Genomic DNA, 57,402 nt, shown 5'->3' on the forward strand with positions numbered 1-57,402 from the left:
AACGCCGACAGCATCACCGTCGCCAACGCCGACAGCATCACCGTCGCCAACGCCGACAGCATCACCGTCGCCAACGCCGACAGCATCACCGTCGCCAACGCCGACAGCATCACCGTCGCCGACACCGACAGCATCACCGTCGCCAACACCGACAGCAACACCGATACCGACAGTGCCACCAGCGACAGCTTCCGCTACGCCTGAGGCCAGTGCGTCGCCTACGGTAGCGCCGCCGACGGATGGACCAACAGCAACACCTTCGGCAACACCGACAGCTACACCAGTACCAACGTTGCCGCCGACAACGACGTTCGAGCCGGTAGCAACAACGACTCCTGTACCAGGAGTCGTTGCTACACCAACGCCATCCCCGTCACCGGGTGCTTCAGTAACGCCATCGTCAACTCCTTCGGCAACGCCGACAGTTGTACCAAGCGCAGGTCCAACAACAACACCTGCTCAACCGACAACTCCGGCAACACCAGCTATTCCGCAGGTGACACCACCTGTGAAGCAGGAGACAACGACCGAAGAAGTGCCAATTGAAGGTGAGATTCCGCTTGGAGGTGTGCCAAGTATCGGTGATAAACCGGCACATGGTAAGGTTACCCTGAAGCCAAACGGCAAGTGGGTTTATACACCGGACCCTGGCTTTATCGGAAAAGATAAATTCACGATCATCGTGACCGATAAAGACGGAAATGAAGAAGAGGTCGTCATCGAAATTGATGTTGAGGAAGTACCGAAGGGTACGGTAACAGGAGAGCCAGATAGTAATAGCAAAGGCAAAGGCGAAAAACCTGCCGTATTGCCGAAGACTGGCGAAGACAGCCCGCTTCCGATCTACCTAGTCGGTGGATCTCTGATTATTCTCGGTTATGTACTGAACAGAAGATTCAGAAGAGGCGGCAAACAGGAATAGAGATAAGAACTGCACGAGATATTAAAAAGGTCTAAATGAAAGGAAAACGAGCCCATCTCCAGATGTAACGGAGATGGGCTCGCTTCTTTGTAAACCTCAGAAATACCAGAAGTTTTTTATCTCTACAAAGGTTTCAGGTTGTGCAGCTTCCAATCAGAATACCAACGTTCAATATTGGACGGCAGTTCGGTACTGAGGTCATCCTTTAGCAGTTCGGTGAGAGCTTTGTACTGCTCCTCCACCGCAGAACGCTCTCCGATGCTGTCATAGACCTTCATCAGCCCCAGATGGCCTTGTTCAAAATAGGGTTGAAGCTGGACGATCCGTTGGTAGACGGTTACAGCTTCAGGAATTCGTCCACTGCCAATATAGTAATCGGCGATCCCGATGGCATGATGCAACCAAATGGTCCGAAGCCGCTGTCGTTCACTTTCAGCCCACAGATAGTCATAGTCCCCGAAATAATCTCCAGAATAAAGGTCGAACAGTTGTTGATGATCATAAAAATTGCCATCCCCGATGGGATCAAGCGTAAGAATGCCGTTTTCCCACTGGGCAGAATCAATCAGCATCGAACCGCTCTCCAGAGTGTAGCCCTCACCGCCACTGACATTGTTAATCTGCAGCTCAATACCGGCCTGCTTCAGGCATTGCCTGACTTGGTAGATCGTTGTATAAAGATGGGTTGAAGCTTTTTTAAGATTAAAGTCAGGCCAGAGCATATCTATCAGTGTGTCTTTGCTGACAAAACGGTTGCGGTTATGGAGCAGAAAAGCAAACAGTTCCTGCGCCTTGTTGGTCCGCCAGCGAATGGTACTTACGTGAACGCCTCCCCGTTCAAAACGCAGGGAAGGAAAACAGCGAACCATAAGCCTATCTGAGGAGATTATCGGCTTAGCCGCTCGTTGTGTCCGTTCTTCAAGACGATTAATGGTCTTTAAAAGCCGGTCACGGATAACAGGCTTTAGTACATAGTCCAGCGCGTTGACTTCAAACGCCTCCAAGGCATAATTGTTATAAGCTGTCACGAATACAATATCAGCCTCAGGGATATGCTCATGCATGATTTCCGCAGCCTGCAGGCCATTCATCTCCGGCATATCAATATCTAGAAAAATAACGTCCGCCTTCCACTTTCCTGCTTCATTGACCGCTTCCACAGGGTCCGTATATGTGGCGACTACATTCACTGTCCCTAGCTCTTTAAGCATGTGCTCCAATTTCATCAAGGCCAGCCGCTCATCGTCCACTAGTATTGCCTGGATCATTACTATCCCACCACTCAGACTTAGTTTTATCTTGCAAGACCCTACAAATCGTTCCTTCTCAATGTACAAATAAGCGCGCACTAGTTCAAGTTCCCGCTAAAAGAATTCAGCATTCAGGGACTGAAGCTGAACTTTGAGTGCTTTAATACTGTTGCGAAGCAGTCAAAGGCAGTCCGTCCGGCCAGAAAAGCATCGTGTTCAGGATGATTTTTCTCATATCTATAATAACAGAGTTAATTCGACAAAAAAGGCATCATTCCCTCTATAATGGTAATAACTTGTGCTATAAATGATTGGGATAAGCCAGTTGCTTGGTCTCAAATTAAAAAATAATGTGAAAAGATTGCAGGGAAATTGCGCTACCGGGCGTCTAACTAAAAGAAGCAGGAGGAGGGGAGACAACTGGAAGAGGCGGAGTGGATATCCGCTGTGCTGAGTGGTGAGCATCAAATGTTTGAACATTTGGTGGACCGTTATCAAGGCATGGTGTACAGAGTATGCGTTAAAATCACGGGAGAGGCCGAGTCCGCCAAGGATATGGCCCAGGAAGTTTTTATCAAAGCCTACAAAGCGCTCCCCTCCTTCCGGGGACAATCCTCTTTCTCTACTTGGCTGTATCGGATTGCCTACAGAACCTGTCTGGACTGGAAACGGGCCAATGACAGGGAGTGGCGGCACCGCAGTATAGCTGAGTACACAGAGAATGATTGGGTGACGTCGCAGACTCCAGAGCACGCAGCGCTTCGCAAAGAAGCATCTGCTGAACTGGATGAGAATTTGAACAGCCTTGCAGAACCGTACCGGTCGGTTGTACAGCTCTATTATTTTCAGCGACACTCTTATCAGGAAATTGCCGAGCAGCGGGGTGTTTCTGTCAAAACAGTGGAATCACAGCTGTATCGCGCCAGACAGATGATGCGTAAACAAGGGGAGGAATGGCGATGAATTGTGCAACAGTTAAAGAATGGATGCCGCATTATATAGACGGTCTGCTGTCTCCAGAGATGGAGCTGAGCATCAGGTTGCACATTGAGTCCTGTCCCGATTGTGCCCAGTGGCTGGAAGAAGTCAGGGAAATGTCGGCTTTGTGGGCGGATATGGAATCCCGGCTGCCGGGTTCTGAGGAACTGCTGGAGTATCCCGATTTGAAAACAGATGTGATGGCCCGTATTGAATCGCTAGAAGCCGAGCGAAGAGAGCGTACGGTTACAGGAACGCTGGCAAGACGACGGTTCGCGCCCAAAACTTCTTGGATGCACTATGGTCTTGCGGCCTGCCTGACTTTCCTGCTGCTCCAGTTCGGTGTCTTTGAGAATCTGGCTTACGGAATCACGGAGATCAATGGACATGTGTCAACCTCAGTGAATTCATGGTTCAGAGCCAATAAATAACGATGATTTGCAATCACAAAGATTAGCACATTACAAATTATGGGAGGATATTGTATGATTAGAAAGAGACGCTGGCTTACCTTTTTTCTGGCGATGATTCCAGGGGTCGGTCACCTTTACCTTGGATTCAAAAAGCAGGGTCTGCAGTTTATGATCGGAGCATCCATCTGCATCATCTGCATTCCGTCTGAACCGATGATTTTTCCGTTCGCCTTGGCGGCGCTATGGTTCTATCAGTTATTTGATGCGCTGCAAAAAGCCGCTTGGATGAAGATCGCAGCAGCAGAGCATGAACGAATGATGTTCCAGCCGGATGCTTTCGGCGCTCCGTGGACGATGGATCTGCATTCAATGCCGGGATACCCGCAGGATGATATGAACCCGGCCTGGGTAGGGATTGGCTGCGTTGTCGGCGGCATTCTGCTACTGATGATTACAGCGTTTCCAGGGTTATGGGACATTCTGTCAGAGATCAATTTCGGCACGATTCTACTCTCGCTGGTGCTGATTGGCTATGGGCTGAAATTGCTCAAGAGTAATACAAGAGCCTAAGAAACGGGGAGTTATGTCAATGAGTAGATGGAAAATCGGAAGTTTCACCGCAGCGATCGGCTGTATCGCGGTTGGCGCTATTATTGCGTTAGCCCAGTATGGTATGTTGAGCTACGCTGCTTTGGGCTTTTTATGGCCCGCCTTGCTGATCCTGTTCGGTCTGGAGATGCTGCTTAGACTCTTTATCCGCTCAGATGTCAAAAGCCGTGTAAGCGGGTGGGCTATTGTTCTAATCATTCTGCTCGTTGCTGCAAGCGGAGGTCAGTCACTTTATGCTGGAGGCTCGCTGGGTGGATTGTTTGGCAATAATCAGTTGGTCGCGATGAGCGGAACGGCAGAGGCGGGTTCTGAGATCAAGGCGGTCAGGATTGAGCTGCCAAATGGCAAAGTAACTGTAAAGGGAGAAGTTGACAAGGCCGAGGTTCAATATGAGGGGAGCCTGCTGCTTCCCGGCGATTCAGAGAGTGAAGCGAAGAGTAACCTGGACAAGAAATGGGAGATCAAGGCCCAAGGGGATACACTGGTTCTGAGGCTCGCAGGTAACAATAACTGGCTTTCCAATATACAGTTTGGCTTCTATAGCAAAGGCCCTTATCTGAATGTAAGTGTTCCGCAGAATCTGTCCGTAGAAGTGATCACTAGCGACGGCTCTATCGAAGCTTCCGGACTTCAGTCCGGTTTGACAGTTGACACTTCCAATGGGACGATGAATCTGCATGATATTGCTGGTGGCTTGACAGCCCATTCCAGTAACGGATCGATTACGGTGAAAAATATTCAGGGCGAGGTGGATTTGGCCAGCTCCAACGGATCGATGACGCTTGATAAAGTCGATGGGGCCCTGACTGCCAAGAGCAGTAACGGCAAAATAACGGTTAACTCTGGGGTAACCGGGGATTGGAGACTGACAACGAGCAATGGCTCCGTTGTTCTGGGAATACCAGAGGCTACTGATGCCACTATCTCCGCGGACACCAGTAACAGTTCACTCAAAGGCAATGTGAATTGGGAACGCAGCAGCGATACCAGCGGTACGGCTAAAGTCGGCAAAGGTACTTATAAAGTTACTATCTCTACAAGCAATGGCGGTATCACCGCAGATACGACAGAATAGTAGAACCCATAATAAAGGGAGCTGTCTTTTCCGGTATAAGTCCGGGGAAAAGACAGCTCCCTTTGTTGAATGTAGGCTCAGCTTACAGATATCGAGTTAAAATGCGGTCCGATTCATCGCGTACCGAATAGTTTTGTGGTCTTATCATGTATGATCAGTTCTTACCAGGGCTTACCAGGCGTAGGCTTTCGGTGCTTCTCCGCCCGGACCAGGGAAAATTTCGTCGAGACGTTTCAGTACAGACTCGTCCAGCACGATTTCCAGGCTGCGCAGTGCGCTTTCGAACTGCTCCAGTGTGCGCGGTCCAATGATCGGCGCGGTGACCGCTGGATTAGCCAGCAGCCAAGCCAGGGCAATATTGTCCTGCGGCTCACCCAGTTCTTGGCTCAGCCCGGCAAATGCCTCAAGCTGGCTCTTATACTGTTCTACGCGGTCCGTGTTGCCACCACTGCGGCTGCCCTCAATCTTCTTAAGGGCGTTGCGTCCTAGCAGGCCTCCGTCCAGCGGGCTCCAAGGGATGATCCCGAGACCGAGACTCTGCGAGGCTGGCAGCACTTCAAGCTCCGGCAGGCGGCAGGTGAGGCTGTACTTGTGCTGCTCGGAGACAAGCCCCAGGAATCCGCGTGCTTTAGCTTCCTGCTGGGCCACAGCGATATCCCAGCCAGCAAAGTTGCTGGAGCCGACATAATCGATCTTACCCTGGCTCACAGCCAGCTCAAAGGCACCCCACAGCTCGTCCCAGGACACGCTGCGATCCACATGGTGCATCTGGTACAGCTCGATGTGATCGGTCTGAAGACGCTTCAGGGAGCCTTCCAGATGACGGCGGATTTTGTATGCGGAGAGGCCAGCTTCATCATTTGGGCCATCCAGCTTGTCGCTCATGGAGCCGTAGGCTTTGGTCGCGAGGACAACTTTCTCCCGGCGTCCACCACCTTGCTTGAACCAGCGGCCGATAATGGTCTCTGTCAGGCCGGAATTTTCGCCCCAGCCATAAATGTTAGCGGTATCAAAAAAATTGACCCCTGCATCCAGCGCGGCATCCATAATCCGGAATGCTTCTTTTTCATCCGTAGATGGGCCAAAATTCATTGTTCCCAGACAGAGGCGGCTAACCTGCATGCCTGATTTACCAAGTTTAGCGTATTGCACGGTGTAATCACTCCTTCAATAAGTTTGAAATAGGGCGAAACCGGTTGCTTTTTCTTTTACTTATTAATTGTAACCAACTTCTGGGACAAGAGCAAATGCATCGGGGAATATTTACACATGAGCTATGAAACTAACAATAATAAAGTTAATTTACAAATTGTTACATATCGAGTAAAGTCATCATATTCATTGGGTTCTATACTTCAAAGAGGGATTGAAATGTCGATCACATCGGGAGGATTATTCTTATTAAATGGACTTAGTGTAGTCGGTGTATTGTTATGGCTAGCTTCGCTTGGAATGGGTCTGTATGCCTTTGTACTCTTTGTGAAGCTTGACCGCAGAGGTATACAGCACTTGATCTGTACATGTATGACAAGACGATTGACAACAACCGACCCGGGTATGGCGACGGACTGTGAAGCAGAAGCAGTTCAACAGGCAAGTAGAGTCTAGGAGTAAACCTCTCTATATAAGCCGAACAAAAGAAAATAACAAAAAAGCGAGAAGGAATGAAGGGGGAAGTTTGGAACTGTAGGAGTGAAAGCGCTCGCCTAAAAGCTTTCCGAAGGAAAGCTCGCATCGGAAGCATAAGCTCTCCGGATTTCAACCGTAAACAGCGGTATAATGGAAAGAAATCTGGAGACAACAGCGGCCGAAAGTCCAAACATTCCACCGTAGCGACGGCCGAGTCTTACGTTAGGATCTTAAGTTCGTCTTTATATATTTGAAAGGAGTATCCCTATAGGCGGTGCCTATAACCTCAATAGAATTTATATCTTTGTTGTTTACTGTCCGTTATGATACAACAATAGAAAGAAGAACTATGTCTGTGTGACCGCAGACCACTTGAGGAGTGACTGGAATGAGTGAGGTTAAGAAGATTGCGGTAATCGCAGGGGATGGAATCGGACCCGAGGTTGTGGCTGAAGCGGAAAAAGTATTGAAGGTAACGGAAGAAGTGTTCGGCTACAAGTTTGAAACGGAGCATGCGCTATTCGGAGGCATTGCCATTGACGAGAGAGGCACACCGCTTCCAGAAGATACGCTTCAAATCTGTCGCAGTGCGGATGCTGTATTGCTAGGTGCTGTAGGCGGACCGAAGTGGGATAACAACCCGAAAGAATTGCGCCCGGAAACAGGTCTGTTAGGTATTCGCAAAGCGCTTGGATTGTTCTCCAATTTGCGTCCGGCTAATGTCTTTGATTGTCTGAAGGATGCGTCCACATTGAAACCAGAAGTGCTGGAAGGCACAGACCTCATGGTCGTGCGCGAGCTGACAGGCGGCATTTACTTCGGGGACAAGCTTCGTCGTCAAGGTGAGTATGGTGAAGAAGCAGTAGATACCTGCGTATACAATGTTACAGAGGTTGAGCGCATCGTACGCCAGGCGTTCGAAATTGCTGGCAAACGCCGCAAGAAGCTGGCAAGTGTAGATAAAGCCAACGTTCTTGAGACTTCGCGTCTATGGCGTGAGGTAGTGAACAGAGTGGCTCCTGAATACCCGGACATCGAGCTAGAGCACGTACTGGTGGATAACTGTGCGATGCAGCTTCTGCGTCGTCCGTCGAGCTTCGACGTTATCGTTACCGAGAATATGTTCGGAGATATCCTAAGTGATGAAGCAGCCATGCTGACAGGTTCCATCGGAATGTTGGCTTCCGCCTCCATGGGCGAAGGCAGCTACGGCCTTTACGAGCCGGTACACGGCTCCGCGCCTGATATTGCAGGCCAAGGTCTTGCCAATCCAATCGCCACTATTCTGTCTCTAGGCTTGATGTTCCGTTTGACCTTCGGTTATGAAGATGCGGCGGATGCCATTGAAGCGGCAGTAGCGGAAGTACTGGATGCGGGACACCGTACAAGCGATATCGCTGTAGATAAGAGCCAAGCGATCAGCACCACACAAATGGGCGATCTGATTGCGGCTGCTATCCGCAAAGCCTAAAGAAACATTCCAACCCGTCGCTGATCTCATTTTGAGTCGGTAACCATGTACTGAAACGTCACAAAAAGTTGCTTATTTATAATTATTATAAAAAAATAATGAATGTAATATTGACTTTGATTTTGTGCGATGATACCATTTGGTATGTAGCAGTAAGACAGTAACTGTCCATCAAAATTCAAGAAAGACATCGGCTTCTTGGTTTTCTTCGGAAATCATGCAGATTTGTTGTTTTTCTTACATAATCAAGGGAGGAATAAGCAATGGCAGAACGTTTGGTAGGTAAACCGGCTCCGGATTTCACTTTGGAGACTGTATCGGGTGATGGTAAGGATTTCGGAAAGGTTAGCTTGTCCGATTATCATGGTAAATGGCTTGTATTCTTCTTTTATCCACTAGATTTTACATTTGTATGCCCAACTGAGATCACAGCACTTAGCGATGCTGCAGCTCAATTTGCGGAGCTTGACACTGAAATTCTGGGTGCCAGCACTGACTCGATCCACAGCCACAAAGCATGGATCAATACACCTAAGGATTCCAATGGCCTTGGCCAATTGAACTTCCCGCTTGCCGCTGACCTTACGAAGAAGGTTGCCAAAGACTACGGCATCCTGATCGAAGAAGAAGGTATCGCTCTGCGTGGTCTGTTCATCATCGATCCAGAAGGCGAACTGAAATATCAAGTTGTTAACCACAATGATGTAGGCCGCAGCGTGGAAGAAACGCTTCGTGTGCTTCAAGCACTGCAATCCGGCGGATTGTGCGCAATGAACTGGAAACCAGGCGATAAGAACTTGTAATCCGTTCATTCAGCATTGTGATCTTTGATAGCTGACAAGGACCTCCTTGCGGGATTTTTCCCGACAAGGGGGTTTTTTGCTCCAAATCGTTTGTATTTTTATAAAAGAAGCGTAATACAATACAATAATACGTAATTCGTAAATTTCGGATCATCCAAGGAGGGTGAACAATCATGAGCTTTTGCTGTGGAGCGAGTATGGTAGGAACAACGGGAACCCTAAAACATTATCGCACGCAAGTCCATAATGTTCCCCTGCTTTTTTGCCCGGTATGCCACCGGGTTGAGGTACATTACAAGGTTGAGAATGAATATGAGATTCTTGCGGAATATGCGCATGGTGATGGTGTGACGGATGTGGATTTCCAGGATTATGTCATGGAGGACGAGGAAGCAGTCTTCGAGAATGTCGTAAATGTCGAGAGCGAGGACCCTCTGGCGATTGTCCGCAGTCAAATTGACATGGCCCTTGACCTGCTTGCTTTTGCCAAGCAGATTCAGGATACCAAATGGGAACGCGAATTGAAGAAAAGACTGGCTGTCATGAGCCAGCGGCGTCATCGTCTTCAACAAAAAGCATAAGATGACACATACTGATTCTATGAGAAAAGAACCTCTGCTGTTGCAGAGGTTCTTTTCTTTATTTTGTCAAAATTGCATTGTATATCGTTATTAATGTAAAAACAGGAACGTGTGCACGCTTTTTTTATGCTGCTTCGGGACTAAATTTAACTATATTGAGAAAAATACTATGTCTTATGTATCATTTTATGAATATTTTTACTATTCGACAGTTTCTCTGATTGCGTTGTCTTCTCCACTTGGATATGATTGGAATATAGTTGAAACGGTTGGATAACAAAGAACGATTACCGAATGTTCTGGCGTCTTCGTCATATACTCAAATACATAGTCATTTGATGTCGTTGAGCGCTTCGTCATTTGCAGTAGAAGGGGGAACTTCGTATCGTGATAAGCCAATTTCAAGAAAGCTTGCATTTAACGGCAAGAACGTTTCAATCAGAAATGTTGGACACGACTTTTGAGGATGTTCTGGAGCACATTGACAGTGGGATCATGCTTTTTGACGAAGAGGGAGTTCTTAGCTTTGTGAACAAGCAAATGTACGGGATGCTGGACCTGCCGCGCAGTTCGCTGGTTGGATGCACCATGTCTCATCTGCTGGCCCATGTTCAACTAAGCCGCTTCAAGAAGAAGCTTGTACTGCGTATTTATCGTGAAACCGTCTATAAGGGGAAGCCAAGTTATGAATATGTTGATGAATTCGGCCGTTATTGGAGAGTCACCCTGTCCTCGGGAGAACAACTGAAAGGGTCGTATCTTTTTACGGTGAAGGAAATCTCCGATTACAAGCTGATCGAGCAAACCGCCTACCAAAATGACAATCTCGCTATGCTAGGCAAGCTGTCAGCGTCCATCGCCCATGAAATCCGCAATCCTCTGACCGCAATCCGCGGCTTTATCCAATTGCTCCGTCCACACCTGCACCAACTCGGCAAAGAAGAGTATGCCAGAATTATACTGGCTGAAATCGACCGAGCGAACGATATTATACATGAATTTCTGACCTCCTCCAAACCTTCTGTACCTCAAGTCGGAATGATCTCAGTGTCTGCATTGCTTAAAGAAGTTGTGCTTTTGACAGAGAGCGAAGCTCTAATGAAGGGCTGCCAGATCAATCTCCACCAACTTCAAAACGACCTGATCATATCTGTGGATGTGAAGCAAGTGAAGCAGGTGGTTCTAAATATGATAAAAAATGCAATGGAAGCGATTACAGATCGAATAGACAGTGATATGGGTAGAATCGAGATCGGCGCACGGAGAGAAGGTGCGGAGGTCCGCATTTTTATTTCTGACAACGGCAAGGGTATGGACATTCTCACCTTGGACAGGTTGTTTAGCCCCTTCTTCACCACCAAGGAGAGTGGGACGGGACTGGGGCTGTCGGTCAGTGACCGGATTATCAAAAATCACGGGGGATGCATTTCTGTCAGCAGCCGGTTGAATGAAGGCACGCAGTTTGTGATTTCGCTGCCTCTGATTCAATAGTAAACCTGCATTGGAGGGTTTGTTTCAAATATTAGTCCCATAGCGAGAAGAGACAGGTTGATATTTTGTCAGGTCGAGAGCCCACATCTCCCGCCTTACAGGAGATCAGCCTGTTCTGTGTTACAATAACGCTTAGACTTCTGGGAACGACAGATGGAGGGATTACAATGAATATTGAGTGGAGCAGTGGAAGACTGACTGATGCCGTACAGGCCGATGCTCTTGTGCTGATGATCTCGGAGTCAGAAGCTCAGCATGGCGGTATCTCCGCAGACTGGGATAGACGATTACACGGATTGAACAAGGCGGGATTGTTTGAGGGCAAGCTGAACCAGACTTACGCGTTACTGCTGGAAGATCATCCGGCTTGTTCTTTGGCTATTCTGGCCGGAGTAGGGGGCGCTTCCCTGGATAAATCTGACTTGCGGCTGTGGGCGTTTCAGCTTGTCCGTACAGCGCTTAGATTAAAGGTTAAGCGAGTGATCCTGCATTTGCCACAGGACTTCTCTCTGCGCACAGCAGGGTTGTCAGACATGAAAGCCGCACATGCGCTGAGCGAAGGCTTTGTACTAGGTGCTTACCGCCGGAAGCATTATAAGCTGGATCAGTCCCAGTTTGGTATAGATCATCTTTTGATCCATCAGGAGGGTGAGGTAGAAAAGGGGAGAGCAGCAAGTTGGAAAGCGGGACTTGAGCGGGGACAAGCCTTTGGCGAGGGCACGAATCTGGCACGTGACTTGACGAATACACCGGGCAATCTGTTGGTGCCATCCGATCTAGCCGTTGCCGCTATTGCGGTAGCAGAACGATACGGTCTTCCAGCAGAGGTGCTAGATGAACAGGAGATCGCTAGAAAAGGTATGGGTGGACTGATCGCTGTGGGCAAAGGGAGCGTCAATCCACCACGGATGATCGTGATCCGCTATCAGGGTACGGGAGAGTGGGAGAATGTCATCGGGCTGGTCGGCAAAGGGATTACCTTCGACACAGGAGGGATATCCCTGAAAAGGGCGCCCGGTATGGAGGACATGATCAGTGATATGGGCGGAGCCGCTGCGGTTCTGGGTGTTATGGAGGCGTTGGGGCGTCTGCGACCGCCCATTAATGTAGTGATGGCGATTCCTTCGGCGGAGAATATGCCGGCAGGAAATGCATTCAAGCCCGGGGATATCGTGACTTCCTACAGCGGGCGGACCATCGAGGTGCTCAATACGGATGCCGAGGGACGAATTGTACTGGCAGATGCACTCACGTACATCAGGGAATGGGGAGCGGAGCGCATTGTGGATGTGGCAACCCTAACTGGAGCTGTAGTGTCTACGCTGGGCGATATTGCTACTGGTGCTGTAACGAACAATGAAGCCCTACTGCAAGAGATTAGAGAGGCAAGTGACAGTGCGGGTGAAAAGATATGGCAGCTCCCGGCATATCCCGAATTTCGGGATATGCTCAAGAGTGAGGTAGCGGATATCCGCGGCAGTGCTGGAAGATATGGCGGCGCAACGACCGCCGGACTGTTTATCGGCACCTTTGCCGAAGGCCTACCTTGGGTGCATCTTGATATTGCCGGAACGGCGTTCCTGGCAAGAGAACGCGGAGTCAATCCTAAGGGGGCGTCAGGCGTTATGGTCCGCACGCTTCTGGAATGGCTGCTCAGCCAGGCATTGCTGCCAAAGGCTGACACTACTGAATAACTATATAGATTGAACTGGAAAATTTAACATAAGGGGAACGGAATGGAGGGGAAGTTTGGAACTGAAGGAGCGAAAGTGACCGCCTAAAAGCTTTTCGTAGAAAAGCTTGCATCGGAAGCAAAGGCTGTCTCCGGATTTTATCCGCGAATAGTGGTACAATCTAAAAAAAATCTGGGGACAACAGCGGCCGGAAGTCCAAACGTTTTCCGCAATGACGATCTAGCCCCGTGTAAGTATTCTAAGTTCAATCTATATAGTTGGAGCATAACAAGCTCGCTTCGAATAAAAAGGCAGTGCTTCCCGATTTGTTGGGGAAGCACTGCCTTTGTTCCGTTCTTGAAGAGTCTATCCAGAATCAATTGCCGGGTCTGCGTGAACGAATTTGCTCGGCAAAGGATTGAATGCCGTCCATCAATTTGTCTCGGGTCTTTTTATTCCGCAACAGATATACAGCTCCTAATGCCGCGGTGGTAAATAACGTTCTTTTGGCACCCATCGTGTGCACCTCCTCGGTCTAGTCTGCAGTCTGTGTATAACAAAAACATACCCGTGACCGAAGATAATTAAACCAAGATATTAATGGAAACCAGCCTTCCGTACGCGTCAGTGTTTGCTTTTGACGCTTTCGCCGCCGCAGGAGAGCGGGGAGTCAAGTGAGGCTGCAGCACAGGTCTTGCCTTTGTCACAGCCGGCACAAGCGCCTTGTTTTCCCTTCTGCACATGACGGTAGATCATCCAGCCTGAGTAGCCGAATACAAGCCCAATGATGATAACGTTGATCATGATTTCGCCCCACCTTCTACCGCTGTTCGCGGTTCGATTATCTGACTAATCTCTTAGCTTACGACCATCCAAGCAACCGTCCGCCCTGAAAAACAAGAAACGACACGATATAGGCGAGTACCAAGCAATAGCCCATGGAGAAGAAAGTCCACTTCCAGGAATTTGTTTCCTTCTTGATCACACCGACGGTAGCCAGACATGGAATATAGAGCAGAATAAAGATCATGAAGCTGATGGCGCTCAGTGGTGTGAACACTTGTGAAATCTGGTTTTCTAGCCCGGTAGTATCTGGGGCGTGATAGATAATATTCATGGTGGAGACTACGACTTCTTTAGCTAAGAAACCAGGAACCAGCGTGGAGCCTGCTTGCCATGTGCCAAAACCCAGCGGCGCCAGCAGTGGAGCGATCAGGCCACCGAATTTCGCAAGATAACTGTCATCCATCGCGACATCGAGTCCGCCAGGTCCAGCATAGGAGACCAGCCAGATGATAACGGAGCCCGCCAGGATAATGGTTCCGGCCTTGCGCAGAAAGCCTTTACCTTTCTCCCACGTGCTGCGCGATAGAGTCTTGATCTGCGGCATCCGATAAGGGGGCAGCTCAATCATGAAGACAGAGGACTCGTTTTTAAAGAGAAGCCTGGAGAATATTTTACATAGTATCAATGCAAAGACAATGCCTAGAACATACATTGACAACACAGCAAAGGCTTGTCGTTCCGGGAAAAAGACTGCTGCAAACAGAGCATACACCGGAAGTCGTGCAGAACAGGACATCAGTGGCATAAGCAGCGTGGTCAGCATCCGGTCCTTTGGCTGTTCGATGCTTCGCGCGGCCATGATGGCCGGTACGTTACAGCCAAATCCGATGATAAAAGGAATAAAGGCTTTGCCGTTCAGTCCCATCCGTTCCATGGTGCTGTCCATCAGCAGACAAACGCGAGCCATGTAGCCGGAATCCTCAAGGAACGAAATAATCAGGAATAGGATGAAGATCTGTGGTACAAATACAATCACACCACCAACACCGGCAATAATACCGTCGACGATCAGCGCATGTGTAAAATTGGACGCTCCGAGGAATCCTAGCATAGAATTGGCACCTTCACTGATGGGGCCCGAGATCAGTCCGTCCACGATATCTGACAACGGACCGCCGACCCAATCGAAGGTAGTTTTGAACAAGGCATACATGATTAAGATAAATAAAGGCAGTCCCCAGAATCGATGCGTTAGCAGGGTATCCAGTCTTTCGGTCAGGTTATGCGGCTTCTGGTCTGCTCTGTCCAGCACTTCCAGACATAACGAGGTGATATAGTCCATTCGGACCGAACGGAGCCACTGGGGTAGCGTCAAGGCTAGATTCTTTCGTTGCAGCTCGCTCTGACAGGCATCCCCAAGCTTCACTAAACTGCTGATATCCATACGGGCTTTCAGGAAATCCAGAACAACGGGATTCTGCTCCATCAGTTGTAGAGCCATCCAGCGGTGGTTCGGCAATTCCTTCATATGTCGCAGCTTCTGCTCTATTGAGGAAATGGCTGCTTCGACGATCTCTCCATAATGGAGCTTGAAGTGCACAGGAGGGATGTCTGCGGATTGTCCGATAAGGCTCAGAATTTCTTTGCAGCCCTTGCCGGTTCTTGCTACCAACGGTAGTACGGGAATGCCAAGCCTGTCCTGCAAGATCTTTGGATTGACATGAATGCCACGTGCTGTAGCCACATCAATCATATTCAGACCCAGCAAGGTGGGTTTGCCGTATTCAAGTAATTGGAGTGTAAGCAACAGGTTGCGTTCCAACTGTGAGGCATCGACAATATTGATCAGTGCCTCCGGTGATTCTTCAATCAGGTATTGGGCAGCCACGCCTTCATCGCGGGAGAGAGGGTGAAGGGAGTAAATACCGGGTAGGTCGATAAGTTTGCCTGCGCCGTTCTTGAGGCTACCGACTTTTTTCTCAACGGTTACACCTGCCCAGTTCCCTACATATTCATAGGAAGCAGTCAGCGTATTGAAAAGAGAGGTCTTGCCGGTATTGGGATTGCCGACCAGTGCGATTGCGCTCATGAGAGATTAACCTCTATTCTGGAAGCTTCCTTCCGGCGGATGGCGAATAGCTGGCCGTTGCATTCCAGGGTGATAGGCCCTAGAAAAGGACCTTTTCCTTTAAGCCGGATGCGGACACCTTCCAAAACGCCAAGATCGGCCAGACGTCGGCGCAGGATGGGATTGATGCCTTCTATTTTATGAATGGAACCGGTAGAGCCGGATGGCAGTTGAAGCAGAGAACTTAGGTGCAGAGTCATAAGAACCCTCCATAAGATACTGATAATCAATCTCAGTGGTCTTTTTATGTAATGTAGCATGATTCATGGGGAAACTCTGTGATTTTCGTCATTGTTGCCTGTAGGAAAATATCTTTACATTTTATTCTTCATTAAAGTATTATTGAACGATAATCCATGATTGCATAGTTGAAGGGAGAACGAATCGTGAAGACTAATCAGAGCAAAATCGTCGATTGCACCATCCGCGACGGAGGTCTAGTGAATAACTGGGATTTCAGTGTGGAATTTGTTCAACAATTGTACGCCGGCTTGAATGAAGCAGGTGTTGATTATATGGAGATCGGGTATAAGAATTCGCCCAAACTGCTGAAGGGTGCTGAAGGCGCTGGCCCTTGGCGTTTCCTGGACGATGACTTTCTGCGCAAGGTGATCCCGCAAAAAGGCAACACTAAGCTCTCTGCCCTCGTTGATATCGGCCGTGTGGATGAGAATGATATCCTGCCGCGTAGTGAAAGTATGATCGACCTGATTCGGGTGGCTTGCTACAGCAAAGATGTAGACAAGGCGCTGCAATTGGTACAGACCTTCCATGATCTTGGTTATGAGACCACTATCAACATTATGGCGTTGTCCAATGTTATGGAGAACGAACTGTTGGAAGCCTTCGAACTGATCAACGAGAGTGTTGTTGATGTAGTGTACATCGTAGATTCCTATGGTAGCCTGGATCATAATGATATGAAGTACCTGGTGGACAAGTTCAAGACTCATCTTCCGAACAAACGCCTGGGCGTTCATACTCACAACAACCTGCAGTTGGCATTCTCCAATACGCTTGTAGCTGCTGAGAACGGCGTGGAACTACTGGATGCTTCTTGCTACGGTATGGGACGTGCAGCGGGGAATTGCCCGACAGAACTGCTAGTGACTCACTTGAAAAATACAAATTATAAACTTCGCCCGGTGCTGGACGTTGTGGAACGCTTGATGATTCCACTGCGTGAAAAAGAGGAGTGGGGCTATATCATTCCTTACATGATCACCGGTACGCTTGACGAGCATCCCCGCTCAGCCATGGCTCTCCGTTCATCGGAAGACAAGGACAAATCGGTAGATTTCTATGACAAGCTCACCACACCGGAAGTTACCTTTGGGGAAAAATAAACGGCAGCTTTCGCTATAAGCACTGACCCCGCCTTGGGGAAGGTGCTTTTTTTTGCGAAATGATAAATTCATCTTCGTTAAAATGCAAAAATATAGGAAGAAGACTGAAGACTCTGTCGATAACACTTTTTTATTGTCGAAAGAACGCTGTAACTTTACAGGCCTAACCAACCGATATTTATAAATAGGGTAAAAAAATCCATTCTCAATTAGATATGAATATAGATATCATTTTTTCGGACGCGAGGGACTTATGAGACAAGAAGAGAAAAAAACAATTCGTGCGGCTATATTGGGGGCGCTGCTGTTCCTTCTGATTCAGATTTTTCATTCATCGTTAAATCTGGATGACGATTGGGCCTTGCTGGCAGCGTTATACCTTATTGCAGGCTGTTGCAGTGTTGCTTTCGGGTTTGCAATTTTTGCACAGGGCTGGCTGTTTTTCTCGAATAGATTGTCCAAAGCGAGACTATATGCCTCTGCGCTATTTTTAGGAGTGTGCATCTTTGATTTCCTGCATACGCTCAGCTTTGTCGGCATTCCCTGGATATCTTCCTACATAAACTCTGATGAATCATTGTGGCTGCTGACCTCATCGCGTCTGGCCAGTGCGCTTGGCATCCTGTTTATTTTCAGCAGAAAATCCCCTGCCGTCTCCTATTCTCATAAGAGCAGAGTGTTTCGGGTGTCTCTTATGCTCATTGTGCTGTCCCTGAGTGTATTCTTTTCCGGAAGAACTATATTTCCTCAACTACTGACGGATGCCGGTGAGAGCACGTTGAAACAAATTGTGGATATTGCCGTGCTTATTCTCTACCTGATCGGCGTTGTCGCCATACTCTTTCCGGACAAGCAGGAGAAATCCGCATCCTTGTTGATTATCATCCGGGCGCTGATTTTCTTCGCTCTGGGGCAAACGTTCTATATGTATCCTCTTCACCTCGGCGATGTGGATTATCTGTTCGGGATGATCTGCGGCGTAGTGGCCTATTATTTCTTGCTCACCGGGGTGTATCGGCTGACGATTGAGGAACCCTTCCATGAGAAACAGCAGATAGAGGCCCGGATCAATTATCTGGCTTTTCATGATGATCTGACGGGCTTACCTAATAGACGCCGGCTGATGCAGCGCGTAGAAGCAATGATCAAGAACACGAGCAGGGACGAGGCCAAGAATCTCTCCGCAGTTGCCATCCTGAATATTAATCATTTCAAAAATATTAACGACTCTTTGGGTCATTTTGCCGGGGATCTGCTTCTCCAGATGGTCTCCCAGCGGATCAGTTCCGCAGCCAGACCTCATGAAGAGCTCTTCAGCATGGGAGCGGATGAGTTTGCTTTTCTGATGAAAGAAATGGCCAGCCTGGAGGATTGCCTGGTTCGAGCCAGGGAGCTGCTGGGGCTGTTTGAGACGCCGGTTAATCTGGAATCGAGTGAATATCATATTTCTCTGAGCCTAGGCTTGAGCATTTACCCTGGGGATGGAGAAACGGCTGAACAATTGATCCAGAATGCGGATACAGCCGTGCATAATGCCAAGGAGCAGGGCGTTGATATAAGGCGCTACATACCGGCTATGCAGATGAAGGCCAAGGAACGCTTGAAGCTGGAGAATGATTTGCGGAGAGCGTTGGAGCGGGACGAGTTCTATCTAGTTTATCAACCTCAGGTACAGCTTGAAACGGAAGAAATCGTGGGGATGGAGGCGCTGCTGCGCTGGAATCACCCTAAGCGCGGGCTGGTCTCTCCGGCGGACTTCATACCGATTGCTGAAGAGAGTGGGCTCATTGTACCCATAGGGGAATGGGTGCTGCGGACAGCTTGTCTGCAAAATAAACAATGGCAGGAGGCTGGCTACCGGCCCATCTGCGTGTCCATTAACTTGTCGATGCGCCAGTTCCTGCAGCCCAACCTGGCTGGCAAGATCGGAAGCATTTTATCAGAAATCGGACTGGACCCAAGTTATGTGGATCTTGAGATTACGGAGAGCATGACTCTGGACAAGGAGACAGCATTCGAACAGCTAAAACGGCTTAAGGAGCTTGGTGTGTTCATCAGTATTGATGATTTTGGGACAGGCTACAGCTCTTTGCATTATCTCAAGAATATGCCGATTGACCGGCTCAAGATCGACCGCTCCTTCGTGGCCGAAGTGATGGAGGACAGCAACAATGCGGCTATCGTCTCGACTATTACGTCCATGGCCCACCACCTGAAGCTCAAAGTCACCGCCGAAGGCGTCGAGAATCAAGAACAGCTGCAATTCCTGCGCCAGCAGCGCTGCCATGAGGGGCAGGGCTTTCTGTTCAGCAAGCCGATCCGGGCGGCGGAGTTCGAGGTCTCATTTCTCCAGTCCTCCATGCTGGGTATGCCACACTGATTCCATAAATTTCAACTTAGGCATATCCAAGTATTGCATTTCAAGCTAAAGAATGATAAGATAACTCTTGTATTCAATTTTCAATTGCGGGTGTAGTTCAATGGTAGAACTTCAGCCTTCCAAGCTGATAGCGTGGGTTCGATTCCCATCACCCGCTCCAACATTTAAATAACCCAAACCCTTGCGTTGCAAGGGTTTTTTTGTTGTGTATATGGATATATTGTCAGACTACCTTTGGTTTTTTTGCACGCATATATTAAATTTGGAGCCAGCGATGATGTCATTTTTCTGTGGCACAGCCGCTGTCTGATCACTCTTTAAATTCAAAGGAGTAGTGCTTATTTTCTTTCCCATTGGAAAAACTTTAAAATAGGGCATACTTCATTGTGGTTTCACAACAAGGTTTCTCTAGACCCACTCGCTATTTGTCTGTTAAGTTTTACTTAATCCTGGAAAAAAGGTTGTGAAGCTCTTGAATGGTTCGAAGACTGCTTTCCTATCTGTGCTTAGCAACACATTCATTGTTTCGTTAAAACTTGTTATCGGAATAGTTACAGGTTCTGTAGCCATTATTTCGGAAGCGATCCACTCCGCACTGGATTTAGTTGCTTCGTTGATTGCTTTTATTTCGGTGCGAATATCGGCGCGTTCTGCGGACAAAGGTCACCCGTATGGCCATGGAAAAGTAGAGAACATATCAGGCACCGTTGAAACGTTACTTATTTTTGTAGCTGGGTTCTGGATTATTTATGAGTGTGTGCATAAAATAATGAACCCGACGGAAATTGAATTTCCCTTCCTGGGCATCCTTGTTATGGTTGTTGGGGGTGGCGTCAACTTTGTGGTTTCTCTGAAGGTTAAGAAGAAAGCTGAAGAACTTCATTCTGTTGCGATGAAATCAAATGCGCTGCATCTGCTTACTGATGTTTTCACATCTTTGGGGGTTGCATTCAGTTTATTATTGGTTACCCTCACGGGATGGACAATACTGGATCCGGTGATCGGGATTGTGTTGGCCCTCTATATCATGAGAGAAGCTTTCAAGCTGCTTAAGGAATCATTTCCTCCTTTGATTGACGCCCGATTAGCAGAGGAAGAGGAAAACGAGATCCTGCGTCTCATTGAGTCATTTCAAGAGAGATATATTGAGTTCCATGATTTTCGCACCCGCAGATCCGGTCCGGAAGAGTATGTGGATTTTCACCTTGTGATCCCGTCCATAATGGATGTTAATACTGCGCATCAGCTATGCGACGAAATTGAGCAAAGCATTAAAGCAACATTCGTACGTGCCCAGGTGATGATTCACATTGAACCAGAGCATGAAAAGTTGGCCGGCCAACCACTTTAATTCAGAAATATCGGCCGAAATTAATCCTCATTCAATTGGATGTCTTTCAGGATTGAGTCCCAGCTGTCATAATCATTCATGTCCTCCGGGACTTCTAATACACAGACGTTGTTAATATCCCAATTTATTTCTCTAACGTATTGCAGGTCAGGTACTGGATTCAGAATAAGTACAGTGAAGCTGTTCTTTTGCAAGCACTGAGACAATACGGATTGGAGCTCTACTGCCTGTTCGTAATGACTGGCCCATCTGACGAATAACGTGCTTTGGCTCTTCGTTAAGCGGTCCCAGAATCGTGAAATTCGTGAATTGAGTTTTGCTTTGTACGATGAATAGGATGATGTCCAATCCGAACCTTCAATGATCGGAAAATCATGAACGGAGATAATATTGTACTGTGTGTCTTTGATGAAATAGGATTTTACCGGAGTGTTCTCTTTCCGCTCGGGGTAGATGGGGGCTCCATCATCCAGCAGAAAGTGGGTTTCTTCTAACATACTCAGGTTTTCAAACTCCATAAAGTTCTGAAACTTGTTTCTATAAAGCCTGCTCACATCACTCAATGAAAAAGAGATCATCCAGTCGAGCGGCATGGCGAATTTTCTTAGATTGTTTCTTCTCAGATTTATGGCAGGTGCACAGGACATTCCTAAGCTGACTATTAAATCATAGCTTTTCTTAACCTCATGCAGTTTCATGTAATCACCCTTTGCTAATCAGATTCTCTTCATTTAGTAAGTTATATGTTTGTAAGCTCCGAATGGATTGGACGGGTAAATTAGAGGAATGAATTCAGGAAATATACGATGAAAAACAACTATTTAACCCTACTCATGGCCCTGCTCACTTTAATTTTGGTCTTCGGACAACCTGGTTACAAAAGTTTATACATCATTGGGTTTACTGGGGCGACAAGCTCCTAACCCTACATATGATCATGGATTATTAGGTTATCGCCAAAAAAGCCCGGCCTCCTTAAAATGGGAGGTCGGGCTTTAATGTAATTGTCCTTACACTGTTTTCAAAAACTCAACAATGGTCAGCAGACCTTTATCGAAATTCTCCAGGTTGAAATGCTCATCCGGTGCATGCAAGTTCTCGTCGTCAAGGCCAAAGCCCATCAGAACAACCGGTGCTTCCAGCACGCGGGCGAAGCTTTCCATGATCGGAATGGAGCCGCCGTCTTTGGTGAACAGCGCACGGGTTCCGTACACTTTACCATAGGCATCAGCTGCGGTTTGCAGGATTGGATGTGAAGGATCGCTATTGAAGGCGCGGGCCTTCTCCATTTGCTTCACATGAACCTTCGCACCTGTCTGAATATTAGCTTTCAGATGAGCTTCGATGACATCAAGTGCGTGCTGAGGATCTTGGTCACCTACAAGACGGCAAGTGATTTTGGCATGTGCCTCTTTAGGAATGACCGTCTTGCTGCCTTCACCTTGGAAGCCGCCGTATACACCGTTCAATTCAAGCGTAGGACGAGCACCAATCCGCTCTACGAAACTATAACCTTCTTCTCCGTACAGCGAATCCAGTCCAAGTCCTTCTCTGATCTTGTTCTCGTCTACGCCCTGCTTGGCGAACTCTTCGCGCAATAGCGGGGACAATTCCGGAACGCCTTCGTAGAAGCCTTCAACTGCGACGCGGCCTTTATCGTCATGGAGGCTAGTCAGCAGCGATACGAGGGCATGCAGGGCGTTCGGAACGCCACCACCGTACGAGCCGGAGTGCAGATCGGTCAGGGCAGTCGTAACAGTGACTTCCAGCGAGCAGAGACCGCGTAGTCCTGTGCAGATAGCCGGACGGCCGCGCTCCAGTAGCGAGGTATCCGAAACAAGCACCGCATCTGCTGCGAGCTTCTCTTTGTTAGCTTCGAGGAATGGCGGCAGATTCGCACTGCCGATCTCTTCCTCGCCCTCGATGCAGAGCTTGATGTTGACTGGGAGAGTACCTTCTTCCTTCAGGATGGCCTCAATAGCCTTGATGTGCAGGAAGACTTGACCTTTATCGTCTGTTGCCCCGCGGGCAAACAGCTTGTCACCCCGGATTTCCGGTTCAAAAGGCGGGGTCGTCCACAGATTCAGCGGATCTACCGGCTGTACATCATAATGGCCGTAGACCAAGATGGTCGGTTTGCCCGGCGCATGAAGGTAATCGGCATAGATGACAGGGTGTCCGGCAGTGGGATGAAGCTCGATGTTCTCCAGCCCGGCCCGTTTCAATGTATCGAGCAACCAGTGTGCTGCCGCCAGAACATCATCCTTGTGCGCAGACAAGGCAGAGATGCTGGGAATGGTAAGCCACTGCTTTAACTCGTCGAGATGTGCTTCCCGGTGAGTTTGAAAATAAGATTCGTATGACATGTGATATGTACCTCCTTAAAATGTATGCCCGCACGACGGGCTTAAGGTCTAGCCAGAGGGTCAGTGAACCGAGAGTCTAGTCTTTATATTACCGTTCTTAGAATGCGTGCTACAGGAAACATTATACTGGAGAACGCCAAAGTGAGCAAAAAGGATTGCAAAATGTAGCCAGCACCTCCTTTTTCCCTTGATGTAGCGCCACTTGACGGTTCTTTCCCAATTATTGATTACTAAGCAGTAACCATGATAGACTGGGTAAACCTAATTGGCGAAGCGCTGTACAAGCTGTATGTGAGGTAAGAGGAACGATTACATGAACAGAGGATGGGAATATTTTGCATAAAGAGGTTGGAACACCTGCATTTATCTATACTTACGCTAGCTCAGTGGATGAAGAGTCCCTGTGTGCGATGGAGCTGCGCTGCCTGTTTGGGCAGAACGTGGGCCCATCTATTTTTGCCAGTGATATTGAAGTGGACGTCAGCCGCAGTCCTTTTGTTAAGGAACGGATTGATGTTATGTATGCAGGCGACAGCTTGCCCGAGATCTATGAACAGACGGAACAAGTGCAGGTAGGGGAGAAGACGTTTAAAGTTATTTTCGTCAAGACCAACGATCTGACGGCTGCGAATAAAATCGAATATGATGAACGCAGAGGAATTGAGCGGGAAATCGGCTTACGCATAGAGGGTGAAGCGGATGTGAATGCCCCGGAGCTGGTATATGGCATAGTCACCTTGGGCGGGCGCTGGTACTTCGGGCCGTACCATAAGAATAACGCGGATTGGTTCCGTCATATGAAAAAACCCCGCAGTTACTCCATTGCGCTCAGCACACGTGTGGCCCGGGCAGCGATTAACATGGGTGTTCCGGACCCGCAAGGCATTCGGGCCATTGACCCCTGCTGTGGAATTGGTACGGTTATGGTAGAGGCCTTGTCCATGGGTATCGATATTGTCGGCCGGGATATCAACCCGATGATTGCCACCGGAGCCCGAACGAACATTGCTCATTTTGGATACAGCAGTGAAGTTACCCTGGGAGATATCGCCGATATTCAGGACCACTATGACGTTGTATTCGTAGACATGCCTTATAATCTGTATTCCAGCATTACACCGGAAGAACAATTTTCCATTCTGACCAACGCCCGGCGGATTGCCGACCGTGCCGTGATTGTGGCGATTGAGGCCATGGATGAAATGATTACCGATGCGGGATTCACGATCAAGGACCGCTGTATTGCAAAAAAGGCGGGTTTCTCCCGTCACATCATGCTCTGCCAATAGACTCTACCTACGGAAGAATCCAAGGAGAAGAGGGATTATTCATGGAACAGAAATGGTTATCCTGGGCTAAAGAGATCCAGGCGATTGCCCAGACAGGTCTTGCTTATGCTAAAGATGTGTATGACGTAGAGCGGTATCAGGCGCTTCGTGAGCTGAGTGTGGATATTCTGGCCCAATATTCTTTTGAGAGCAAAGAGAAGATCAGGCTAGCTTTTGCAGGAGAGGAAGGCTATTGCACGCCCAAAGTGGATATTCGGGGTGTAGTATTCCGCGAGGACAAGATTCTGCTCGTCCGTGAGAAGCTGGATGGCAAATGGGCGCTTCCTGGAGGCTGGGCGGATATTGGGTTTTCCCCGAGTGAGGTGGTTGTTAAGGAGATTGCTGAAGAAGCGGGCTTTCAGACCGAGGCCGTCCGCTTACTGGCTGTACTGGATAAAAAGTTTCATGAGCATCCCCCGGAACCATATCATATCTACAAGCTGTTCATCCTCTGCCGAATTACAGGTGGTGAGGCTTCTGGTGGTGTAGAGACTAGCGAGGTTGCTTTTTTCGGGGCGGACGAGTTGCCAGAGCTTTCGGAAGAACGGAATACGGAGACTCAACTGCAGACGATGTTCGAATATTTGCAAAATCCCGACAAGGCAGTCATATTGGACTAGGAGTCATGCATATAATGTATGACTTCCCGGTGTATAGACGTTTCGAATACCGGAAAGTGTGGTTAATATCCATTATGTAAGCACTTACAATTTTAAAGCCCGCTGAGCCTTTATATCTAAAAAAAGACTAAAATTTTTACTTTTTGGGCCAGGCGGTCTACATTTTTTCCTCTGCTGTGACGATAGATATTTTAGGAGGGGATCGCATGGAACAAGAAGAATTGAGACTTCCGTTGCAACAGGAGGGTGTGAAACGTCCTGCGGAAGGCAATATTGCTACCGGGCTGTTATGGGGCCTTCTGATCAGCATCCCGCTATGGATTTCGGTCTTTGGCTGGATTATGGGCATTTGGCGTTAAAACCAGCACAGAGTATACACTTATTCTATAACTTTAGCCGCATATAACAAAGGCTGCTTCTTCGAACCGAAGAGAGCAGCCTTTTTGGTATTTTTAGAGGATATGAGATGGTGAGTAGACAACTTTAAAGTTCTCACACAGGACCATTATCCCGGTGTCAAAAGCTACATTCCACAAATCGGCCTCCCGAGAGAAGAAATCCTCATGGACATCGCGCCAATAGTCCAGTGTCCGGTCGCCTTCCCCTTCCGTAAAGGCAAATTCTGCGCCAACTTCATTAAACGGCAGAATGTCCACCTTTGTGGTTAGAATCACTGCTTTCGGCTGGCCCTGTCCGTTCAAGAGAATGTTGTGGGTGCCAACGCTGGGAGGTGTTCCCCCTTCCAGCTCATACATTGCATAGTTAGAGGATGTTCCTGTCTTGATTCCCCGCAGCACGAGGTTCAGGAGCTCGTCGGCCATCTCCGGGCTATCGCCAAAGGCCCATGCCTCATAGTGATCACCAGCTTCGGGATTCACGCGAAGATAATCTTTCCAAAATTGCTCGATATGCTCAGTGTTATTCATAGTATTCACTCCAGGTGTTTTTTTAGAGGGAGCCTTCCGTGTGCCAAAAGATGAGGGGAGGACGACTCTACTTGCAGCCGTCTTTTTATCGCATCTTATCGCATCGTATCGTATCGTATCTTATTGTATCTATCGTATATGGCATCCAATAACGCTCTGCTTCAACGCTTGGGTTCAGCGTCTCATTTCACGTTAAATGCACAGTGTGCTCTGCGGCTCGTGTCAGATCGCAATCAACTGCTGTGTTACTCAACAGCACCTTCCATGGCTTCCATCCAGGCAGAGTATAGCTCATCCAGCTTCTCCTGTGCAGCATCCCGTTCCTGCTGGAGCTCTACGAGCACAGTCGCATCGTTGCCGATTAGCGGGTCCATCATCCGGGTATCGATGTCTCCAAGCACCTGCTCCGCAGCAGCGATGTCCTGTTCCCAGGTGGCTTGAGAACGAGCAGGGCGAGAAGCCCCCCAGCCTCCGGAGCTCTTCTTCCCGGAACCTTTAATTCCGGCACCATCTGTTTGTGATGGAACCCATCGGGAGCTATCGTGTTTGCCAGAAGTACTGGCATTCCTATCCGTTGCTCCAGTACCATTTCGCTGTGACGAGCTAGCAGCATTCTTGCCTGATGTCATAAGGTCTTGCTGCGACACACCAGCAGAGGCCGCTAGTTCAGCCTGCTTCTCTTTATAGTATTCATAGTTCCCCTGGAAGACATGGAACCGGCCGTTTTCAATACACCACAGCTTGCCGAAGCAGCGATTGATGAAGAAGCGGTCATGGGAGACGGCCAATACGGTTCCCGGGAATTCCTCTAGCGCTTCTTCCAGCGCTTCGCGGGAATCAATATCAAGATGGTTGGTGGGCTCATCGAGAATCAACAGATTCGGACGGCGGTGCATCAGTACCGCGAACCGCAGCCTGGTCCATTCGCCGCCAGACAGGTTCGCAATGTCTTTGAACACATCGCTTCCGAAGAATAGGAAGCGGGCAAGTTGCCCGCGGGCTTCTCCTTCCTCGAGCCCTGCTGCTTCCCGGAAATACCGGAGTACGGATTGTCCCCCGTCACCAGGCACTGCCTCCTGAGCGAGATAACCGACAGCGGCCCGGGAACCCAGAGTGCAGCTGCCGCTGTCCGGCGTTTCCTCCCCAAGAACCATTCGCAGCAGCGTACTTTTCCCTGCACCGTTGCCGCCAATGAGAGCCGTTGTTTCGCCATATCGCAGGACTTCACTGGCGCCCTTGAACAGTAGGCGTTCGCCGTAAGACTTGGCAACCCGGTCCAAGATCAGCGCCTGATTCCCGGAGCGGTCATTCTGCTCCAGTTGCAAATCCATGGTCTTGCGCTCCAGAATCGGGCGCTTCACCTTGACCATCCGATCGAGAGCCTTCTGCATGGAGGCAGCCCGGCGGTGGAAGCTTGGGTTCGGCGGATTGGAACGGTTGCCCCATTCAATCAGGCGTTTGATGCTATCTTGCATTTGTTTAATTTTCTTCTGTTGTTCCTGGTAATCCGCAAACTGCTGGAGCAGGCGTGTTTCTTTTTCCTTTTGATAGTCACTGTAATTCGTGTGGTAGGTGATGGCTTCACCATCTTCAATCTCAATCACCTTCTTCACCAGTGCATCCAGAAAGTAGCGGTCATGGGAAATCGCAAGAATGGTGCCATCATAGTCCTGCAGGAACTGCTCCAGCCATTCGATGGCAGTCATGTCCAAATGGTTGGTCGGCTCATCGAGCAGGAGCACATCGGGACGGCGCAATAGCAACTCAGCCAGGCCCACCTTAGTTTTCTCCCCGCCAGAGAGGGAGGTGAAGAGACGGCCGTACTGGCCCTGTTGAATGCCTAGTCCCGCGGACACCCGCTGGATGTTGGCTTCGATCTCATAGCCGCCAGCATTCTCGAACTTGTCCTGAAGGCTGCCGTATTCCCGGAGCAGCCGGTTCCAGTGTGCTTCATCGGTTTCAGCGTTAAGTAGGGACATTTCCTGTTCCAGTTCCCGCAAACGTTGCTGCCATTGCAGCGTCTCGGCAAAGCTACGCTGAAGGATGTCATACACGGTGTCATTTTCCTCAAAATCTTGAATCTGTGAAAGCATGCCAACGACACTGCCTTTACGGATTGAGATTTGTCCCTGATCCGGGCGTTCTCCGCCACTGAGAAGGTGGAAGAGAGTAGTTTTGCCACAGCCATTACGGCCGATCAGGCCGATTTTCTCACCTTGGCGAATTTCAAAGGTAATGCTATTCAGCACGAGCTCGGCGCCGTGGTATTTCTGGACATTTTGACATTGAATAATCATAGGTATTCTCCTTTTAGAACACCCTTCATCCGCCGTTACACCAATACAAAAAGACCGCAGGGGAAACATCCCCACGGTCTTGTCATCTCCGATAATTATATCCGCTCGGGTGATGGCAGGAAGGGTATTTCGCAATTGTGTAGTGTTATTGAGTTCTTGAAAATGGACAGACTTCTCCCGTTGTTGACATTTTCATTAACGATGCCAGCCATTGCCAAAGGCAGCCGGCTAATAACACTATTGGTCCAATTGCGATCCATCCTACCACACCTCCTTTTTTTAAATATAAGGAATTATATGTTTTACGCTATACATTGTCCTTATATTTCTCGCTGAAACGGATACCGTCCCTTGAGAGGACGGCAAAGCCGTTCCTACTTGCAAATTTACATTAATAGTAATCAATTCGTCTGAAATAAGCAAGCCTAAATTGTATATTCCTGGTCATTTCCTCGAATGATTGCCGAAATTCCTAATAATATATGAGTATATGACGGAATGTAGTCGTCAAATTACAGGACAGAAATGGGGAAGGGCCAATGGCGCTTTTTGACGGAATATTGGGCAATGCTTCACAGGTGGATCTGGCGGAAGTACGCAAGGAATACGGTCAGATTCTGATCCTTGATGAAAAGATTGAGCGAGCCTACAAGCTGGTACGGGATATGTTTATTTTTACAGATAAACGGCTCATTCTGGTGGATAAGCAAGGGATGACTGGGAAGAAAACGGAGTATCATTCCGTCCCTTATAAAAGCATCTCCCATTACTCCGTGGAGACCGCGGGACATTTGGATCTGGATGCCGAACTGTGCCTCTATATTTCCAGCAGTACAATTCCTATTAAGAAGACGTTCAACAAAAACGTAAATATTTATGAGGTTCAATTGGTCCTGTCGCAGTATATTTTGAAGTAGTTCTATGAGTGCTTGACGTACCAGAGGGAACGTAAGATAATCGTTGGAACGAACCTGCTGTTCAGGCAGGAAACAATCGGCGATGTACAATTTCAAAAAACGTCTGCACCAGCGGCAAAACGGCTCTTGTCCCTTCCAGGATGAGTTAGCCGTTTTTCTTAGAATACGGTCAGACCAGTTAAGGGTACGCTGATAAATAAAGAGGGGGAGATCACCATGACTTTTGAGAGAAAACCTTTGGCAGATTGTGTACCGGAGCTTGTGGCTACAGCCCGAGGCGACCGGCCGGCTACGCTGGTAATTACTGGAGGTAAGCTGGTGAATGTGATCTCCGGAGAAATTTTGGATGGGATGTCTGTTGGGATTCAGGGTGGACGTATCGCTTATGTGGGCAAGGATGTCTCGCATATGATTGGTGAAGACACACAGGTCATTAATGCGGATGGAAAATATATTGCACCTGGACTGCTCGATGGTCACTGCCATATTGAGAGTACGCAGCTAACCGCGACGGAGTTTGCCCGCGCGGTGTTGCCGCTCGGGACTACCGGCGGTTTCTTCGATGCACACGAAATTGCCAACGTCTTCGGATTAAAAGGCATCAAGCTGATGCTGGATGAACTGCGCGGGACGCCACTGGCAGGGTATATGCAGGTGGCATCCTGCGTGCCGGCAGCGGGACCGGAGTTTGAGACCACCGGCGCGGCTATTGGACCGGAGGAAGTAGCGGAAGCTTTTACCTGGGGCGAGGATGTGATCGCACTGGGCGAGGTGATGAACTTCCCGGGCGTTGTCTATGGCGACGAGAAGATGCTGGGTGAAATCCAGGCTACGCTGCGGGCTGGCCGGCAGGTGGACGGGCACTTTACCTGGCCGTCCAGTGACTGGAGACTTCCGGTCTATGCGGCAGCGGGTGTTACGGGAGACCACGAATGTGTGACGGCAGAGGACGTTATTGAGCGCGTCCGGCTCGGTATGTATGCCAAGCTGCGCCGCGGTTCCGCCTGGCATGATGTGGCGAAGACGATCACAGCGCATACGGAGCATGGAATTGATCCTCGCCGGATTATGCTCGTGACCGATGACCGCAGTTCGGAATCGCTGCGTGATGAGGGGCACATGGATTTTGTGGTGCGTCATGCTATCACTCAGGGTGTGAAGCCGGTGACGGCTTTCCAAATGGCTACGATCAACACAGCAGAGCGTTTTGGCGTGGCCCGGGATATCGGCTCTATTACGCCGGGTTCCTGTGCTGATATCATTTTGCTTGATGGTAATCTGGCAGATGTTAATGTTGTGCTAACCATCGCAGCAGGTATCGTAGTGGCTGAGAATGGCATAGTGACAGCGCAATTGCCTGCATTTATCTACCCTGCGGAAGTCAGGGCTTCGGTCCACTTGGCGCAGCGCCCGACTGCTGATGATTTTATCATCACAGCACCGATAGCGTCGGGAACATTGCCTACACGAGTTATCAAGGTTCGGGAAAATCATGTAGAGACTATCGAGCGCATTCTTACCCTGCCTGTGGAGGGTGGCAAGCTGCAAGTGGGTCAAGAGGGCGGACTGTGTAAAATTGCTGTTCTGGAGCGCCACAAAGGGACAGGCAATAAATCGGTGGGCGTTGTGGAAGGGATCGACTTCCATGAACCGGCGGCCATCGCCATGACCGTGGCCCATGACAGCCACAATGTGCTGGTTATCGGGAATGATGACGATCTCATGGCCCGTGCCGCGAATGCAGTCGCTGATGCCCAAGGGGGAGTAGCGGTGATTACTGCTTCAGGAGAAACCTTATTCCCGCTGGCGATCGCCGGACTGATGTCCGCGGAGCCGTTCGAGATCGCTGCCGCCCAGTCAGCGGCTATCAGCACCGCTCTTTATAATGCGGGCTGTACGTTGAATTATGCTTTTATGACCCTGTCGCTGCTTGCACTGGCAGTGATTCCGACCCTCCGCATTTCCGATAAAGGCCTGGTGCGGATTTCTCCGGAAGACGGTATACAACTGGTGCCATTGTTTGTACAAGATTAAATAGAAACAGTTGCTCCGTTAATAGAGTGATGACTCAGATATAACCGAAAAAGAGCTGCCATCTAGGGTGTTTTGCCCTACTGTGGCAGCTCTTTCTATTTTTAGTAATAAGTTAGGCTGTGCCTGCTCATAAAAAGGATATATATTAAACAAATATAACAAAATTGAATCATTTTCTTTGTAAAAATAGTATAAAATCATTAACTATATAAGACGCTTAAAAGAAAGTAACAAAAGCGAGAAGGAATGAAGGGGAAGGTTTGGAACTGTAGGAGCGATAGCGTGCGCCTTTGTGCCCAGATTTCAACCGCTAGAAGCAGTTATAAAGAAGAAATCTGGGAACAAGAGCGACCGGAAGTCCAAACATTCATCGTAGTGACGACCGAGCCTTAAGTGAGGATCTTAAGTCTGTCTTATATAGGTGCTGTTAAAGTGTCGATATTAATTTTAAAGTATTAAAATTAATGACATTTATTGAAAGAGAAGGGGTGCATCAGAGATGATCAGATTAGGAACGCAGGACATTGTGGATATTGCCATGAAGCAAATTGCCGGTATTTTCAAAATGGAGCCGATCGAGCTGAGATTTGTCAATGATTTTCAAGGGGAGAAATACCTCCTGACCAATGACAAGCTGCACCTTAACAACAAGCAATATTGGGCGAAGGTGATGGAATGTGTCTTCGAAGACCAAGTCAGACCTGTTCTGATGTGCGAAGTGCTATATTTTCTTCGTAATGAATTCCTGGAAAGTGAGATACAGCTGAACTTTTCCTACGATTTCGCCGAAGGCGTGGAAGGGGAGGCCGAAGCCTCCGCAGAAATCTGCTTCAACGATTCACCTGAGCTTACACGGAGTGAAATTGCCGAGTTGATTGACGTGGCTCTGTCCATGCAGGATAAGCAGTGGTTTGATGAATTGACTGACAAATACAAGCAACTGAGCGTCTAAGTACGGGCGTCCAGTCCATAGAGCCGTTACCGGCAGTACAAGCCGTCCTTTCGGGATCAGAGATGATCTGCGGAAGGGCGGCTTGTGTGCGTTATCCAGCCCTGGGCGTTCTGCTCCACCTGATGGGTCAGAAAGGACAGCCATTCCTCTTCGGTGTTTAAGCAAGGAAAAGCGGTGAAATTCTCCCCTTGCCCCCCGCCTGCAACGAATAACTCTCGTCCTTCTATAGCAAGCTCATGCAGGGTTTCCAGACAATCGGTCACGAGACCTGGTGAGAAAATAGCCGGTCTTCGTATTCCCCGTCCCGCCAATTCGCCAAGTACATCTGCTGTTGCCGGTCCAACCCATTCTTCCCGTCCGAACCGGGATTGAAATGCAAGCTGCCAGTTTCCTGGTTCCCAGCCCATAGCCTCTGCCAGCAGCCTAGCCGTCTCTTTGCACTGCTCCGGGTATGGATCGCCGGTATCAGCGTACCGCTTCGGAATGCCGTGAAAGGTCAGAACGTAATAATCGGGCTCGTCCGTCATCCCCTCCAACTGTCGCTTAAGATGATCCTTCATGGCCGAGATGTAACCGGGTGCATCATAATAAGCCTCCATGAACCGGAGGGCGGGTACAAATCGCTTGGTTGCCGGACCACGTGCGCTGCGTCGTCCAAGTACGGCAAAGGCGGCTGAATCATACATGGAGGCGGTTGTCGTCGAAGAATACTGCGGGAATAGCGGGACGATAATGATCCGTGTCACTCCCGATTTTTCCAGTGAGGTTACAGCCTGCTCTATACCGGGTTCACTGTAGGCGAGGCCCAGCTCGACCTGGTAACGGTTTCCCAGTAGTTGTTGCAGTCTAGCTTGCTGCGCCAGGGAATGGGTGAGCAGCGGCGAGCCGTCCACTCCCCAAATCTGCCGGTACAGCTCCGCTGAGCGGCGGGGCCGGGTCCGCAGAATGATCCCACGCAGTAGAGGCTGCCATAATAGTGGTGAATAGTCGATAATCCGGCGGTCGGACAGAAAGCGCCCCAGATAAGGACGGACTGCCTTGGCACTAGGTTCGGACGGTGTTCCTATTTGAGCAAGAATGACCCCGATGGGTGGTTGCTTGTTCACAGGGTCGATCAACTCCCTTCGTCGTGGCATCCAGTTAAAATAGCATACCTGACACAGGTTGCACAATTAGTGTAATCACTGCAATTTTACAGCAAGAAAAAAATGTAAGATATGAGAAGGAAAGAACTATGAATAGTAAATAACTAGAAAATAGTGATGTTTATTATAGGGGTTGTGATTTTATATACAGAGAACAGGGATAGGAGTCTGATAACATCAAGCCAGAAATTGCCGCTGAGAGGCTTTTATCCAAACATGTGAATTAATTCACCTTTGTACTAATAGACGTTTTTTGTGGGCGGCGGATAATGCGATTCAAATACTGGAGAGGGGGGATGAACCCTTATGAAGAGGCATGAGATTCTTCATAAGAAAGCAATGAAAGCGCTATGATCAGATTTATTTATAAAAGAGCTACATACTACTGGGGATTTGGTAAAGGAGAATACAGATTGAAAAAACAAAAGTTTATATCATTGACTGTCAGCGCGGCACTACTGCTGTCGCCGCTCGCTTACACGCTTCATGTACCTGCTCTGAACCTGAAAGTTGACGCTGTGTCTGCCGCTTCGGAGGAAGCACCGGCGGCGCCTGCCAAGCCTGCGGCAACGCCTAAAGCGGAGCCAACGGCCAAACCAACCGCCAAGCCAACGCCAAAACCAACGGTTAAACCTACACCCAAACCTACGGAGAAACCGGTAGCAACACCGCAGCCTACTGTGAAGCCAGAAGCTACAGTTAAACCAGTGGCAACCGCCAAACCGGTCGTGACAACCCCGGCCAAGTCAGAAGCAACAACCAAACCTGCGGCGACTCTTGTTCCGGCAGCAACCGTCAAACCTGTGGCAACCCCTGCTCCGGCAGCAACCGCTAAACCTGTGGCAACACCGCAGCCTGTGACCGTTCAAGAGAACGTGTATGAAGACGGAATCTACGTGGCTTACGGTAACGCGTACTCCAAAGGTACAGAAGGCGTCAAAGTTGCCATCAAGGACGGCAAGATTACCGATATCGAGCTGATGAGAACCAGTCCGAGCTTGATTGACCGTGATGCTCGCTACAATTACAGCGGCGTATGGCAGGCTTATAAGCTAATGCATGAAAGACTGCTCGGCAAAACAAGAGACCAAGCCGCGGCTGTGGATGCCGTATCTGGTGCAACGCGGACCAGTGATGGCTGGAAATTGTCCGTGGACAGAGCCTTTGAACGTGCACTTAAGGTGAAGCCGGACGATGCAATATATTTTACCGGCGAACATATGGGGATTGATCCCGAAAGAAAATACGCCGTATTCTCCACTTATGATGAGAACAAACTGGCAGCAGTGAAGGTATATCCGCTGAACAGTGCTGGCGATATTGTGGAAGAGAAAGCTTTTACACCGGAACAAACAGCCACTGTAGCAGCGATTACGCCTGCACTGCTGGGTAGCGGAACAGCCGCCAAGCCTGTTGCCGGATTGGAAGGTGATTTCAAGGCTGCAGTCAATGCTTTCTGGGATGCTGAGCAAAATGCCAAGATTAATAATTCTTCCGCTTATATCGACGGATTCTATTCTTCTTACGGAACAGCGAGAACTGTCGGTGTAGAAAGAGCGGATGTCATCATTCGTAATGGCAAGCTGGTAGATGTGAAGCTATACAGACTTGGTTCCAATCTGATTGACAGAGGCAATACCGCTTATGCTGATGTCGTTAAAGCCAACGCTCCAATGGCAGCAAAGTTCCTGGCAAACGGGTCTTATATCCCTAATTACAATGAGAAGGTTGACGGAGTCTCCGGAGCTACTGAGAGCAGCCATAGCTGGAATCAGGCTATTGAAAGAGCTTTCGAGAAAGCGCTGAAAGATAAGGGCGAAGAGAAATATTTTGACGGCAAATTTGCTGGTGTAGATAACGGGTCCAAGCTTCTCCTATTGGTTGATCTTGCAGGAGATAAGGTAACTGGCGTGAAATTGAGTCTGTTCGGTGCTGACAAAAAGCTGATTGCCGACGACAAATTAACTGCCGAGCAGAAATCCATTGTAGATCGTCTGACAGCGGATCTGCTGGCCAAAGGCGTTCAACTGACAGACATCGCGGGCCAGGAAGAATTGTCGGGAGCCGCAAGAGCTGCACTAACCGACGCGCTGGACAATGCATCAAAAGCACAAGGCATGTATAAAGATGGTAAGTTCACTGCTTATGGCAATGCGTATGATAAAGGCTCGAACAGAGCTGATGTAACGCTGCGTAACGGTAAAATTGTAGACATCGCCCTTTACCGTGTAGGGATGAACCTTGTAGATAGAGGAGCTGCGGCCTACCCTGAGGTAGTCAAAGCTATTCCGCAGTTAACCGAGAAATTCCTTGCAGCAGGCACCAGAGAAGGTGTGCAAGAAGTGGATGCGGTCTCCGGCGCTACCAGCAGCAGCACAGCGCTGAAGGCTGCAGTGGACAGAGCTTATGGTAAAGCGGAGGTTGTGGAGAAAGAAAAGGCTGCTTATTTCGATGGGATCTTTATCGGCGTAAGTAACGACCAACTCGTGAATGTGATGGTAACCACCAAATACGGCATTCCTGTAAAAATGATGGTTTACTATCTCGATAAAAACGGCAATACCCGAACAGAAGGTCAGTTAACTGAGGCCGAAAGAGCGGTGAAGGCTGAGATTGAGGCCGGGTCGACGCCGGGACTGCATAAGTACGGATACCGTGCGGCGGCGTTCGGCAGCAATGACGCTGAGAAGGAAATATCCGCGAAGGCGGTAGAAGCGATCAAATCAGCACTTGAAGCAGCGGGTAAATAAGGCGCAGTAAATTCTTGTTTTGCAGCAAGGGGTTGTCTCAGGCCAGTAAAGCGGCCTGGGCAGCCCCTTTTGGTTTATATATTGCAGATTCACTTACAGTTGCACACACCAATGAGACCCTGATTTTGGCTGCATCCTGCGGCTCTTAATTTTTGGACAAATTTGCAGGCAGACGGTAATATAATAGTTTTAAAGGGTTTCAGGAGGTGAGTGTCTAAAAGTACTATATACAGCAGGCCCCAGGCTTGTTATTAATGGGAGGCTTCAACATGACACTTATTAAACAACTGGCTCCACAGGATGAATTTGTCGGCTATTATATTTTGCGGGAGCTGGCAGTCAAACAAACAAACGGTACTCCTCCAAAGGATTATTTTGATATTGTTCTCGGTGATTCCAGCGGGCAGCTGACCGCGAAGTACTGGGATGTTAGCGCGACGGACAAAGAATCTTTTTTTCCGATGTCGCTGGTGAAGATTCGGGGGATTGCCCATACGTATCGTGAGAAGCTACAGGTTAAGATTACGAAGATCCGACTGGTTAATGAAGCCGACGGCATAGCGCTGACGGATTTTATCCGTTCTGCTCCGATTCGGCCTGTAGATCTGATTCACACGATCAAGAATGCGATGAACAGTATCGCTGATCCAGATATCGCTGCTATTGTATCGTTTTGCGTGGGCAAGGTAGAAGAGAAACTTATGCATTATCCGGCGGCTAAAACGCATCACCATGCCTATTTCGCCGGGCTTGCTTATCATATGGTTCGTATGCTGGAGATCGGTGACTTTCTCTGCAAGCAGCGTCCTTTCCTGAACCCGGATCTACTCAAAGCAGGCATCATTCTTCATGATATTGCCAAACCGGAGGAGATGATCTCACAGCTTGGAATCGTCTCGGATTACAGTGTGCAGGGCAAGCTGATCGGACATATCTCCATGGCTTCTAACTGGATCACAGAGGCGGCAATCCGCACCGGTTTGGATTTGGAATCGGAAAAGGTGATGGCGCTGCAGCATCTGGTCTTGTCGCACCATAATCTGGGTGAATGGGGTAGCCCTGTTCAGCCGCAAACAGCCGAGGCGGTGGCGCTGCATCATATTGATGCGATGGATGCCAAACTGCAAATGGTAGAAGATGCACTAGATACGACGCCTGAGACGGAGGAATGGACACCATTCATTCGCGGACTGGAGAACAAAGCGGTTTATCGGTTGAAAATTTGATAAGACAGAACCCCCGACGAATGTTCGGGGGTTCTTTTTTTGCGATTATAGCAGGCATTATAGAAAAACTTTATATAAAAGAATTCATCGAAGCTGCCGGTCTGCTAACATGGTCCTTCTTACGCGTGCTCTTCTTCGGCTTCTTGGGAGCGGAGAAGGGCGTGTACCCTCCGGGATACATCGTTCCACTCGCATAACCTTGCGTGCCGGCCAGAAGCAACGGGTCATGCTGCTCCTCCCGTTCCATCAGTTTTAGCAGGATCGAAGCGGAGGCGCGGGCATCGTCAAGGGCGTCATGGTGCTTAAGCGGGATGCCAAAATGCTCGGAGATCACATTCAGCTTATGGGAGGGCAGATCTCCCAGCATTTTTTTTCCTAGAACATAGGTACAAAGATATTGAAATACCGGATAATCGAGATAAGCGCCATCAAGGCAATACCGTAGAACACTCATGTCAAAAGAAGCATTGTGCGCCACAATAATCTGTCCTTGCAGCAGTGGTTCCAGTGTAGGCCATAGCTCGGAAAAGGTAGGCTGCCCGGCTACCATAGACGGAGTGATGCCGTGAATGGCGATGTTCCAACCATCGAACCGCTGCTGCGGATCAATGAGCCAGGCATGTTCTGCTGTGATGATGCCTCCGCGAACCTCTACAAGTCCTAGTGCGCAGGCACTGGATCGGCTGGCATTGGCCGTTTCAAAATCGATTGCTGTAAAATCCATGGGTAAAGCCCCTTTTCTATTATGTAGACGCTCCTGCACAGAACGTACAAGTCATAGATTCAATTTTGCCAGAAAAGACGGGCCGTTTCAAATGCTATCTAATAAAAAAAGGGTATTCCACAAGCCTTGAATGGCTACGGAGTACCCTTTTGTGTATGTAACACAGTGGTTATTGACGCTCAGAAAAATGCTCCCTGGCAGGATAGTTTCTAATTCTGGGTCTGAAGGTCTGACTTAAGACACGGCATTCTGCTGGAATTGCAGCTGATCGAAATCCAGGCGGAAGCCTTTAACGAGATGATCCCCGTTGTCAATATCTGTCTCATAAGCTCGCTGGAAGCCCAGCTTTTCATACAACTGAATTGCCGACGCCATCATATCAGAGGTGTGCAGATTTAGGGTGCTTGCTCCAAGTTCGAGGCTGCGTCGTATCGATTCCTGAATGAGAAGGGTAGCAATTCCCCGTCCCCGAGCATTGGGGGAAACCGCGAGCAGGCGGATAATGGGAGAGTCGATGCCAAGCTCAGGCTTGCCGTAAGCGGCCTCCGAGGAGAGAAACAACAGCACACTGCCTACAATCTGCCCATCTATTTCGGCGATGATTCGTGCTTCCGGCCGGTCGCCGTAGGCGGATTCCCGGATGGAGTTGCTATATTCTTTCCAGGATAGTTCCGGCATAACAGTTGCATATTGGCTATAAGCCTCCAGCATCAATTCGGCGATAGCCTCACGATCTTGCGCGGTGGCTTCACGAACACTCACTTCATGTATATGACCCATACGGTGCCTCCTTTGTTTGACTATATTCTTTTTGTAAAAATGATTATAATACTAAATCCCGATAGATATAAGTGGCATTTAACAATTTTGATTAATAAATTGAAAAATTCAATTTGAAATGAAAGACGAAACGAAAATCCGTTGACAAAAAAATAAGGGATGACTAAGATAGATACAAAATCTCTATAGGTCGTTGCGGTCTTAATTCATTGTTAATCCATTGGAATAATTGAAATTATCGTAAAACGTGAATGGGGGAGCTCAAGTGAACATCGAAAATATTGAAGCCTTTGTCTATATCAATCATTATGGCAGCTTTAACAAGGCAGCGGATGTCCTTTTTATCTCTCAGCCTACGGTTACGGCACGAATTCAGTCTCTGGAACGGGAGCTTGATAGCAGGCTGTTCGACCGACTGGGCAAAGTGATTCATCTTACGGATAAAGGCAGACAGTTCCTTCCGTACGCACAGCAGATTCTGCAAACCTATCAGAAGGGCAAGCATCAGCTCCAATCAAAAGGCAGAATTCCCAACGAGCTGCGCATTGGCAGTACCGTATCGGTCGCCAATTATTTACTGCCACGTCTTCTGCCGCATCTCAAAGAGTGCTATCCACATATGAACTTTAAACTGACCACAGCCTCCACCGAGCATCTGATCGAGAAGCTGAAGTCGAAAGATATTGATCTTGCATTTATCCGTAAGGTTGTGAATCCGGCTTTTCAAGCCTACCCGTTCTGCGAGGATCCGATCTCTCTCTATGTGCACGAAGGTCATCGTTTGGCTGGTGCAGGGCGGGCATCGATTCAGGATATCCGCAATGAGCCACTGGTGTTCTTCGAGTGCGGGTCCCTGGATTGGCTAAGGCTGCATCGTGTTTTTGAGAGTCTGGAACAGCCGCCGAATATTTTGTATCAAGTAGATAATCTGGAGACAGCCAAGAAGCTGGTGATGAAGAAAGCCGGAATTTGCTTCTTGCCAGCCCTCAGTACAGAGGAGGAAGTGGCTGCTGGGAAGCTGATTCCCGTGCAAATTGCTGAGACTGCAGGTATATCCCTGCGTACCAGCCTCATCACCTTAAATGGTGAGAATGCCGAATTCATTGCCACATTGCTAGAAGAGGGCGCGGTCAGCCCAAAGAATCAACTAATTGTATAAATGAATAGAAAAACTCTATTAGCGCATGGGCACCATGCAGTGATAAAGTTAATTGCACATAATCACTACTAAAACGATGGGGATTATAAAATTAAAATAAGGTGGGGAGGACAGAGGATGAGCGAGGTATTTCGACAGGCAGATCTAAAGGATGCAGAGCAATTGGTAGATATTATATATCGCGCCTATCATCTGATCCGCGAGCTCGGGCTGCACTGGCCGGCAGCAACCGCCGACCTGGCTCTGGTCCAGGAGAATGTAACGCTCAATGAGTGTTACCTATTGGAGAAGGACGGAGTCATTCTGGCGACAGTCACACTCTCCAAGGGGGATGAAATCAGTCAGCGTACGGGTATCCCTTTCGTCAAATGGTTCGCCGTCGATCCGAATTACAGCGGGCAGGGCTATGGAGGCAAGCTGCTGGATTGGGTGGAAGAGCATATCATTCATGACCGCCTGGGCGCCTCTGCCGTGACCCTGGCAACAGCCAAGAAGCATCCCTGGCTGGTCCAGATGTATGAGCGTCGCGGATACGAACGGTTCATGGAATTGGAAGGAAGAGATGGGGACGGTTTGATGTACCTTTTGAAAAAAACGCTCCAATACAAACAACAGACTATTCAATAAAAGGGGATATAAAGATGAAGAAGACATTTGCACTGACATCGATACTAGTATTGGCACTGGCGGCCACGGGTTGCGGCTCGAACAACAGCAGTAATAGCAAGGAAGGGAATTCGGCTGCAGCACCGGAAGGCGGAAAGACAGAGGCGGCTGCTTCCACACCGGTAACCAAAATTATCGTGGGGACAGGCACTAAGTTTCCAAAGGTCTGCTTCATTGACGAGAACGGTAAGTTGACAGGTTTTGATGTGGAGCTGTTGAAAGCGATCGACGAGCACTTGCCGCAATACGAGTTTGAGTTCCAGACCATGGACTTTAGCAACCTGTTGCTGAGTCTGGAAACGAAGAAGATTGATCTGGTAGCACATGTTATGGAGAAGAACCCGGAACGTGAAGAGAAATATCTGTTCAACAAAGAAGCGTATGGGCACTGGAGAAACCGGATCGTAGTAGATAAGTCGAACGACTCTATAAAAACACTGGATGATCTCAAAGGCAAGAAGGTCTTGGTCGGAGCAACTAGTGCACAGGCGCAGATCGTGGAGAACTATAACAAGGATCATGACAATGCCATCAATATTGTTTACCAAAATGGTGCTGCTAACGATACCGTCAATCAGGTGACCACTGGACGGGTGGATGCAACGCTTGCGGCAGATTTTGTACTGCCGGTGATTGACCCGCAGAGCAAGCTAAAGGCCGTAGGCGATGGTTTGTCCTCCGCTGACATTCTGTATGTTCTCCGCAAAGATGATGCCGATGAGCAGAAGCTGTCCGATGCGATTGATGGAGCGATCAAGGATTTGAAAGCAGATGGGACACTGAAAAAGCTGAGCACGGAATGGCTTGGCGCAGATGTGACTTCTGACACAGTAAACTAATCAGCATCCCTATACAGGGGAAGGGAGGGTGTCTTCATGGGTGCACCGTTTGATATAAGCTTTGTTTTATCGTTTTTGCCGAAGCTGCTGTCCACTTTAGGCATCACGCTTCTGATAGTGGTCTGTGCATTGGTCTCCGGAATCATTGTCGGGTTTTTCGTGGCCCTTCCCCGATTGTACAAGGTACCCGTACTGAAGAACTTATCGGAGATCTATATTTCCTTTTTCCGGGGAACACCGGTGCTAATCCAACTATTCCTGTTCTATTACGGGCTGCCTGAAATTCTGAAGCTTGTCCATATTGATGTCACACGGGCACCGGTACTGTTCTTTGTCATTTTGACCTATGGCCTGCATACGGGGGCGTTCATGTCTGAAATGATTCGGGCTTCCGTAATGGCTGTGGACAAAGGGCAGGTAGAGGCGGCATATGCCACGGGGATGACTGGTTATCAGGCATTTACAAGAATTATATTGCCACAGGCGTTAGCTATTGCCGTACCTGTCTTTTCCAATCTCGTTCTGGCATTGCTGAAGGATACTTCGTTGGCCTTTACGCTGGGGGTTATGGAAATGACGGGTAAGGCGCAGACGCTGGGTGCATTGACACAGCATTTTATCGAGGCTTATCTCGCGCTTGCCCTGATTTATCTGGTTATTAGTTTTACGATCGAGAAGTTGCTGCTCGTGGCGGAACGTCGCCTGATGCGGCACGAGGTGCGGGATCACCCGGAGAAGAGAACGTTTGGTCTTCAAAAGAATAAATCCTTCCGGCGTATCATTGCCGAGCTGGAATCTGGTAAAGGAGGCGTCGGCCTGTGAAGTTGGACCCGTCATTTATATGGACCGCCTTCGTGCAGCTGCTGGGCGCTGTACCAACGACATTATATATCACGGTTGTATCCGTTCTGGTTGGTTTCATCATCGGTACGGCGGTGGCCCTGATCCGCATTTACAAGGTACCCGTCCTCTATCCGATTGTAGTGGGGTATGTCACCTTTATCCGTGGAACCCCGATGCTTACGCACTTATTGCTGATCTATTTTGGGCTCCCGGTATTGATTGACGGGCTGTCGGCCTACTTCGGCTGGAGCTTCCGGTCGGTTAATATGCCGATGATCGGGTTTGCCTATATTTCGTTCTCCATCACTGCGGGTGCTTATATGTCCGAGGTAGTCCGTTCCGGTCTGCTGGCAGTGGATAGAGGACAGATCGAAGCGGCTCATTCCGTGGGCATGACCACACCTCAGGCACTCCGGAGGATTGTATTCCCACAGGCGCTGGCAGCCAGTCTGCCCAACCTGTCCAATTCTGTGATCGGGATGCTGCACGGTTCAACGCTGGCTTTTACCGTATCGGTTGTGGACATCAACGCCAAGGCAGAGATTGTTGCTTCAACGAACTGGAAGTTTTTTGAGGCCTATGTGGCAGCGGCGCTTATTTTCTGGGGACTTACGGTGCTCATTGAGCGTCTGACTGCCGTAATCGAAAAACGGATCAATCTGTACAATCGAGGTGGAGTAGCATGATCAAGCTGTCGAATATATCGAAGGCTTTTGGCCGAAATCAGGTATTGAATAACATTAATTTGACGGTGACCAAAGGTGAGGTTGTCGTCATTCTGGGACCCAGCGGTTCGGGGAAGACGACGCTGTTGCGCTGCGTGAATTACCTGGAGAAGCCCGGTGATGGCGAGATTGCTATTGGTGACTTTAGCGTGAACTGCAAACATGCGCGTAAGAAGGAAATTCACCAGCTTCGGCAAAAAACGGCGATGGTCTTTCAGCAATACAATCTCTTCAGACATAAGACAGCTCTGGAGAATGTGATGGAAGGACTGCTGGTAGTGAAGAAGCTTCCCAAGGAGGACGCCAAGCAGCGGAGTATTGCCTTGTTGGAAAAAGTAGGCCTCGGGAATAAGCTGGACGCTTATCCTAGCCAGCTCTCCGGCGGACAGCAACAGCGTGTCGGTATTGCCCGCGCATTAGCGTTAGAGCCTGAAGTCATCCTGTTCGATGAGCCGACCTCTGCACTGGACCCGGAACTGGTAGGAGAAGTGTTGGCGGTTATCCGCAAAATCGCCAAGGAAGGGATCACAATGATTGTCGTGACCCATGAAATGGGCTTTGCCCGGGATGTAGCGAACCATGTAGTCTTTATGGACGGCGGTGTCATTGTTGAAGAAGGCACACCTGGCGAGGTCTTTAACCACCCGCGTGAAGAACGAACGAAGCAATTCTTGAAGCGAATTACACCGGAACTCAACTATTCCATTTAGGAGGTATTCCCCATGACGATAACTATAAGTGTATTAGACCAAAGCCCGATCTATCCAGGAGAGACATCAGAGGAGGCCCTTCATCATACGATTGCTCTGGCACAGTTATCCGAGCGATTGGGATTTCGCCGTTTCTGGGTATCAGAGCATCATGATTCTGAGCAGGTAGCCGGTTCTTCACCGGAGGTGCTGATTTCGCATCTCTTGGCCAAGACTGAGCGCATCCGCATTGGTTCAGGTGGCATCATGCTGCAGCATTATAGCCCCTACAAAGTAGCGGAGAACTTCAATGTACTGGCCACTCTGGCTCCGGGCCGGGTGGACTTAGGCGTTGGACGCGCACCCGGAGGACTTCCCCGGAGCACGCAGGCGCTGCAGCAAGGAACTCCCGGAACAGCATCATTGACGGAGAAAATCGTAGAGCTGGAGAAATATGTACACAACACGCTGGAGGAAGATCATCCGCTGTTCGGGATCAAGGCTGGTCCGATCCCAGCGTCTCCGCCTGAGATTTATGTGCTCGGCGCAAGTGTGGCAAGTGCGGAAATTGCCGCAGAGCTAGGACTACCTTACGTGTTCTCCCTGTTCATTAACGGGAATCAGGAGGTTGCGCTGGAGGCTATTCGGGCGTACCGCAGCGGTTTTAACACCGCGGATGGCAAACAGCCGCAAGCCATTATAGGGCTGTCGGTCGTTGTGGCTGACACCGCGGAAGAAGCGGAAGAATTGACCAGCGCACTTAAGCTCTACAAAATTCATCTGGCCAGCGGAAAGTCGCTGACCGTGGCCAGTCAGGATCAGGCGGATGAGTTTATCCGTCAGAGCCAGGAAGAATACACGATCGAAGAGAAGGAAGCGGTAATCTTGAAAGGGACCCAGGAAACTGTACGCGAACAGCTCCTGCACCTTCATCAAGCATCCGGTGTTGACGAATTCATTGTAACTACAAATGTGCAGCCATTCGAGAAGAGGTTGCGTTCGTTTGAATTGCTGAGCGAAGCGCTGGCCGGAGTGACAGCTGAGGCTTAGCTGTGCAATGCATCTTAATCTTAATATAGTTTTTGAAAGGAGGCAGGGTCATGACAAGTCCAGTAGCAGTATCCCAGGCTGAGGCCATAAGTGAACAGTTAATCGAGATCTGTCGGCATTTACATCGGCATCCTGAGCTGTCCCATGAAGAAGTGGAAACCACGAAATATATCACCTCCCTGCTGGAAGAGGCAGGAATCAGAATTATAGATTATGGTCTCAAAACCGGAGTTATCGCTGAAGTCGGTGGTCTCCAAGGAGGCCCGGTAGTCGCTCTGCGCGCCGATATCGATGCTTTGCCGATTCAGGAGGAGACCGGACTGCCTTATGCTTCGGTATACCCGGGGAAGATGCATGCTTGCGGGCATGATTTTCATACGGCTTCATTGCTTGGAGCCGCGTATCTGCTGAAAGAACAGGAGCAGGAGCTGAAAGGAACGGTCCGCTTCCTGTTCCAGCCAGCCGAAGAGAAGGCAAAAGGCGCTCTGCAGATTATAGACAGCGGTGCGCTGGAAGGCGTTAGCGCCGTCTTCGGAATTCACAACAAGCCTGAACTGCCGGTGGGAACGATCGGCATCAAAGGCGGTCCATTAATGGCCGCCGCCGATGGATTCAGAATAACAGTGACTGGAGCCGGAGCGCATGCGGCTGTGCCTGAGTCAGGTATTGATCCCATTGTAGCGGCGGCGCAAATCGTTACGGCACTGCAGACGGTTGTCAGCCGTAATGTAAGCCCGCTGAACAGCGCTGTGATCAGTGTAACCAAGCTGCATAGCGGGAACGCCTGGAACATTATCCCGGAAACGGCGGTGCTCGGCGGTACGATTCGCACGTTTACTGAAGAGGTGCGATCCAAGGTCCTGAAACGGTTCGTTGAAGTTACGGAAGGCATAGCAGCAGCACTTGAAACGAAGGCGACTGTGGAGTGGATCGGGGGCCCGCCGCCGACGATCAACGACGATTCCCTGGCTCAGCTGGCCAATGAGACGGCAGCTGCCCTGGGACTGAATGCAGTGACGCCGGAACTTTCACCTGCGGGCGAGGACTTTGCCTTTTATCAACGGGTCGTCCCTGGCTTGTTCGCCTTCGTAGGCACATCCGGGACCCGGGAATGGCATCATCCTGACTTCAATCTCGATGAACGGGCACTGCCGCTTACTGCAGGATACTTCACAGATGTCGCGAGGCGCTATCTGGAGAGTCTGTCCACGAAAGAGCAAGGCTAGACATGAGTGCCCCGATCTACGATGTGATCATCGTTGGCGCCGGCTCCATGGGGATGAGCGCCGGTTATCATTTGGCCCGCAGAGGTGTTAAAACGCTTTTGATTGACGCGTTTGATCCGCCGCATACCGAGGGTAGTCACCATGGCGAGCCGCGATTGATCCGGCATGCTTATAGCGGAGACCCTGCTTATATTGATCTTGCGCTCCGGGCGCAGACGCTATGGGAGGAGGCAGAAGCGGAGAGTGGAACGGAGCTGCTGGTAAGGTCTGGCGTGTTGAATCTCGCGGACACCTCCGTGTACTCCTTCAGCGGCCGGCTTCACGAAGCGGAGCAGCGCAAGGTGAGAGTCGAGCGGCTTGCTGCGGAGGAAATTAACCGCCGCTGGCCGGGGCTTACAATACCGGAGCGTTTCGAGGCCATGTATGAGCCGGATGCGGGATATTTATACAGTGAACGCTGTATTACTGTGTACCGTCAGCTTGCATTGGCCCATGGTGCGAAGCTGCTGGTGAACACGCCTGTGCTGGATGTGACTGCCACGGAGGGTGGCGTCACCGTCCATACGAAGGATGGCGACATCCACGGAGCCAGCGTGATTCTTAGCGCTGGAGCCTGGTTTCAATCTTTATCGCCCTTTATCAATCTGCCGATCCGAGCGGTTCGCAAGGTGGTTGGCTGGTTCCAAAGTACGCCAGCTTTCGATGCCGGAACCTTCCCGGGCTTCACGCTGGGTACGACTGAAGGGGGCTTCTATGGCTTCCCGAGTATCGGCGGTGCGGGACTCAAGATTGGCCGGCATGATACCGGGCTGACATGGAAGCCAGGAGAGCAGTTGTTACCCTTCGGCAGTGAGGACAGCGATGAAGGCGATCTGCGCCGGGTACTGGAGAAGTATATGCCAGGTGCGGCCGGAAGGCTGCTCAAGGGGGCGGTATGCAAGTATGAGCATTCGCCGGATGAGGACTTTATTATCGACAGGCATCCGCTGCACAGCCATGTGCTGGTAGCCGGAGGCTTTTCAGGACACGGCTTCAAATTTTCCAGCGTGGTCGGAGAAATTTTGGCAGACCTCGCTACTGACGGGCGTTCGCGTCATGAGATCAAACCGTTTTCGCTGTCGCGTTTTGATACGCGAAGTGAAGCGGAAGTCAATGTTATTTTGGAGGGGACATAATGAGCATTGTGAATATAGAGGGTTACCTGAACACTCATCAGCAATTGGTTCAGGCGATCGAAGGATTGTCGGAAGAACAGTTGAAATGGAAGGCTGATCCGGGGAGCTGGAGTGTGACAGAGGTTCTGGCTCATCTGGCGGATCATAGTATCGTTATCTCCTTCCGCATCCGAGATATTCTCGCCGATACGAAGGTGCAACTCCCGGCATTCGGGCAGGATGCATGGGTAAGTGGCCAGCATGCCAACGCGGGCAGTGCCAGAGACAGTTTGGAGCTTTTCCGTAGCCTTTTGCAGTATAACAGTCTTTTATTTGGACGGCTTAGTGCAGAAGAGTGGGAGAAGAGTGGTATTAATTTCAAGGGTGACAAGGTGCGAATCGTTGATATCGTAACCAGCTTTACCAACCATGTCCAGACGCATTTGGGTCAGATTGAGCGGGTTAAAAAAGGGGCCGTCGCAGCAGTGGCATCCCAAGCGCAGTAACAGTTAGTAGCTCTGCACATTACATTTTTAGGAGGAGAGAGAATATGGCGAAGTCAAAACAATTGAAACTGGGAGCCTTGCTGCACGGAGTAGGGGGAAGCACTTCTACGTGGCGTCACCCTGATGCCAAACCGGATGCTAGCGTGAATTTTGAGCTTTACAAATCGTGGGTACAGAAGGCTGAGGAAGGCAAGCTGGATCTGATTTTTATCGCAGATGGTCTGTATATCAATGAGAAGTCTATTCCGCATTTCCTGAACCGTTTCGAGCCGTTGACCATTCTCAGCGCATTGGCTGCCGTCAGCACCAACATCGGGCTGGTAGGCACCTTGTCCACCTCCTACAGCGAGCCGTTCACGGTTGCCCGCCAGTTCGGTTCGCTGGATGTGATCAGCGGCGGCCGTGCAGGCTGGAATGTGGTAACCTCTCCACTGGAAGGCTCCGCCCTGAACTATGGTAAAAAAGAGCATCCAGACCACAGCAAACGGTATCGGATTGCTACGGAATATCTGGAAGTTACCCGCGGACTATGGGATTCCTGGGAGGATGATGCTTTTGTCCGCGATAAGGAATCCGGCGTCTTCTTTGATCCGGAGAAGGTGCACACCTTGAACCACGAGGGCGAGTTCTTCTCCGTAAAAGGGCCGCTTAATATTGCCCGCTCCAAGCAGGGGCAGCCGGTCATTTTCCAGGCAGGCTCGTCTGAGGTTGGCCGGAACTATGCCTCGCAGGAAGCGGACGCGGTGTTCACAGGCCATGATACAATAGAATCCGCACAGGAATTCTATCGTGATGTCAAAGCCCGCGTGGCAGCATCCGGCCGCAATCCGGACGAAGTGTTAATCTTCCCAGGCATCGGGCCAATCATTGGTGATACGGAGGAAGAGGCAGAGCGCAAATATCAGGAGGTTGCTGGCCTGGTAACGATTGAGAATGCGCTTAACTATTTGGGACGATTCTTCGAGCATCATGACTTCTCCCAATATCCGCTGGATGAGCCGTTCCCTGAACTGGGCGATCTGGGCAGAAACAGCTTCCAGAGCGGGACTGACAAGATCAAGAAGGATGCCAAGGAGCAAGGCCTGACCTTGCGTCAAGTAGCTCTGCAATCGGCTACGCCGCGTACGAGCTTCATCGGTACGCCGGAACAGGTAGCGGATCAGATTCAGACCTGGTTCGAATCGGAAGCGGCAGATGGCTTCATGATCGCGGAATCTGTACCGGGCGGGCTGGAGCAATTTGTGGAACGGGTCGTGCCGATCCTGCAAGAGCGTGGGCTGTTCCGTACAGAATACGAGAGTGATACACTGCGTGGCAACCTTGGACTGCAGGTACCGGAGAACCGGTATGTGAAGACTTCGGAAACCGCAGGCAGCATCTAATAGAAAAGTCATGGCGCTCTGCTTTTGCAGAGGCGGCCATGACTTTTTTTGTGATTTTTGTTCGGGCAAGGTGGCATATTTGCCGCCTTGCCCTTGCGTTTTTACAGAGACGATTAAGGCCACCCGATGGGGCGGATCGGCGTTTTCTTTTAACATAATATATGTTGGGGTGTCTGTTTTAAAGATGATATATCATTAAAAGTATTATATTTTGAATTAAAATCATTATTGGGGATATTTTGATAGGGGAAAAGTGAACTAGTATTCGCTTAAAATACTAGAAGTTTGGAACTGTAGGCGCAAAGCGCTCGCCTGAATACTTTCCATAGGAAAGCTAGCACCGGAACATAGAATGTCGACAGATTTCAACCACTAGAAGCGGTATATTCCCCTTCACCAGCCGTTTTAACAGTGAACAAGAGGGGCCGGCTCCCTAACTAACAGCATTTGTACATTATTTTTCTTGAATATTTTAAAAAGTGGACAATAAGGTCGTTATTGTATCTTTTTTTCAAAAAAAAGCAATCTTTATGGGGTATTCTGGAAAATCAAAGGTGCGAAAATGCCGTTAATTACACTTCGATCCTTCTTATATAATCTCTCATTTTTCTTGGCTATGTTTGTTCTTTAAATGTGTTCTATTTAGTCATTAGTGTTGTTATCTTGCGGTCTTATTCCAGTGTATCAGCAGGAATGGCTGGATTAAGGTATAGTAGTGCTGCAGGCCATTCATGGTGAACGAAAGGAAGCTTTCTGGAGGGATGCGAGTGGTAACGGTTGTGACCAAGATTTTCGAATATGGGGATGAACAAATAGAGGCGCTGGGACAAGCAGATGCCACGCTTGGAGCTGCAATGCAGCGTCTTGGCCGTGTGGAAAGAGTCATTATTCCGGATCTGTTCGCTGCGTTGGTTCATGCCATCGTGGGGCAATTAATCTCTGCGAAAGCGACGGCCACAGTCTGGAGAAGAATGCAGGTACAACTTGGCGAGATTACCCCGCAGAATTTGCTTATATATCCGGCAGATGATATCCAGCGCTGCGGCATGACGATGAAAAAAGCCCGCTGTATCGAGGCGATTGCTCATACCGTGGCGCAGAGGGAACTCGATTTGGAAAGTCTGCGTGGACTGTCAGATCAGGAAGTCATATCCAGACTGACAGCATTACCCGGAATTGGCCGATGGACCGCAGAGATGCTACTGATCAATTCCATGGAGCGCCCGGATATCGTAAGCTGGGGAGATATAGCGATAAGGCGTGGAATGATAAAGCTCTACGGGCTTCAGAGCCTGAACAAGGAACAGTTCGAACAATACCGTAGGCGCTATTCCCCTTGGGGTTCTGTGGCATCGATTTACCTGTGGGAGCTTTCTTTTGAATAGATACGCATTGAAACTGCAAGGCATGTTAAGAAGGAAGGACAGGTAGTAATCAGAATGGATAAAACCATAAGGGAGCAGCTGTTGCTATTAACCGATACAGAGTATCAAAAATTCTCTGCTGGACTCATCCCGAATGTATCCAACATCATGGGAATACGATTGCCCGAGCTTCGCAAGTTAGCGAAAGGGATTGCACGGGAAGATTGGCGGACCTATCTGGAGCAGGCAGACAGTGAATACTTTGAGGAAGTCATGTTGCAGGGCATGGCCATCGGTTATGCGTCGAGCCGCAAGGATGCAGATATTGAAGAGATGCTGAAGTATATCGCCACTTTTGTACCCAAGATTGATAACTGGTCGGTATGCGACAGCTTCTGCGTCGGGCTGAAGTTCACCAGCAGCCATCGTGAGCGGGTGTGGGACTTTCTTCAGTCTTATCTAGCATCCGACGAGGAATATGAGATCCGGTTTGCAGTGGTTATGATTTTGAATTTTTACGTCGAAGGTGAGGATATGGATCGGGTACTAGCAAGGCTGGATGTAATCAAGCATGAAGGATATTATGTAAAAATGGCTGTGGCCTGGGCTTTATCCATTTGTTATATCAAACATCCTGAACGGGTAATGGCTTATCTGAGACATAACTTCCTTGATGATTTTACATTCAATAAAACGTTGCAAAAAATTACGGAATCTTACCGTGTCAGCTCAGAGGAGAAGCAGATAATTCGGAGTATAAAACGCAGGTGAAGCGCTGCTACATATCTTCTTGGAACTTGGCGTGATAGCCAAGTAAGCAGAAAATGAGATGTCGTTCCAACAGTAGTATAAAAAACGAAACGAAACCCCACCAGTCCGAAGTTGGATCGGTGGGGTTTCGTTTATTGTGCAGAATGAAAACGGTTTGGATATCAGACTGGTTGTGCCCTTATTTCCCGTTGTTCTTTTGACTGCGCAGGCGCTCCAGTTCAAGATCTACAGCTTGGCTCAGCTTGGGGTCTACTGCTGGATAAGCTGACGCGCGGGCACTGTGGCCGGATTGTTCCGCCAGCACTTCCCATTCGGTAATTTTCTCCTCCATACGTTCGAAACCACGGGAAGCCGTGTTAGCATTCAAGCCATATTTTCCATAGTCATTGGCACTGCCGCCATTGCTGCGGGGAGTTGATTGGATGGTCTCCGATGCTTTGCGGGCACGTTCTGCGAGTTCGGCTCTTTTAGCCTTCAACCTGGTGCGCTCTTCTTTGGCTCTGGTAATGTTGGCTTCGAGTGTAGCCAGCGTTTGCCGAGTCTCTTCCAGACCGGATGCACATTCCTGAATACTTTCGGTGTACCGCAGTTTGGCCATCACAGCCAGGCGGGCCGCTTCTTCATTGCCTTGGGCCATAGCATTAACGGCCTCGGATTCACTTTGTTCCACTAGTTTTGTGTACTCTTGCTTGCGACGCTCCAGCACGTTCGCGGCGACTTGCAGATCACGCTCATTGCGTTCTGCCGTTTCAATTTCTTCCTCAAGATCGCGTAGGTATTGTCCAGTCAATAGGATGGGATTCTCCAGTTTGTTCAGGCCTTCGTTCAGTGCGGCTTTAGTCAGGGTTGCAATTCTATTCAAGATACTCATAAGTAATCTCTCCTCATTGTTAGTTTGGTTTCAGTGGACAGGGCAACGGTGGATTAATAGAAATCGTGTCTATCAGAAAAGTTGCCATACGGCTCTTGGGGAACCAGAATGCTCAAGATGATGTACAGCAGTGCTACTGTACCAAAGCTGAAGAATGCTGCTACCACCGTAATCACCCGCAGGATTGTTGCATCAATGCCTAGCCATTGGGCTATTCCTCCACACAGACCACTAAGTTTCTTATCATTTCTGGAACGGTATAATTTTGTCATGCTATATCTTCCTCTCTTATGGGTGAGTTTTATCTGAATTTGTTTAACCGGCTTGCTTATGTTCTTATTGTAGGATCTTTTGAGGATTCGCAAAACGGCCTGAGGACGGTTTTATGCACTCGACCTAAGGCGGGGAAGGCTCCCGCTGAAAGACGGGGATGCCTGTGGGAAAACGTGATGAGGTGGTGTAAATAGTCATGATAGAGCATGAAAAGATTAGATAGCATCAAAAAAGCAGTTCCCGGCACGTGGGAACTGCTTAGTTTGTAGTGATATGAGAATGTCCTCCCCTTCAGGAGTTTCAACTCCGTCGGGTCAGTGCCCAGAACAGAAGGGCCGCAGCGCTGACAGCAGCGCCTAGCAAGCACACTGCATTCCAGCCTCCATAGGCATACACATAGGTTGAAGCGAGGGAGCCGGATGCACTTCCTATGGAGTAAAAGACCATGTATCCGGCGGTGAGTCGGCTCCGAGCTTCAGGTCGCACATTAAAAATCAGGCTCTGGTTGGTAACATGTACGGCCTGGACTGCCAAGTCCAGAAGAATAATACCACCTAGCAGTGCGAGCAGTGAGTAGTGCAGCAGTGAAATTAGCCCCCATGAAGACAGCAGCAAAATAAGAGCTAGTCCGGTGGTACGTTGGCCGAATCCTCGGTCGGCCAGCACCCCGGCCCGAGCTGCTGCGAGGGCACCGGCGACACCAGCCAGGCCAAAAGCTCCGATGGCCGTATGCGAAAGGGAGAAGGGCGGCGCGCTGAGCGGCAGCACGAGAGAGGTCCAAAGAATGCTGAACGCCATAAAGATCAGCAGCGCAAGTACCGCGCGGACCCGCAGAATCCGCTCCTGCACGAATAGCGCGAGAACCGAGCGCAGCAGCTGCGGATACGATAATGACGCGCGTTTCTGTTCCGATGGCAAGATCCGCAGCAGGATCAACGCTATAATGGCCATCATTCCGGCGGAGAACAGGTAGACGGAACGCCAGCCGGCAAGGTCGGTCAGCACACCTGCGACCGTACGCGCGAGCAGAATGCCAATGACAATCCCGCTGGTGACAAGGCCGACGATACGGCCGCGTTCAGCGGGAGCGGCCAGTGTCGCGGCGAAGGCGACAAGTACTTGTGTCACAACGGCAAGCAGACCAACGATGCCCAGGCCGATGAAGAGTACATTAATCCCAGGTGCAAATCCTACGGTGATAAGAGCCAGTACAGATAATGCCATCTGGCTCACAATGAGCTTGCGTCTGTTCAGCAGATCACCTAGTGGGACTAACAGCAGCAACCCAAGAGCATAGCAGATCTGAGTAATAGTGATAACCACTCCAATGGAAGAATGGGAGATGGAAAATTCACTCGCAAGGGTGTCCAGTAGCGGCTGGGCATAATAAATGTTAGAGACGGCTAGCCCACAGGCAATGGCGAATAACAGGGCCACCGATCGGGATATCCCCGATGCCGGAAGCCGCGAGGTTGAGGGCATAGTATTATTGGCAGACACGGGGATTTGTGATTCAGGGATGTGATTGTTCACAGAGTATATCTCCTTTTTTTAATTTATACTGATTAGTATAATATACTGTTAAGTATGAAAAGAATCCAGTGAAATTTTATTTGTTGTAGAGTGAGTGTCAGGATAATTCCACTGGTTTAATTGAAAATTGATTTATTATATAAGACGAATACAAGAAAATAACTAAGAGAGGGAAGGAACGAGGGGGAGGTTTGGAACTGTTTAGGAGCAAAGGACTTTCCAGAAAGATTTCCGCAGGAAAGCTTGCATCGAAAGCCTAAGCCACCGCCAGATTTCAACCGCGACCGGAAGTCTAAATATTCATCGTAGTGACGACCAAGCCTTAAGTGAGAAGCTTAAGTTCGACTTGTATATCTACTATGTGAGTCCCATCAATTTGACAAACTTTATCTAAAACCTTAAAATCATAACATACTGAACGATATGAAAAGAGTTGATAAATATGGTTCGACAGCGGGAATTTGATGAAGGGAAGGCGCTGGATGCGGCGATGCGGGTGTTTTGGGAGAAGGGGTTCGAGGCGTCTTCCTTGAATGATTTGACATCGGAAATGGGCATCCAGCGCCCCAGTCTGTATGCGGCGTTTGGGGACAAGAAGCAGTTATTCGAAACTGCGCTGCGTAGGTATACCCAGCTTCATGCTTCCGGTATTAGGTCCAAGCTGCAAAAGGGGATAACGGTCAAGGAATCTTTTCGTGTCTTGTTCGAAGGGATCGTAGAAGAGGAATACGCGGAAGGGCCCAGCAGGGGATGCTTCTGTATCAATACCATGGTGGAGCTTGCTCCCCATGACGAGAAATTCGAGATTCTGACGCGGGAACATCAGATGTACCTGGCTACGATTTTTCAGGAAAGAATAGAACAGGGGGTACACTCAGGCGAGCTTGCGGGTGATACTTCAATAAAAGCCCTGGCACAGGGGCTAGCCATCACGTTGATCGGGCTTACGGTGATGATGAAGGCGCGCCCGGAGCGCTCTTTTGCCGACAACGCCATCCAAATGGCACTGACGATGATCAAGTGAAATTGTATATGTGAATGGGCCAGCCCTTGGGGTTGGCTTTTTGCGTTAAGGAGACCACGTGTGACAAAAAGTGTCAAAATAAAGAACTTATTCCTAAAATAATACAATTAACATCAATTATTATTGACGAAACAAAAAAGAAACAACAATAATTAATTATGGAATTTATTTCAATATGTTGGTAGATTGGGGGATGAAATGAGAAAGTGTTCAGTTATTATTCCTACGCATAATAAACGGGAGTATTTGGAATACACATTGCGCGGATACCAGGAGCAGTCATTCAGTCAGTTTGAACTGGTTGTCGTCAACAATGGTTGTACCGATGGCACTGAAGAACTATTGCGTGAATTCTCCGATACACTTGATATTAAGGAGGTCAAGCTGGAGAGTAAGGTTGAATCCCCAAATGCCCGCAATGCTGGATTAAAGGCAGCCGGCTATGATGACATTATTCAAACTGATGACGATCGCATTCCCTGCCCGCGGTTTGTTGAAGCTCATTTAGAGAGTCTACAGGACACAAGATGCATTAGCATCGGGGGGAAACATCCCATATTGACCATCCTTAAGAAACGAACCCCGCTCTGGCTGTTTACTGAGGATTATTCGGGTCTTCAAGAAGAGTTGAAGTACGGGAGCACGTTGGTACTTTCAACCCCAGATGAAATTCATACACGGCGTCAATCTTATTTTCACCCATGGGACGAGGATGAAACATTCGATAATTTTCCTGCTGTACGCCGTTCTGAGGAGTTCTTGTCTTTTATGGAGAACTTCGGCTTTATTATGGCAACGGGCGGCAATTGTGCATACAACAAGGCTCGGGGAGCAGGGATTGTATTTGACGAGGCGATCAAGGGCTGGGGATGTGATGATAACGATTTTTTCTATAGGCTGCACTCGCAAGGTTATTATTTTTCTTTTAACAATGAAGCGCGGAACTATCATCAAGAACACCCTAGGCGGGAAGAGGAACGGGATGAACTTAGGGTAAACCTGAAGTATCTTTGCCGTAAATACAACCGGTTGGAGTTTTATTTGTGGGCGAGAACTTTTATGGATGAGGTGGAGTTCACCCACATGGATGCGGATCGCTTCTATCGGCTGTTGTCACAGGATTCAAGAGTATCGGCGGATTATATCCGCTTTCTTACCGACAAGTTGGATACATATTTTTGGTAGAGGATGAGTGAGTATGGTCTGTCCGGTTGTTATTTTCTGCGGCGGGCGTGGAACACGAATGAATCAAGTCACCACAGATATTCCCAAGCCGCTTGTTGAGATCAATGGTGCCCCGCTGATTTCCCATGTCATGGACACTTTTATGAGGTATGGATTTAATGACTTTATTTTGTGTCTGGGTTATAAGGCCAACAAGATTAAGGACTATTTTCTTCATGAAGTGTATTACAAAAATGATATTACGCTGGACGGTGATGACATCGTACAAATTCATCATAAAAATCGTGCTAGCCGGACGATTACTATGGTTGATACTGGGCTTGATGTCATGACTGGTGCGAGGCTTAACGCTGTCCGCAAATATATTACTTCCGATCACTTTTTTGCCACCTATGGCGATGGCATTGCTGATATAGACTTGCACAGTTTGTACAGCTTTCACGCTGCTCATGGCAGAATAGGAACCGTAAGTGGGGTGCAACCTTTCTCTCAGTATGGGCTAATTGAACACCATGGGTCCATCGTCCGACAATTCACTGAGAAACCTAGACTGAATCATCGTATCAATGGTGGTTTCTTTCTCTTTAAACGGGATATTTTTCAGTATCTTTCGGATGGAGATGATTGTGTTCTTGAACGGGAGCCGCTAGAGAACTTGGCAGAGGACGGGCAACTGATGATGTACGAGCACAATGGATTCTGGAAATCTGTGGACACTCAGAAAGATCAGCAGGATTTGGAGCTGATGCTGAAACAGCAAATATACAAAGGGGCTGTGGACCGTGAACCTCTCAACGTTTTATAACGGAAAAAAAGTGCTGCTTACCGGGGATACAGGTTTCAAAGGCAGTTGGCTGGCGTTATGGCTGGCACATATGGGAGCCGATGTATACGGTCTCTCTAATGATGATGGGCATCCACGTGGACTATTTCAACTATGCGGGCTGAAGGAGAAGATTACGCATTACGCAGCAGACATTACGGATTATTCAGCTATGGCAGGCATTTTCAAAACCGTCCAACCGGAAATAGTCTTCCATCTTGCGGCTCAACCTATTGTGCAAAAATCCTATGTTGATCCCCGTGAGACGCTTGAAGTGAATGTTATGGGTACAGTCAACATTTTGGAGTGCCTACGGGATAGCAGTGTTCGCGCCGCCATAATGGTGACTTCCGACAAATGCTATGAAA

56 protein-coding genes, 1 tRNA gene and 1 pseudogene (1 of these 58 cut by a window edge) are annotated in these 57,402 nt (G+C 49.1%); 41 read left to right on the forward strand and 17 right to left on the reverse strand.

Annotated features, from left to right (window positions below; genetic code table 11):
• Together ACFVRY_RS08545 and ACFVRY_RS08550 are read left to right on the forward strand one after the other, a co-directional pair.
• Positions 1-204, forward strand: a pseudogene (locus ACFVRY_RS08545) (hypothetical protein); the annotation flags it as partial.
• Positions 173-922: an Ig-like domain-containing protein gene (locus tag ACFVRY_RS08550; RefSeq protein WP_387499195.1), complete on the forward strand. Its 750-nt coding sequence runs from the start codon at positions 173-175 to the stop codon at positions 920-922. The pseudogene ACFVRY_RS08545 and the gene ACFVRY_RS08550, both read left to right, overlap by 32 nt.
• 122 nt (positions 923-1,044) lie before the next feature.
• Here ACFVRY_RS08550 and ACFVRY_RS08555 read toward each other — a convergent pair whose 3' ends face one another.
• Complete coding sequence (locus ACFVRY_RS08555; RefSeq protein ID WP_387499197.1) at positions 1,045-2,190, reverse strand: response regulator; 1,146 nt, start codon at positions 2,188-2,190, stop codon at positions 1,045-1,047.
• Positions 2,191-2,610: 420 nt separating this feature from the next.
• Here ACFVRY_RS08555 and ACFVRY_RS08560 point away from each other — a divergent pair, with 420 nt between their 5' ends.
• Genes ACFVRY_RS08560 through ACFVRY_RS08575 form a run of 4 tightly spaced genes read left to right on the forward strand, consistent with a single transcriptional unit; the run spans position 2,611 to position 5,247 of the window.
• The gene (locus tag ACFVRY_RS08560; RefSeq protein ID WP_387499716.1) at positions 2,611-3,135 is read left to right on the forward strand and encodes an RNA polymerase sigma factor; all 525 of its coding nucleotides are present in this window, start codon (positions 2,611-2,613) and stop codon (positions 3,133-3,135) included.
• A complete protein-coding gene (locus tag ACFVRY_RS08565) occupies positions 3,132-3,581 on the forward strand; it encodes an anti-sigma factor family protein (RefSeq protein WP_387499199.1) in 450 nt (149 codons plus the stop codon). The genes ACFVRY_RS08560 and ACFVRY_RS08565 overlap by 4 nt, the downstream gene beginning before the upstream one ends.
• Before the next feature lie 54 nt (positions 3,582-3,635).
• Positions 3,636-4,133, forward strand: a complete 498-nt coding sequence (locus ACFVRY_RS08570) for a hypothetical protein (RefSeq protein WP_387499201.1) — start codon at positions 3,636-3,638, stop codon at positions 4,131-4,133.
• Positions 4,134-4,152: 19 nt separating this feature from the next.
• Entirely contained in the window at positions 4,153-5,247 is a 1,095-nt protein-coding gene (locus ACFVRY_RS08575) for a LiaI-LiaF-like domain-containing protein (RefSeq protein ID WP_387499203.1), read from the forward strand.
• 171 nt (positions 5,248-5,418) lie between these two features.
• On the opposite strand, the gene ACFVRY_RS08580 is transcribed toward ACFVRY_RS08575, so the two are convergent.
• The gene (locus tag ACFVRY_RS08580; RefSeq protein WP_387499205.1) at positions 5,419-6,399 is read right to left on the reverse strand and encodes an aldo/keto reductase; all 981 of its coding nucleotides are present in this window, start codon (positions 6,397-6,399) and stop codon (positions 5,419-5,421) included.
• Positions 6,400-6,618: 219 nt separating this feature from the next.
• On the opposite strand from ACFVRY_RS08580, the gene ACFVRY_RS08585 reads away from it, so the two are divergent.
• From ACFVRY_RS08585 to ACFVRY_RS08610, 6 genes are all read left to right on the forward strand, one after another.
• On the forward strand, positions 6,619-6,855 hold the full coding sequence (locus ACFVRY_RS08585) for a hypothetical protein (protein WP_387499207.1): 237 nt from the start codon (positions 6,619-6,621) through the stop codon (positions 6,853-6,855).
• 409 nt (positions 6,856-7,264) lie between these two features.
• Positions 7,265-8,347, forward strand: coding sequence for a 3-isopropylmalate dehydrogenase (gene leuB / locus ACFVRY_RS08590; RefSeq protein WP_387499209.1), 1,083 nt, complete (start codon positions 7,265-7,267; stop codon positions 8,345-8,347).
• Positions 8,348-8,610: 263 nt separating this feature from the next.
• A complete protein-coding gene (locus tag ACFVRY_RS08595) occupies positions 8,611-9,150 on the forward strand; it encodes a peroxiredoxin (protein WP_387499211.1) in 540 nt (179 codons plus the stop codon).
• 173 nt (positions 9,151-9,323) lie between these two features.
• On the forward strand, positions 9,324-9,731 hold the full coding sequence (locus ACFVRY_RS08600) for a hypothetical protein (protein ID WP_387499212.1): 408 nt from the start codon (positions 9,324-9,326) through the stop codon (positions 9,729-9,731).
• A 387-nt stretch (positions 9,732-10,118) separates the two neighbouring features.
• On the forward strand, positions 10,119-11,222 hold the full coding sequence (locus ACFVRY_RS08605) for an ATP-binding protein (protein WP_387499214.1): 1,104 nt from the start codon (positions 10,119-10,121) through the stop codon (positions 11,220-11,222).
• A 167-nt stretch (positions 11,223-11,389) separates the two neighbouring features.
• A complete protein-coding gene (locus ACFVRY_RS08610; protein WP_387499216.1) occupies positions 11,390-12,916 on the forward strand; it encodes a leucyl aminopeptidase in 1,527 nt (508 codons plus the stop codon).
• Positions 12,917-13,271: 355 nt separating this feature from the next.
• On the opposite strand, the gene ACFVRY_RS08615 is transcribed toward ACFVRY_RS08610, so the two are convergent.
• The 4 genes from ACFVRY_RS08615 to ACFVRY_RS08630 form a co-directional block, all read right to left on the reverse strand.
• Complete coding sequence (locus ACFVRY_RS08615; protein WP_387499218.1) at positions 13,272-13,412, reverse strand: hypothetical protein; 141 nt, start codon at positions 13,410-13,412, stop codon at positions 13,272-13,274.
• A 107-nt stretch (positions 13,413-13,519) separates the two neighbouring features.
• Positions 13,520-13,699 carry a FeoB-associated Cys-rich membrane protein gene (locus ACFVRY_RS08620; protein WP_387499221.1) on the reverse strand — a complete coding sequence of 60 codons (180 nt, stop codon included), beginning with the start codon at positions 13,697-13,699 and terminating at the stop codon, positions 13,520-13,522.
• A 58-nt stretch (positions 13,700-13,757) separates the two neighbouring features.
• Entirely contained in the window at positions 13,758-15,770 is a 2,013-nt protein-coding gene (gene feoB / locus ACFVRY_RS08625) for a ferrous iron transport protein B (protein WP_387499223.1), read from the reverse strand.
• Positions 15,767-16,009, reverse strand: coding sequence for a FeoA family protein (locus ACFVRY_RS08630; protein WP_387499225.1), 243 nt, complete (start codon positions 16,007-16,009; stop codon positions 15,767-15,769). Before ACFVRY_RS08630 ends, feoB begins: the two co-directional genes overlap by 4 nt.
• Positions 16,010-16,195: 186 nt before the next feature.
• On the opposite strand from ACFVRY_RS08630, the gene ACFVRY_RS08635 reads away from it, so the two are divergent.
• From ACFVRY_RS08635 to ACFVRY_RS08650, 4 genes are all read left to right on the forward strand, one after another.
• Positions 16,196-17,155 (forward strand): aldolase catalytic domain-containing protein, encoded by a 960-nt coding sequence (locus tag ACFVRY_RS08635; protein ID WP_387499227.1) that lies wholly within the window; start codon positions 16,196-16,198, stop codon positions 17,153-17,155.
• 253 nt (positions 17,156-17,408) lie between these two features.
• Entirely contained in the window at positions 17,409-19,535 is a 2,127-nt protein-coding gene (locus ACFVRY_RS08640; RefSeq protein ID WP_387499229.1) for a putative bifunctional diguanylate cyclase/phosphodiesterase, read from the forward strand.
• Positions 19,536-19,621: 86 nt separating this feature from the next.
• Positions 19,622-19,695 (forward strand) — tRNA-Gly (locus ACFVRY_RS08645).
• A 312-nt stretch (positions 19,696-20,007) separates the two neighbouring features.
• Positions 20,008-20,886, forward strand: a complete 879-nt coding sequence (locus tag ACFVRY_RS08650; RefSeq protein ID WP_387499718.1) for a cation diffusion facilitator family transporter — start codon at positions 20,008-20,010, stop codon at positions 20,884-20,886.
• Between the two features lie 20 nt (positions 20,887-20,906).
• On the opposite strand, the gene ACFVRY_RS08655 is transcribed toward ACFVRY_RS08650, so the two are convergent.
• Both ACFVRY_RS08655 and ACFVRY_RS08660 read right to left on the reverse strand, forming a co-directional pair.
• Positions 20,907-21,584, reverse strand: a complete 678-nt coding sequence (locus ACFVRY_RS08655; protein WP_387499231.1) for a DUF1796 family putative cysteine peptidase — start codon at positions 21,582-21,584, stop codon at positions 20,907-20,909.
• Between the two features lie 312 nt (positions 21,585-21,896).
• The gene (locus tag ACFVRY_RS08660; RefSeq protein ID WP_387499233.1) at positions 21,897-23,252 is read right to left on the reverse strand and encodes a dipeptidase; all 1,356 of its coding nucleotides are present in this window, start codon (positions 23,250-23,252) and stop codon (positions 21,897-21,899) included.
• Between the two features lie 410 nt (positions 23,253-23,662).
• Between ACFVRY_RS08660 and ACFVRY_RS08665 the strand changes: the two genes are divergently transcribed.
• The 3 genes from ACFVRY_RS08665 to ACFVRY_RS08675 all read left to right on the forward strand — a co-directional run bounded on the left by ACFVRY_RS08665 (position 23,663) and on the right by ACFVRY_RS08675 (position 25,559).
• Entirely contained in the window at positions 23,663-24,541 is an 879-nt protein-coding gene (locus tag ACFVRY_RS08665) for a TRM11 family SAM-dependent methyltransferase (protein ID WP_387499720.1), read from the forward strand.
• 41 nt (positions 24,542-24,582) lie between these two features.
• Positions 24,583-25,200: an NUDIX hydrolase gene (locus ACFVRY_RS08670; protein WP_387499235.1), complete on the forward strand. Its 618-nt coding sequence runs from the start codon at positions 24,583-24,585 to the stop codon at positions 25,198-25,200.
• A gap of 206 nt (positions 25,201-25,406) precedes the next feature.
• Positions 25,407-25,559, forward strand: coding sequence for a hypothetical protein (locus tag ACFVRY_RS08675; RefSeq protein WP_175371189.1), 153 nt, complete (start codon positions 25,407-25,409; stop codon positions 25,557-25,559).
• A 93-nt stretch (positions 25,560-25,652) separates the two neighbouring features.
• On the opposite strand, the gene ACFVRY_RS08680 is transcribed toward ACFVRY_RS08675, so the two are convergent.
• The 3 genes from ACFVRY_RS08680 to ACFVRY_RS08690 form a co-directional block, all read right to left on the reverse strand.
• A complete protein-coding gene (locus tag ACFVRY_RS08680; protein WP_387499237.1) occupies positions 25,653-26,126 on the reverse strand; it encodes an ASCH domain-containing protein in 474 nt (157 codons plus the stop codon).
• Between the two features lie 245 nt (positions 26,127-26,371).
• Complete coding sequence (abc-f, locus tag ACFVRY_RS08685) at positions 26,372-28,423, reverse strand: ribosomal protection-like ABC-F family protein (protein ID WP_387499239.1); 2,052 nt, start codon at positions 28,421-28,423, stop codon at positions 26,372-26,374.
• 95 nt (positions 28,424-28,518) lie between these two features.
• Positions 28,519-28,683: a hypothetical protein gene (locus ACFVRY_RS08690; protein ID WP_387499241.1), complete on the reverse strand. Its 165-nt coding sequence runs from the start codon at positions 28,681-28,683 to the stop codon at positions 28,519-28,521.
• Positions 28,684-28,962: 279 nt separating this feature from the next.
• Here ACFVRY_RS08690 and ACFVRY_RS08695 point away from each other — a divergent pair, with 279 nt between their 5' ends.
• The 3 genes from ACFVRY_RS08695 to ACFVRY_RS08705 all read left to right on the forward strand — a co-directional run bounded on the left by ACFVRY_RS08695 (position 28,963) and on the right by ACFVRY_RS08705 (position 32,326).
• Positions 28,963-29,340, forward strand: a complete 378-nt coding sequence (locus ACFVRY_RS08695; RefSeq protein ID WP_387499243.1) for a PH domain-containing protein — start codon at positions 28,963-28,965, stop codon at positions 29,338-29,340.
• Between the two features lie 216 nt (positions 29,341-29,556).
• Positions 29,557-31,374, forward strand: coding sequence for an adenine deaminase (locus tag ACFVRY_RS08700; protein WP_387499245.1), 1,818 nt, complete (start codon positions 29,557-29,559; stop codon positions 31,372-31,374).
• A 499-nt stretch (positions 31,375-31,873) separates the two neighbouring features.
• Positions 31,874-32,326 carry an IDEAL domain-containing protein gene (locus tag ACFVRY_RS08705; RefSeq protein ID WP_387499247.1) on the forward strand — a complete coding sequence of 151 codons (453 nt, stop codon included), beginning with the start codon at positions 31,874-31,876 and terminating at the stop codon, positions 32,324-32,326.
• 56 nt (positions 32,327-32,382) lie between these two features.
• On the opposite strand, the gene hemH is transcribed toward ACFVRY_RS08705, so the two are convergent.
• On the reverse strand, positions 32,383-33,432 hold the full coding sequence (gene hemH / locus ACFVRY_RS08710; RefSeq protein ID WP_387499249.1) for a ferrochelatase: 1,050 nt from the start codon (positions 33,430-33,432) through the stop codon (positions 32,383-32,385).
• A gap of 452 nt (positions 33,433-33,884) precedes the next feature.
• Between hemH and ACFVRY_RS08715 the strand changes: the two genes are divergently transcribed.
• Positions 33,885-36,221: an FMN-binding protein gene (locus ACFVRY_RS08715; protein ID WP_387499251.1), complete on the forward strand. Its 2,337-nt coding sequence runs from the start codon at positions 33,885-33,887 to the stop codon at positions 36,219-36,221.
• Positions 36,222-36,490: 269 nt separating this feature from the next.
• Positions 36,491-37,447, forward strand: a complete 957-nt coding sequence (locus tag ACFVRY_RS08720) for a 3'-5' exoribonuclease YhaM family protein (RefSeq protein ID WP_387499253.1) — start codon at positions 36,491-36,493, stop codon at positions 37,445-37,447.
• Between the two features lie 70 nt (positions 37,448-37,517).
• Here the strand turns inward: ACFVRY_RS08720 and ACFVRY_RS08725 are convergent, their stop codons facing one another.
• Both ACFVRY_RS08725 and ACFVRY_RS08730 read right to left on the reverse strand, forming a co-directional pair.
• Positions 37,518-38,171 (reverse strand): 3'-5' exonuclease, encoded by a 654-nt coding sequence (locus ACFVRY_RS08725; protein ID WP_387499255.1) that lies wholly within the window; start codon positions 38,169-38,171, stop codon positions 37,518-37,520.
• 234 nt (positions 38,172-38,405) lie between these two features.
• The gene (locus ACFVRY_RS08730) at positions 38,406-38,951 is read right to left on the reverse strand and encodes a GNAT family N-acetyltransferase (protein ID WP_387499257.1); all 546 of its coding nucleotides are present in this window, start codon (positions 38,949-38,951) and stop codon (positions 38,406-38,408) included.
• A gap of 265 nt (positions 38,952-39,216) precedes the next feature.
• Between ACFVRY_RS08730 and ACFVRY_RS08735 the strand changes: the two genes are divergently transcribed.
• The 13 genes from ACFVRY_RS08735 to ACFVRY_RS08795 all read left to right on the forward strand — a co-directional run bounded on the left by ACFVRY_RS08735 (position 39,217) and on the right by ACFVRY_RS08795 (position 51,325).
• Positions 39,217-40,110 (forward strand): LysR substrate-binding domain-containing protein, encoded by an 894-nt coding sequence (locus ACFVRY_RS08735; protein WP_387499259.1) that lies wholly within the window; start codon positions 39,217-39,219, stop codon positions 40,108-40,110.
• 117 nt (positions 40,111-40,227) lie between these two features.
• Entirely contained in the window at positions 40,228-40,737 is a 510-nt protein-coding gene (locus ACFVRY_RS08740) for a GNAT family N-acetyltransferase (RefSeq protein ID WP_387499261.1), read from the forward strand.
• A gap of 14 nt (positions 40,738-40,751) precedes the next feature.
• The gene (locus tag ACFVRY_RS08745; protein ID WP_387499263.1) at positions 40,752-41,615 is read left to right on the forward strand and encodes a transporter substrate-binding domain-containing protein; all 864 of its coding nucleotides are present in this window, start codon (positions 40,752-40,754) and stop codon (positions 41,613-41,615) included.
• A 36-nt stretch (positions 41,616-41,651) separates the two neighbouring features.
• Entirely contained in the window at positions 41,652-42,437 is a 786-nt protein-coding gene (locus ACFVRY_RS08750; protein ID WP_387499265.1) for an amino acid ABC transporter permease, read from the forward strand.
• Positions 42,434-43,144, forward strand: coding sequence for an amino acid ABC transporter permease (locus ACFVRY_RS08755; RefSeq protein WP_387499267.1), 711 nt, complete (start codon positions 42,434-42,436; stop codon positions 43,142-43,144). Before ACFVRY_RS08750 ends, ACFVRY_RS08755 begins: the two co-directional genes overlap by 4 nt.
• Positions 43,141-43,893: an amino acid ABC transporter ATP-binding protein gene (locus tag ACFVRY_RS08760; protein ID WP_387499269.1), complete on the forward strand. Its 753-nt coding sequence runs from the start codon at positions 43,141-43,143 to the stop codon at positions 43,891-43,893. Before ACFVRY_RS08755 ends, ACFVRY_RS08760 begins: the two co-directional genes overlap by 4 nt.
• Before the next feature lie 12 nt (positions 43,894-43,905).
• Positions 43,906-44,922 (forward strand): LLM class flavin-dependent oxidoreductase, encoded by a 1,017-nt coding sequence (locus tag ACFVRY_RS08765; RefSeq protein WP_387499271.1) that lies wholly within the window; start codon positions 43,906-43,908, stop codon positions 44,920-44,922.
• Positions 44,923-44,972: 50 nt separating this feature from the next.
• Entirely contained in the window at positions 44,973-46,148 is a 1,176-nt protein-coding gene (locus ACFVRY_RS08770; RefSeq protein WP_387499273.1) for an amidohydrolase, read from the forward strand.
• 2 nt (positions 46,149-46,150) lie between these two features.
• Positions 46,151-47,323, forward strand: coding sequence for an N-methyl-L-tryptophan oxidase (solA, locus tag ACFVRY_RS08775; RefSeq protein ID WP_387499275.1), 1,173 nt, complete (start codon positions 46,151-46,153; stop codon positions 47,321-47,323).
• A complete protein-coding gene (locus ACFVRY_RS08780; RefSeq protein WP_387499277.1) occupies positions 47,323-47,808 on the forward strand; it encodes a DinB family protein in 486 nt (161 codons plus the stop codon). Before solA ends, ACFVRY_RS08780 begins: the two co-directional genes overlap by 1 nt.
• A gap of 44 nt (positions 47,809-47,852) precedes the next feature.
• A complete protein-coding gene (locus tag ACFVRY_RS08785; protein WP_387499279.1) occupies positions 47,853-49,190 on the forward strand; it encodes an LLM class flavin-dependent oxidoreductase in 1,338 nt (445 codons plus the stop codon).
• A 767-nt stretch (positions 49,191-49,957) separates the two neighbouring features.
• The gene (locus ACFVRY_RS08790) at positions 49,958-50,575 is read left to right on the forward strand and encodes a DNA-3-methyladenine glycosylase family protein (protein WP_387499281.1); all 618 of its coding nucleotides are present in this window, start codon (positions 49,958-49,960) and stop codon (positions 50,573-50,575) included.
• Between the two features lie 54 nt (positions 50,576-50,629).
• The gene (locus ACFVRY_RS08795) at positions 50,630-51,325 is read left to right on the forward strand and encodes a DNA alkylation repair protein (RefSeq protein ID WP_387499283.1); all 696 of its coding nucleotides are present in this window, start codon (positions 50,630-50,632) and stop codon (positions 51,323-51,325) included.
• 178 nt (positions 51,326-51,503) lie between these two features.
• On the opposite strand, the gene ACFVRY_RS08800 is transcribed toward ACFVRY_RS08795, so the two are convergent.
• The 3 genes from ACFVRY_RS08800 to ACFVRY_RS08810 form a co-directional block, all read right to left on the reverse strand.
• Positions 51,504-52,196: a PspA/IM30 family protein gene (locus ACFVRY_RS08800; protein WP_387499285.1), complete on the reverse strand. Its 693-nt coding sequence runs from the start codon at positions 52,194-52,196 to the stop codon at positions 51,504-51,506.
• A 53-nt stretch (positions 52,197-52,249) separates the two neighbouring features.
• Positions 52,250-52,468, reverse strand: a complete 219-nt coding sequence (locus tag ACFVRY_RS08805) for a PspC domain-containing protein (protein ID WP_387499287.1) — start codon at positions 52,466-52,468, stop codon at positions 52,250-52,252.
• 301 nt (positions 52,469-52,769) lie between these two features.
• A complete protein-coding gene (locus ACFVRY_RS08810) occupies positions 52,770-53,951 on the reverse strand; it encodes an MFS transporter (protein ID WP_387499722.1) in 1,182 nt (393 codons plus the stop codon).
• Between the two features lie 493 nt (positions 53,952-54,444).
• On the opposite strand from ACFVRY_RS08810, the gene ACFVRY_RS08815 reads away from it, so the two are divergent.
• The 4 genes from ACFVRY_RS08815 to rfbG form a co-directional block, all read left to right on the forward strand.
• Entirely contained in the window at positions 54,445-55,026 is a 582-nt protein-coding gene (locus tag ACFVRY_RS08815) for a TetR/AcrR family transcriptional regulator (RefSeq protein ID WP_387499289.1), read from the forward strand.
• A 198-nt stretch (positions 55,027-55,224) separates the two neighbouring features.
• Positions 55,225-56,211 (forward strand): glycosyltransferase family 2 protein, encoded by a 987-nt coding sequence (locus ACFVRY_RS08820; protein WP_387499291.1) that lies wholly within the window; start codon positions 55,225-55,227, stop codon positions 56,209-56,211.
• A 13-nt stretch (positions 56,212-56,224) separates the two neighbouring features.
• The gene (locus ACFVRY_RS08825) at positions 56,225-57,016 is read left to right on the forward strand and encodes a sugar phosphate nucleotidyltransferase (protein WP_387499293.1); all 792 of its coding nucleotides are present in this window, start codon (positions 56,225-56,227) and stop codon (positions 57,014-57,016) included.
• Positions 56,994-57,402: the start of a CDP-glucose 4,6-dehydratase gene (gene rfbG, locus ACFVRY_RS08830; protein ID WP_387499295.1), read on the forward strand. Its footprint extends 653 nt past the window's final position; 409 of the gene's 1,062 nt are visible here — the first part of the coding sequence; its start codon is at positions 56,994-56,996; its stop codon lies beyond the right edge, outside the window. The genes ACFVRY_RS08825 and rfbG overlap by 23 nt, the downstream gene beginning before the upstream one ends.

This window comes from Paenibacillus sp. NPDC057934 (assembly GCF_042887565.1).
Taxonomy (GTDB): domain Bacteria; phylum Bacillota; class Bacilli; order Paenibacillales; family Paenibacillaceae; genus Paenibacillus_AQ.

What these genes read in the sequence shown, in the direction of transcription:
- ACFVRY_RS08800 (WP_387499285.1), bottom strand. Translation starts at nt 52,196, where the DNA reads ATGAGTATCTTGAATAGAATTGCAACCCTGACTAAAGCCGCACTGAAC.
- ACFVRY_RS08805 (WP_387499287.1), bottom strand. Translation starts at nt 52,468, where the DNA reads ATGACAAAATTATACCGTTCCAGAAATGATAAGAAACTTAGTGGTCTG.
- feoB (WP_387499223.1), bottom strand. Translation starts at nt 15,770, where the DNA reads ATGAGCGCAATCGCACTGGTCGGCAATCCCAATACCGGCAAGACCTCT.
- ACFVRY_RS08600 (WP_387499212.1), top strand. Translation starts at nt 9,324, where the DNA reads ATGAGCTTTTGCTGTGGAGCGAGTATGGTAGGAACAACGGGAACCCTA.
- ACFVRY_RS08785 (WP_387499279.1), top strand. Translation starts at nt 47,853, where the DNA reads ATGGCGAAGTCAAAACAATTGAAACTGGGAGCCTTGCTGCACGGAGTA.
- ACFVRY_RS08655 (WP_387499231.1), bottom strand. Translation starts at nt 21,584, where the DNA reads ATGAAACTGCATGAGGTTAAGAAAAGCTATGATTTAATAGTCAGCTTA.
- ACFVRY_RS08730 (WP_387499257.1), bottom strand. Translation starts at nt 38,951, where the DNA reads ATGGGTCATATACATGAAGTGAGTGTTCGTGAAGCCACCGCGCAAGAT.
- ACFVRY_RS08725 (WP_387499255.1), bottom strand. Translation starts at nt 38,171, where the DNA reads ATGGATTTTACAGCAATCGATTTTGAAACGGCCAATGCCAGCCGATCC.
- ACFVRY_RS08575 (WP_387499203.1), top strand. Translation starts at nt 4,153, where the DNA reads ATGAGTAGATGGAAAATCGGAAGTTTCACCGCAGCGATCGGCTGTATC.
- ACFVRY_RS08700 (WP_387499245.1), top strand. Translation starts at nt 29,557, where the DNA reads ATGACTTTTGAGAGAAAACCTTTGGCAGATTGTGTACCGGAGCTTGTG.
- ACFVRY_RS08760 (WP_387499269.1), top strand. Translation starts at nt 43,141, where the DNA reads ATGATCAAGCTGTCGAATATATCGAAGGCTTTTGGCCGAAATCAGGTA.
- leuB (WP_387499209.1), top strand. Translation starts at nt 7,265, where the DNA reads ATGAGTGAGGTTAAGAAGATTGCGGTAATCGCAGGGGATGGAATCGGA.
- ACFVRY_RS08705 (WP_387499247.1), top strand. Translation starts at nt 31,874, where the DNA reads ATGATCAGATTAGGAACGCAGGACATTGTGGATATTGCCATGAAGCAA.
- ACFVRY_RS08660 (WP_387499233.1), bottom strand. Translation starts at nt 23,252, where the DNA reads ATGTCATACGAATCTTATTTTCAAACTCACCGGGAAGCACATCTCGAC.
- ACFVRY_RS08610 (WP_387499216.1), top strand. Translation starts at nt 11,390, where the DNA reads ATGAATATTGAGTGGAGCAGTGGAAGACTGACTGATGCCGTACAGGCC.
- ACFVRY_RS08695 (WP_387499243.1), top strand. Translation starts at nt 28,963, where the DNA reads ATGGCGCTTTTTGACGGAATATTGGGCAATGCTTCACAGGTGGATCTG.
- ACFVRY_RS08815 (WP_387499289.1), top strand. Translation starts at nt 54,445, where the DNA reads ATGGTTCGACAGCGGGAATTTGATGAAGGGAAGGCGCTGGATGCGGCG.
- ACFVRY_RS08675 (WP_175371189.1), top strand. Translation starts at nt 25,407, where the DNA reads ATGGAACAAGAAGAATTGAGACTTCCGTTGCAACAGGAGGGTGTGAAA.
- ACFVRY_RS08570 (WP_387499201.1), top strand. Translation starts at nt 3,636, where the DNA reads ATGATTAGAAAGAGACGCTGGCTTACCTTTTTTCTGGCGATGATTCCA.
- ACFVRY_RS08585 (WP_387499207.1), top strand. Translation starts at nt 6,619, where the DNA reads ATGTCGATCACATCGGGAGGATTATTCTTATTAAATGGACTTAGTGTA.
- ACFVRY_RS08565 (WP_387499199.1), top strand. Translation starts at nt 3,132, where the DNA reads ATGAATTGTGCAACAGTTAAAGAATGGATGCCGCATTATATAGACGGT.
- solA (WP_387499275.1), top strand. Translation starts at nt 46,151, where the DNA reads ATGAGTGCCCCGATCTACGATGTGATCATCGTTGGCGCCGGCTCCATG.
- ACFVRY_RS08555 (WP_387499197.1), bottom strand. Translation starts at nt 2,190, where the DNA reads ATGATCCAGGCAATACTAGTGGACGATGAGCGGCTGGCCTTGATGAAA.
- ACFVRY_RS08750 (WP_387499265.1), top strand. Translation starts at nt 41,652, where the DNA reads ATGGGTGCACCGTTTGATATAAGCTTTGTTTTATCGTTTTTGCCGAAG.
- ACFVRY_RS08620 (WP_387499221.1), bottom strand. Translation starts at nt 13,699, where the DNA reads ATGATCAACGTTATCATCATTGGGCTTGTATTCGGCTACTCAGGCTGG.
- ACFVRY_RS08780 (WP_387499277.1), top strand. Translation starts at nt 47,323, where the DNA reads ATGAGCATTGTGAATATAGAGGGTTACCTGAACACTCATCAGCAATTG.
- ACFVRY_RS08765 (WP_387499271.1), top strand. Translation starts at nt 43,906, where the DNA reads ATGACGATAACTATAAGTGTATTAGACCAAAGCCCGATCTATCCAGGA.
- ACFVRY_RS08630 (WP_387499225.1), bottom strand. Translation starts at nt 16,009, where the DNA reads ATGACTCTGCACCTAAGTTCTCTGCTTCAACTGCCATCCGGCTCTACC.
- abc-f (WP_387499239.1), bottom strand. Translation starts at nt 28,423, where the DNA reads ATGATTATTCAATGTCAAAATGTCCAGAAATACCACGGCGCCGAGCTC.
- ACFVRY_RS08745 (WP_387499263.1), top strand. Translation starts at nt 40,752, where the DNA reads ATGAAGAAGACATTTGCACTGACATCGATACTAGTATTGGCACTGGCG.
- ACFVRY_RS08795 (WP_387499283.1), top strand. Translation starts at nt 50,630, where the DNA reads ATGGATAAAACCATAAGGGAGCAGCTGTTGCTATTAACCGATACAGAG.
- ACFVRY_RS08740 (WP_387499261.1), top strand. Translation starts at nt 40,228, where the DNA reads ATGAGCGAGGTATTTCGACAGGCAGATCTAAAGGATGCAGAGCAATTG.
- ACFVRY_RS08720 (WP_387499253.1), top strand. Translation starts at nt 36,491, where the DNA reads ATGACACTTATTAAACAACTGGCTCCACAGGATGAATTTGTCGGCTAT.
- ACFVRY_RS08665 (WP_387499720.1), top strand. Translation starts at nt 23,663, where the DNA reads ATGGAGCTGCGCTGCCTGTTTGGGCAGAACGTGGGCCCATCTATTTTT.
- ACFVRY_RS08615 (WP_387499218.1), bottom strand. Translation starts at nt 13,412, where the DNA reads ATGGGTGCCAAAAGAACGTTATTTACCACCGCGGCATTAGGAGCTGTA.
- ACFVRY_RS08595 (WP_387499211.1), top strand. Translation starts at nt 8,611, where the DNA reads ATGGCAGAACGTTTGGTAGGTAAACCGGCTCCGGATTTCACTTTGGAG.
- ACFVRY_RS08820 (WP_387499291.1), top strand. Translation starts at nt 55,225, where the DNA reads ATGAGAAAGTGTTCAGTTATTATTCCTACGCATAATAAACGGGAGTAT.
- ACFVRY_RS08770 (WP_387499273.1), top strand. Translation starts at nt 44,973, where the DNA reads ATGACAAGTCCAGTAGCAGTATCCCAGGCTGAGGCCATAAGTGAACAG.
- ACFVRY_RS08810 (WP_387499722.1), bottom strand. Translation starts at nt 53,951, where the DNA reads ATGCCCTCAACCTCGCGGCTTCCGGCATCGGGGATATCCCGATCGGTG.
- ACFVRY_RS08825 (WP_387499293.1), top strand. Translation starts at nt 56,225, where the DNA reads ATGGTCTGTCCGGTTGTTATTTTCTGCGGCGGGCGTGGAACACGAATG.
- ACFVRY_RS08670 (WP_387499235.1), top strand. Translation starts at nt 24,583, where the DNA reads ATGGAACAGAAATGGTTATCCTGGGCTAAAGAGATCCAGGCGATTGCC.
- ACFVRY_RS08680 (WP_387499237.1), bottom strand. Translation starts at nt 26,126, where the DNA reads ATGAATAACACTGAGCATATCGAGCAATTTTGGAAAGATTATCTTCGC.
- ACFVRY_RS08690 (WP_387499241.1), bottom strand. Translation starts at nt 28,683, where the DNA reads ATGGATCGCAATTGGACCAATAGTGTTATTAGCCGGCTGCCTTTGGCA.
- ACFVRY_RS08640 (WP_387499229.1), top strand. Translation starts at nt 17,409, where the DNA reads ATGAGACAAGAAGAGAAAAAAACAATTCGTGCGGCTATATTGGGGGCG.